This window comes from Paenibacillus mesophilus, assembly GCF_005938385.1.
In the GTDB taxonomy this organism is placed as follows: Bacteria; Bacillota; Bacilli; order Paenibacillales; family NBRC-103111; genus Paenibacillus_AB; species Paenibacillus_AB mesophilus.
In genome coordinates this window covers 1-57,671 of record NZ_VCRA01000012.1, presented here as the reverse complement: position 1 = coordinate 57,671, position 57,671 = coordinate 1, and the positions used below count along the sequence as shown (strand labels likewise).

At 50.7% G+C, this 57,671-nt stretch carries 51 protein-coding genes (1 of these 51 running past the window's edge); 11 read left to right on the top strand and 40 right to left on the bottom strand.

The genetic code is table 11. The annotated features are described in order from the left end of the window. The 6 genes from sufB to FE783_RS21180 form a co-directional block, all read right to left on the bottom strand. On the bottom strand, positions 1–162 hold the beginning of the coding sequence (gene sufB, locus FE783_RS21205) for a Fe-S cluster assembly protein SufB (protein ID WP_138881400.1). Its footprint begins 1,236 nt before the window's first position; the window shows 162 of its 1,398 coding nt (coding positions 1–162); the start codon lies at positions 160–162; its stop codon lies beyond the left edge, outside the window. Positions 163–215: 53 nt separating this feature from the next. Beyond that, positions 216–1,445: a cysteine desulfurase gene (locus FE783_RS21200; protein ID WP_138881399.1), complete on the bottom strand. Its 1,230-nt coding sequence runs from the start codon at positions 1,443–1,445 to the stop codon at positions 216–218. Next, complete coding sequence (gene sufD, locus FE783_RS21195; RefSeq protein WP_138881398.1) at positions 1,442–2,740, bottom strand: Fe-S cluster assembly protein SufD; 1,299 nt, start codon at positions 2,738–2,740, stop codon at positions 1,442–1,444. Before sufD ends, FE783_RS21200 begins: the two co-directional genes overlap by 4 nt. 29 nt (positions 2,741–2,769) lie before the next feature. Continuing rightward, a complete protein-coding gene (sufC, locus tag FE783_RS21190; RefSeq protein WP_138881397.1) occupies positions 2,770–3,555 on the bottom strand; it encodes a Fe-S cluster assembly ATPase SufC in 786 nt (261 codons plus the stop codon). A gap of 265 nt (positions 3,556–3,820) precedes the next feature. Next, on the bottom strand, positions 3,821–4,393 hold the full coding sequence (locus FE783_RS21185; protein ID WP_138881396.1) for a DUF1802 family protein: 573 nt from the start codon (positions 4,391–4,393) through the stop codon (positions 3,821–3,823). A gap of 201 nt (positions 4,394–4,594) precedes the next feature. Next, a complete protein-coding gene (locus tag FE783_RS21180; RefSeq protein ID WP_138881395.1) occupies positions 4,595–5,047 on the bottom strand; it encodes a Dps family protein in 453 nt (150 codons plus the stop codon). Between the two features lie 229 nt (positions 5,048–5,276). Here FE783_RS21180 and mtnK point away from each other — a divergent pair, with 229 nt between their 5' ends. Both mtnK and mtnA read left to right on the top strand, forming a co-directional pair. Continuing rightward, the gene (mtnK, locus tag FE783_RS21175) at positions 5,277–6,482 is read left to right on the top strand and encodes an S-methyl-5-thioribose kinase (protein WP_138881394.1); all 1,206 of its coding nucleotides are present in this window, start codon (positions 5,277–5,279) and stop codon (positions 6,480–6,482) included. Positions 6,483–6,507: 25 nt separating this feature from the next. Beyond that, entirely contained in the window at positions 6,508–7,590 is a 1,083-nt protein-coding gene (gene mtnA, locus FE783_RS21170; protein ID WP_138881393.1) for an S-methyl-5-thioribose-1-phosphate isomerase, read from the top strand. Positions 7,591–8,015: 425 nt separating this feature from the next. Here mtnA and FE783_RS21165 read toward each other — a convergent pair whose 3' ends face one another. The 24 genes from FE783_RS21165 to FE783_RS37650 all read right to left on the bottom strand — a co-directional run bounded on the left by FE783_RS21165 (position 8,016) and on the right by FE783_RS37650 (position 33,968). Next, the gene (locus FE783_RS21165) at positions 8,016–9,107 is read right to left on the bottom strand and encodes a GNAT family N-acetyltransferase (protein WP_158301952.1); all 1,092 of its coding nucleotides are present in this window, start codon (positions 9,105–9,107) and stop codon (positions 8,016–8,018) included. Continuing rightward, positions 9,079–9,906: a methionyl-tRNA formyltransferase gene (locus tag FE783_RS21160; RefSeq protein ID WP_138881391.1), complete on the bottom strand. Its 828-nt coding sequence runs from the start codon at positions 9,904–9,906 to the stop codon at positions 9,079–9,081. The genes FE783_RS21165 and FE783_RS21160 overlap by 29 nt, the downstream gene beginning before the upstream one ends. Before the next feature lie 25 nt (positions 9,907–9,931). After that, positions 9,932–11,041, bottom strand: a complete 1,110-nt coding sequence (locus FE783_RS21155) for an acyltransferase family protein (protein WP_138881390.1) — start codon at positions 11,039–11,041, stop codon at positions 9,932–9,934. 87 nt (positions 11,042–11,128) lie between these two features. Continuing rightward, positions 11,129–12,265 (bottom strand): hypothetical protein, encoded by a 1,137-nt coding sequence (locus FE783_RS21150; RefSeq protein ID WP_138881389.1) that lies wholly within the window; start codon positions 12,263–12,265, stop codon positions 11,129–11,131. Between the two features lie 13 nt (positions 12,266–12,278). Then, the gene (locus tag FE783_RS21145) at positions 12,279–13,727 is read right to left on the bottom strand and encodes an MBOAT family O-acyltransferase (RefSeq protein ID WP_138881388.1); all 1,449 of its coding nucleotides are present in this window, start codon (positions 13,725–13,727) and stop codon (positions 12,279–12,281) included. A 19-nt stretch (positions 13,728–13,746) separates the two neighbouring features. Beyond that, the gene (gene galU / locus FE783_RS21140) at positions 13,747–14,664 is read right to left on the bottom strand and encodes a UTP--glucose-1-phosphate uridylyltransferase GalU (protein ID WP_138881387.1); all 918 of its coding nucleotides are present in this window, start codon (positions 14,662–14,664) and stop codon (positions 13,747–13,749) included. A 186-nt stretch (positions 14,665–14,850) separates the two neighbouring features. Continuing rightward, positions 14,851–16,020 carry a DegT/DnrJ/EryC1/StrS family aminotransferase gene (locus tag FE783_RS21135; protein ID WP_138881386.1) on the bottom strand — a complete coding sequence of 390 codons (1,170 nt, stop codon included), beginning with the start codon at positions 16,018–16,020 and terminating at the stop codon, positions 14,851–14,853. Positions 16,021–16,048: 28 nt separating this feature from the next. Next, entirely contained in the window at positions 16,049–16,717 is a 669-nt protein-coding gene (locus tag FE783_RS21130) for a NeuD/PglB/VioB family sugar acetyltransferase (protein WP_138881385.1), read from the bottom strand. Beyond that, positions 16,714–17,331 carry a sugar transferase gene (locus tag FE783_RS21125; RefSeq protein WP_138881384.1) on the bottom strand — a complete coding sequence of 206 codons (618 nt, stop codon included), beginning with the start codon at positions 17,329–17,331 and terminating at the stop codon, positions 16,714–16,716. The genes FE783_RS21130 and FE783_RS21125 overlap by 4 nt, the downstream gene beginning before the upstream one ends. Positions 17,332–17,351: 20 nt before the next feature. Next, positions 17,352–18,641: a nucleotide sugar dehydrogenase gene (locus FE783_RS21120; protein WP_138881383.1), complete on the bottom strand. Its 1,290-nt coding sequence runs from the start codon at positions 18,639–18,641 to the stop codon at positions 17,352–17,354. A gap of 52 nt (positions 18,642–18,693) precedes the next feature. Continuing rightward, entirely contained in the window at positions 18,694–19,839 is a 1,146-nt protein-coding gene (locus FE783_RS21115; protein WP_238403185.1) for a glycosyltransferase family 4 protein, read from the bottom strand. Between the two features lie 50 nt (positions 19,840–19,889). Beyond that, positions 19,890–21,050 (bottom strand): non-hydrolyzing UDP-N-acetylglucosamine 2-epimerase, encoded by a 1,161-nt coding sequence (gene wecB / locus FE783_RS21110; RefSeq protein WP_138881381.1) that lies wholly within the window; start codon positions 21,048–21,050, stop codon positions 19,890–19,892. Position 21,051: 1 nt separating this feature from the next. Then, entirely contained in the window at positions 21,052–22,173 is a 1,122-nt protein-coding gene (locus FE783_RS21105) for a polysaccharide biosynthesis C-terminal domain-containing protein (protein ID WP_238403184.1), read from the bottom strand. Between the two features lie 15 nt (positions 22,174–22,188). Continuing rightward, complete coding sequence (locus FE783_RS21100) at positions 22,189–23,220, bottom strand: polysaccharide biosynthesis protein (RefSeq protein ID WP_138881380.1); 1,032 nt, start codon at positions 23,218–23,220, stop codon at positions 22,189–22,191. Continuing rightward, entirely contained in the window at positions 23,213–24,409 is a 1,197-nt protein-coding gene (locus FE783_RS21095) for a glycosyltransferase family 4 protein (protein ID WP_158301951.1), read from the bottom strand. Before FE783_RS21095 ends, FE783_RS21100 begins: the two co-directional genes overlap by 8 nt. 16 nt (positions 24,410–24,425) lie before the next feature. After that, positions 24,426–25,736 carry a glycosyltransferase gene (locus tag FE783_RS21090; protein WP_238403192.1) on the bottom strand — a complete coding sequence of 437 codons (1,311 nt, stop codon included), beginning with the start codon at positions 25,734–25,736 and terminating at the stop codon, positions 24,426–24,428. Between the two features lie 35 nt (positions 25,737–25,771). After that, positions 25,772–27,061: an O-antigen ligase family protein gene (locus FE783_RS21085; protein ID WP_138881377.1), complete on the bottom strand. Its 1,290-nt coding sequence runs from the start codon at positions 27,059–27,061 to the stop codon at positions 25,772–25,774. A 32-nt stretch (positions 27,062–27,093) separates the two neighbouring features. Continuing rightward, positions 27,094–28,254, bottom strand: a complete 1,161-nt coding sequence (locus FE783_RS21080; protein ID WP_138881376.1) for a glycosyltransferase — start codon at positions 28,252–28,254, stop codon at positions 27,094–27,096. Then, positions 28,244–29,707, bottom strand: coding sequence for an MOP flippase family protein (locus FE783_RS21075; protein ID WP_138881375.1), 1,464 nt, complete (start codon positions 29,705–29,707; stop codon positions 28,244–28,246). Before FE783_RS21075 ends, FE783_RS21080 begins: the two co-directional genes overlap by 11 nt. 6 nt (positions 29,708–29,713) lie before the next feature. Next, positions 29,714–31,564, bottom strand: coding sequence for a polysaccharide biosynthesis protein (locus FE783_RS21070; RefSeq protein ID WP_138881374.1), 1,851 nt, complete (start codon positions 31,562–31,564; stop codon positions 29,714–29,716). A gap of 259 nt (positions 31,565–31,823) precedes the next feature. Further along, positions 31,824–32,492 (bottom strand): CpsD/CapB family tyrosine-protein kinase, encoded by a 669-nt coding sequence (locus FE783_RS21065; protein ID WP_138881373.1) that lies wholly within the window; start codon positions 32,490–32,492, stop codon positions 31,824–31,826. Next, complete coding sequence (locus FE783_RS21060; protein WP_158301949.1) at positions 32,473–33,237, bottom strand: YveK family protein; 765 nt, start codon at positions 33,235–33,237, stop codon at positions 32,473–32,475. Before FE783_RS21060 ends, FE783_RS21065 begins: the two co-directional genes overlap by 20 nt. Positions 33,238–33,241: 4 nt before the next feature. Continuing rightward, positions 33,242–33,664, bottom strand: coding sequence for a PilZ domain-containing protein (locus FE783_RS39015; RefSeq protein WP_138881371.1), 423 nt, complete (start codon positions 33,662–33,664; stop codon positions 33,242–33,244). Positions 33,665–33,803: 139 nt separating this feature from the next. Continuing rightward, positions 33,804–33,968, bottom strand: a complete 165-nt coding sequence (locus FE783_RS37650; protein WP_158301948.1) for a hypothetical protein — start codon at positions 33,966–33,968, stop codon at positions 33,804–33,806. 298 nt (positions 33,969–34,266) lie between these two features. Here FE783_RS37650 and FE783_RS21050 point away from each other — a divergent pair, with 298 nt between their 5' ends. Continuing rightward, complete coding sequence (locus FE783_RS21050; protein WP_138881370.1) at positions 34,267–34,641, top strand: helix-turn-helix domain-containing protein; 375 nt, start codon at positions 34,267–34,269, stop codon at positions 34,639–34,641. A 216-nt stretch (positions 34,642–34,857) separates the two neighbouring features. After that, entirely contained in the window at positions 34,858–36,348 is a 1,491-nt protein-coding gene (locus FE783_RS21045; RefSeq protein WP_138881369.1) for a right-handed parallel beta-helix repeat-containing protein, read from the top strand. Between the two features lie 115 nt (positions 36,349–36,463). Here the strand turns inward: FE783_RS21045 and FE783_RS21040 are convergent, their stop codons facing one another. Then, the gene (locus FE783_RS21040; RefSeq protein WP_158301947.1) at positions 36,464–39,151 is read right to left on the bottom strand and encodes a carbohydrate binding domain-containing protein; all 2,688 of its coding nucleotides are present in this window, start codon (positions 39,149–39,151) and stop codon (positions 36,464–36,466) included. A 598-nt stretch (positions 39,152–39,749) separates the two neighbouring features. Here FE783_RS21040 and FE783_RS21035 point away from each other — a divergent pair. After that, complete coding sequence (locus FE783_RS21035) at positions 39,750–41,762, top strand: Kelch repeat-containing protein (RefSeq protein ID WP_138881367.1); 2,013 nt, start codon at positions 39,750–39,752, stop codon at positions 41,760–41,762. Between the two features lie 72 nt (positions 41,763–41,834). Further along, positions 41,835–42,401: a serine O-acetyltransferase gene (locus FE783_RS21030; RefSeq protein WP_138881366.1), complete on the top strand. Its 567-nt coding sequence runs from the start codon at positions 41,835–41,837 to the stop codon at positions 42,399–42,401. Positions 42,402–42,558: 157 nt separating this feature from the next. On the opposite strand, the gene FE783_RS21025 is transcribed toward FE783_RS21030, so the two are convergent. Next, positions 42,559–42,858 (bottom strand): YunC family protein, encoded by a 300-nt coding sequence (locus tag FE783_RS21025; protein ID WP_138881365.1) that lies wholly within the window; start codon positions 42,856–42,858, stop codon positions 42,559–42,561. A 242-nt stretch (positions 42,859–43,100) separates the two neighbouring features. On the opposite strand from FE783_RS21025, the gene FE783_RS21020 reads away from it, so the two are divergent. The 3 genes from FE783_RS21020 to FE783_RS21010 all read left to right on the top strand — a co-directional run bounded on the left by FE783_RS21020 (position 43,101) and on the right by FE783_RS21010 (position 45,455). Next, positions 43,101–43,658, top strand: coding sequence for a hypothetical protein (locus tag FE783_RS21020; RefSeq protein ID WP_138881364.1), 558 nt, complete (start codon positions 43,101–43,103; stop codon positions 43,656–43,658). 189 nt (positions 43,659–43,847) lie between these two features. After that, positions 43,848–45,077 (top strand): NAD(P)/FAD-dependent oxidoreductase, encoded by a 1,230-nt coding sequence (locus FE783_RS21015; protein WP_138881363.1) that lies wholly within the window; start codon positions 43,848–43,850, stop codon positions 45,075–45,077. Between the two features lie 96 nt (positions 45,078–45,173). Further along, on the top strand, positions 45,174–45,455 hold the full coding sequence (locus tag FE783_RS21010) for a 50S ribosomal protein L33 (protein WP_138881362.1): 282 nt from the start codon (positions 45,174–45,176) through the stop codon (positions 45,453–45,455). Positions 45,456–45,637: 182 nt separating this feature from the next. Here the strand turns inward: FE783_RS21010 and FE783_RS21005 are convergent, their stop codons facing one another. The 4 genes from FE783_RS21005 to FE783_RS20990 form a co-directional block, all read right to left on the bottom strand. Then, positions 45,638–46,027: a DUF423 domain-containing protein gene (locus FE783_RS21005; protein WP_138881361.1), complete on the bottom strand. Its 390-nt coding sequence runs from the start codon at positions 46,025–46,027 to the stop codon at positions 45,638–45,640. A gap of 242 nt (positions 46,028–46,269) precedes the next feature. Continuing rightward, positions 46,270–46,827 (bottom strand): peroxiredoxin, encoded by a 558-nt coding sequence (locus tag FE783_RS21000; protein WP_138881360.1) that lies wholly within the window; start codon positions 46,825–46,827, stop codon positions 46,270–46,272. A gap of 59 nt (positions 46,828–46,886) precedes the next feature. After that, entirely contained in the window at positions 46,887–47,129 is a 243-nt protein-coding gene (locus FE783_RS20995) for a glutaredoxin family protein (protein ID WP_138881359.1), read from the bottom strand. 61 nt (positions 47,130–47,190) lie between these two features. Continuing rightward, positions 47,191–48,114: an NAD(P)/FAD-dependent oxidoreductase gene (locus FE783_RS20990; protein ID WP_138881358.1), complete on the bottom strand. Its 924-nt coding sequence runs from the start codon at positions 48,112–48,114 to the stop codon at positions 47,191–47,193. A 442-nt stretch (positions 48,115–48,556) separates the two neighbouring features. Here FE783_RS20990 and FE783_RS20985 point away from each other — a divergent pair, with 442 nt between their 5' ends. Next, positions 48,557–48,763 (top strand): hypothetical protein, encoded by a 207-nt coding sequence (locus FE783_RS20985; RefSeq protein ID WP_138881357.1) that lies wholly within the window; start codon positions 48,557–48,559, stop codon positions 48,761–48,763. 136 nt (positions 48,764–48,899) lie between these two features. On the opposite strand, the gene FE783_RS20980 is transcribed toward FE783_RS20985, so the two are convergent. The 4 genes from FE783_RS20980 to recQ form a co-directional block, all read right to left on the bottom strand. Then, positions 48,900–49,718, bottom strand: a complete 819-nt coding sequence (locus FE783_RS20980) for a sugar phosphate isomerase/epimerase family protein (protein WP_138881356.1) — start codon at positions 49,716–49,718, stop codon at positions 48,900–48,902. A gap of 35 nt (positions 49,719–49,753) precedes the next feature. Then, positions 49,754–50,728 (bottom strand): Gfo/Idh/MocA family protein, encoded by a 975-nt coding sequence (locus tag FE783_RS20975; RefSeq protein WP_138881355.1) that lies wholly within the window; start codon positions 50,726–50,728, stop codon positions 49,754–49,756. Between the two features lie 202 nt (positions 50,729–50,930). Continuing rightward, entirely contained in the window at positions 50,931–51,821 is an 891-nt protein-coding gene (locus FE783_RS20970) for a hypothetical protein (RefSeq protein WP_138881354.1), read from the bottom strand. 317 nt (positions 51,822–52,138) lie between these two features. Further along, entirely contained in the window at positions 52,139–53,932 is a 1,794-nt protein-coding gene (gene recQ, locus FE783_RS20965) for a DNA helicase RecQ (protein ID WP_238403183.1), read from the bottom strand. Between the two features lie 275 nt (positions 53,933–54,207). Between recQ and FE783_RS20960 the strand changes: the two genes are divergently transcribed. Then, complete coding sequence (locus FE783_RS20960) at positions 54,208–56,691, top strand: hypothetical protein (RefSeq protein WP_138881352.1); 2,484 nt, start codon at positions 54,208–54,210, stop codon at positions 56,689–56,691. Positions 56,692–57,671: the final 980 nt, after the last annotated feature.

Genomic DNA, 57,671 nt, shown 5'->3' with positions numbered 1-57,671 from the left:
CGATTTCAGGCGGAAGTCGAGCATCCATTGCGGCTCGTTCTTCATGCGCGAAATTTCGGTTACGATTTCAGGCGTCAGGCCTTTTTCCGAACGGAATATATTTTGATGCTCGTCGCGAAAACCGTATTTATATTCTTCCATTTCCGGCATTTGCTTTGCCATGGTGATTCCCTCCTCGTTTCATTGGAATAAGTGCTTGGAGACAATGCCGAGGGTTATCCGATGCTGTTGAAAAAGTCCTCGGTATTTTTCAATGCGGCCGCTAGCCGTTCCACATCGTCTTCCGTGTTGTACAGATAGAAGCTCGCCCGGGCGGTCGCATTCACGTTCAGCCACCTCATGAGCGGCTGGCAGCAGTGATGGCCGGCCCTGATGGCGACGCCCTCCTGGTCGATCACGGTGGCTACGTCGTGCGCGTGAATGTCTTTCAAGTTGAACGTTACGATTCCGGTCCGGTTGTCGCGGGGTCCGTAGATCGTCAGCCCTTCGATTTGCGAAAGCCGCTCGTAGGCGAGTTTGGCCAAGTACTCGTCGTGGGCGTGAATACGGTCCATGCCGATTTCCGTCAGGAAGTCGATCGCCGCTCCGAGTCCTACCGCACCCGCGATAATCGGCGTGCCTCCCTCGAACCGTTCCGGCGGGTCCTTGAAGGTGGATTCGTACAAGTCGACGCGGTCGATCATCTCGCCGCCGAACTCGATCGGGTCCATCTTCTCGAGCAACTCCTTCTTGCCATAGAGTGCCCCGATTCCGGTCGGACCGCACATCTTATGACCGGAAAAAGCGTAGAAATCGCAGTCGAGCTGCTGCACGTCCACTTTCAGGTGCGGGGTGCTTTGCGCCCCGTCCACGAGAATGCGGGCGCCGTGCCGATGCGCGATGGCCGCGATTTCCTTGATCGGATTCATCACGCCGAGCACGTTGGATACATACGTTACGGCAACTATTTTCGTCCGGTCGGTAATCGTGTTCTCCACGTCCTGCAGCGTGATCGTACCGTCCGGCTGAAGCGGGATATATTTCAGCGCGGCGCCGGTCGCCTTCGCGACCTGCTGCCACGGAATGAGATTGCTGTGGTGTTCCATCGGGGTCAAGACGATTTCGTCGCCTTCCCGGCATACCGACCGGGCGTAGCTTGAAGCGACGAGGTTGATCGCCGTCGTCGTTCCCCGCGTGAAAATAATTTCCTCGCGGTGCTTCGCGTTTAGGAAGGCCGCGACTTTGTCGCGTGCGCCTTCGTAAGCGTCGGTAGCGCGGGAGCCGAGCGTATGGACGCCGCGGTGCACGTTGGCATGATCGTACTCGTAATACCGCTTGATCGCCTCGATGACCGCTTTCGGCTTCTGCGAGCTCGCGCCGCTATCCAGGTAGACGAGCGGATGACCGTTTACTTCCTGTTGAAGAATCGGAAACTGGTCGCGAATTTCGGCTCCGAGGCGGCTCATTGTCCGAGCTTCCTTTCGACGAGCGACTGAAGCTGCTTCTGCACGTTCTCGAGCGGAACTTCGTTGATGACCGGGGCAAGGAAGCCGTATACGACCAGCTTGTGCGCTTCCGTCCGCGAAATGCCGCGCGACATCAAGTAGTACATATGCTCGGGATTCACTTGGCCGACGCTCGCCGCGTGGCCGGCTTTGACGTCGTCTTCGTCGATGAGCAGGATCGGGTTGGCGTCGCCGCGAGCTTTCGGGCTAAGCATGAGCACACGCTCGGTTTGCTGACCGTTCGCGCCCGTCGCCCGCTTCTCGATCTTCGTAATCCCGTTGATGATCGCGGTCGCCTCGTCCTGCATAACGGCCCGGGTAATCATGTCGCTCGGCGTGTTTCTGCCGAAGTGGGTCGCGCGGGTCGTCAAGTTCAGCTTCTGGTCGCCTTTTCCGACGGAAATGATCTTGGCGTCGGAGCTTGAGCCGTTTCCTTTCAGCACCGAGTCGGTGTCGGCCATCGCATTGCCGCTGTTCAGTTCCCCTACGATCCATTCTATGCGTGCGTCGTTCTCCACGATAGCGCGGCGGTAAGTCAGCCCGGTCGAGCCTTCGCCCAAATTCTGTACGGTAGCGAACTGGACTCGCGCACCCGGCTTGGCGATCACTTCGACAACGCCGTTATGGACGAACTGCTTGCCGTCCTCCGACAAATAGTTGTCGACATAGGTGACGGAGCTGTGCGAATCGGCGACGATCAGCACGTGCGGCGCGAAGGTGGCGTCGGCATCGTCGGAGAAGAAGATCGCTTGGAGCGGCAGCTTCACCTCGACGTTTTTCGGCACATACACGAACACCCCGCCGTTCCAGAGCGCCGCATGAAGCGCGGTCAGCCGGTTCTCGTCCGGCTTGACGACGGACATGAAGTGCTTCTGAACCAGATCGCCGTGTTCCTTCGCGGCCGTCTCCAGGTCGGTGAAAATAACGCCCTGCTGCGCCAGCTCGTCGGACAGATGCTTCCATACGGAGCCGGAGTCGCGCTGTACGATCAAGTTTTCGGTCGATTCCCCGAGCAGCAGCTTCGCCGCTTCGGGCAAGTCCTCCAGCTTTTGGAGCGGGGACGGCGTTTTATAAGTACCGTAGGCATCCAGGCTCCAACGGTCGATTCTCGTTTTTTCCAATTTCGGCAGTTCCAACGAACCGGCCAATTCCAAAGCTTTCAAGCGGAGTTCGGTCAACCATGAAGGCTCGTTCCGGCTTTTGGACAAATCAGCTACGGAATTGCGGTCGATTGGAAGAACGGTTTGCGAGCTCATTTTCATTCCTCCAAGGTCATATTTTTCAATCAGTTTTGTCCGACCGTTTCGTCTACGATGCCAAGCTCTTCCTTGATCCAATCGTAGCCTTCCGCTTCGAGTTTCTCCGCAAGCTCCGGTCCGCCTGATTTCACGATGCGGCCCTGCATCATGACGTGCACGAAGTCCGGCTTGATGTAGTCGAGCAAACGCTGGTAGTGGGTGATGATCAGGAAGCCTCTGTTCTCGCTGCGCATCGCGTTGACGCCTGCGGCGACGATTTTGAGGGCGTCGATGTCGAGACCGGAGTCGATTTCGTCAAGAATGACGATTTTCGGATCGAGCAGCATCATCTGCAAAATCTCGTTCCGCTTCTTCTCCCCGCCGGAGAAGCCTTCGTTCAAGTAACGGTGGGCGAACTCCGGATTCATGTCGAGTTCTTTCATTTTGCCTTCCATTTGGCGGATAAACTTGATGAGCGAGATTTCGTTGCCTTCGCCGCGGCGGGCGTTGATCGCGCTGCGCAGGAAGTCGGCGTTCGTCACGCCCGGAATTTCGCTCGGATACTGCATCGCGAGGAACAGACCCGCGCGAGCGCGCTCGTCCACGCCCATCTCCAGCACGTCTTCTCCGTCGAGCGTAACGGCTCCGTCGGTTACTTCATATTTCGGATGACCCATGAGGGCCGATGCGAGCGTACTTTTACCGGTACCGTTAGGTCCCATGATGGCGTGCACTTCGCCGCCGTTCATTTCCAGATGAATGCCTTTCAAAATTTCTTTGTCCTCGATCGACGCTTTCAGACCGTCGATAATAAATTTTGGTGCAGTTGACATTTATGCTTCCCTCCGACTGATATTCTTGTCCCGGCCGCAAATGCACTGAGGCTAGCCGCCCGCGTACGGGTTCGTCCTTGCATGTAATTAGAATCATTTTAACATGATTTTCAATAAAACATTGAAATTCGTGCAATTTGATTCTCATTGATTCTCAACAATTAATATTATTATAAACGTTCCCCTAAAATCAATAAAGGGCAATTCGACATATTTGTTAAACATTTATATTTAATAAGTAAGAAAAGCTTCTGTGCATAACCTCTCAATCGGCCAGCAACTGCTCGATCCGCTTCACTTGCAGCTCGAACCGGTCATCGTCTAGCACCGGCTTCATGCTGCCCGGGGTGAACTCCCCTTCAAGGCTCAACCACGATTTGCAGCCGGAATACGACTCCATTATCGGCACGCGCACCGGCGCATCGAGCTTGTACACCCGCAGCAGCAGTACGTGGAGAGGCTTCTGCCGCTTCCATTTCAGCCGTTCCTCCGCGAACCGGTCGGTCCATATGTGATAGTCGCGAATCCGGTCCAGCTGCTCCTGGCTCGTCACCTCGATATCCGCCGCCACTTCGGCGAAGCACGCCACTTCCGCCCGGTCGGCAAGCGGACTCCAGCCCTCCAGCGTCTCCGCCAGGCTCGGCTGCGCCTCCTCCTTCAGAAGCTCCCGCTTCTGGTGCTCGTAAGTCGGGTACAGCCAGAACGATGGGCTTTCCAGCCGGAATTCCTTCGTCTCCTCGACGATGCCGCCTTTGCGCATCAAGACGATTTGACGCCCTTCCGCCAGCGCCCGGATCGCGACCGCCCATTCTTTCAACGCAATCGTTTCCCTGCTCATAGATCGAACCACCCCCATCATACCATTATACGATTTGTAGGGAAAACAAAGCAAACGGCCGTCCAATATTTGCCGCAGGAAAACCGATCGGCCGGCAATAGCCGAGAAAACGCAAGAAAGAGGGGAATCGCCCCCTCTTCCTTTTTTGTCCAAAAGCGATGTAATTCAGTCAGGAGCAAACCTGAATGCCGAACGAAACTTTTAACCGAGCGACGCCTCGAGCATCCAAACGTGCTTCTCAAGCGAATTCTGGATGCCGGTGAGCATGTCGGCCGACGTATGGTCGCCCGCTTGCTCCGCCTGTTCGATCGCCTTGCGCATTTCCCCGATCATCGTCTGAAAATCTTTGACGATCGTCTTGACCATCTGATCGGCGCTCTCGTCGCCCGCCGCTTCCTTGACGGACGCTTCGGCCAGCATATCCTTCATCGTGGCGATCGGCCTGCCTTTAATCGCAAGCACCCGCTCGGCCAGCTCGTCCAACCACTTGCTCGCCTCCGTGTACAGCTCCTCGAATTTTTCGTGCAGCGTAAAAAACTGCTTTCCTTTCACGAACCAATGGTAGTTGTGGATTTTGACGTACAGCACACCCCAGTTGGCAATCTGTTTATTGATCGTTTCGACCACGGATTTGGTTTCGGTAGCGGTAGCCATCGGCCTTTCCTCCTTGTGAATAGCATCATTTTCTTCGTACAGATATAGTACCCATATATGGCGGCTTTGAAACGAAGTACAAGCGAATGCGGCTATACAGCGGCTTACGATGAGGTTATCCGAAGCCAGCTTCAATTTTAACTATTCTGCTTGGTTAACTTGGTATTCCCCCGACTTCCATTATCGCTTATACTAAGGAAAGAGTTTGACCAATCGACGGAGGTGCGTTATGACGCAGTATCACCCGCTTACCGAACAGGAGGCCATCGAGTACGCCAGGACGATTCCGGGCTTGTTCAAGTCCGGCGCCGCCTTGTCGTCCCGTGAAATTGGCGACGGCAACCTGAATCTCGTATTTCATATCAGCGATTCCGAAACCGGAACGAGTATCATTTTGAAGCAGGCGCTCCCTTATGCGAAGGTCGTCGGAGAATCATGGCCGCTCTCGCTCGACCGCGCGCGCATCGAGAGCGAAGCGCTGCAAATCGAAGGAGCCCTTTGCCCGGATCTTGTCCCGCGCGTTTACAAATATGATGCCGATTTGGCACTGACCGTCATGGAAGATTTGAGCGACCATATCATCATGCGCAAAGGATTGATCGAACGCCGCGTCTATCCTGAATTCGCCGGCCATATCGGCCGCTTCCTGGCGCATACGCTGTTCTTCACTTCCGACCTGGGGATGAATCAGCAGGACAAAAAGCTACGGCTTGCACAATTTATCAACCCGGACTTGTGCAAAATAACCGAGGATTTGATCTTCAATCACCCTTATACCGATGCGGATACGAATAGCTTCGATGCCGCGATCCGCGACGAAGTCGAGGCGATCTGGAGCGACAGCGAGCTTCATCTGGAGGTTGCGAGACTCCGGCACGGCTTCCTGACGCATGCTCAGGCTTTGCTGCACGGCGATTTGCATACGGGCAGTATTTTCGTCACCGAGACGTCGACCAAGGTCATCGATCCGGAGTTCGCTTATTACGGCCCTATGGGCTTCGACATCGGCGCCGTCATCGCAAATCTGCTGCTTAATTTCGCCGGACAGGAAGGCTGGAGCCCGGATGCGGAGAGCAGGTCCAAGTATCGGGAATATTTGCTGCAAACGGCCAAAGACGTCTGGACGACGTTCGAAGCGGAATTCCGTTCGTTGTGGAACGACAGCGGCATAGACCGCATCTCCCGCACCGAAGGATTTCAATCGATTTATGTGGAGCAGCTGATGCGCGATACGATCGGTTATGCCGGATGCAAAATCGTCCGCCGCGTCATAGGCTTGGCGCACGTCTCCGACATCGATACGATTCCGGACGCCGCTTCGAAGGAACGCGCGCAAAGGCTGGCGCTTTCGATCGGTAAAGCGCTTATCAAACACCACCGCAACGCGGTTTCTTTCGACGAATTGATCGAGATCGCAACAAAATTCGCCCGCTGACGGCTATCAAAGGAGTACATGCAACATGGAACAAACGACAAATCAACAGTCTCCGGCCGCCCGGCAGCTGCAGTCGGTCATATGGGCGGGAGACCGGCTCGATCTTCTCGACCAGCGGCTGCTGCCGGAAGAGATCGTCTATTTGCCGCTTACGACCGCGGAAGACGTCTGGGAAGGCATTCGGCAGCTGAAGGTGCGGGGCGCTCCGGCGATCGGCATCGCTGCCGCTTATGGCGTATACCTCGGCATACGGAGCGTTGACGGCGACACTGCCCACGTACTGGCGGAAGTGAACCGTCAGGCCGAATATTTGGCAACGTCCAGGCCGACGGCCGTGAATTTGTTCTGGGCGCTGGATCGGATGAAGGCGAAGGCGGAAACGCTCGTTGGGAGCGGAGAAGCGGGGGACGCCGGCACGCTTAAGGCGGCTATGCTGGCGGAAGCGCAGCAAATCCAGGCCGAGGATGAGGAAACGAACCGTCTGATCGGGGAACACGCGCTGACCTTGCTGCAGGACGGCATCGGGGTACTGACCCACTGCAACGCGGGAGGCTTGGCAACGTCCAAATACGGAACCGCGCTGGCCCCGCTCTATCTGGCCAAAGAACGGGGCTGGGACGTGAAAGTATTCGCGGACGAGACGCGTCCGGTATTGCAGGGGTCCCGGCTGACCGCATTCGAGCTGCAGCAGGCGGGTATCGATGTTACGCTCATATGCGACAATATGGCCGGAATGGTCATGTCGAAAGGCTGGGTACAAGCGGTCATCGTCGGCACGGACCGTGTGGCGGCCAACGGAGACGTCGCCAACAAAATCGGCACCTATGGCGTCGCCGTATTGGCGAAAGCGCACGGCATTCCGTTCTATGTTGCGTGCCCGCTGTCCACGATCGACCTGAATACGCCGTCCGGCGCGGAGATCCCGATCGAAGAACGGCATGAGGATGAAGTAACGCAAGGCTTCGGCAAAAGAACCGCGCCGCACGGAGTCAAGGTGTACAATCCCGCGTTCGATGTAACCCCTAACGAATATGTAACGGCGATTATTACGGAGAAGGGCGTTGTTACGGCGCCTTATGGGGAAAATTTACGGAAATTGTTCGAGTGAAGGAGAAATAAAGGAAGAGGCTGTCGGAATTGCTACGTCCGGCATCCGCTTCCTTTTCTTTGCTTACTGTTCATCCCTGGCATGATTTGAAAACAGCTCGAGTTTATCAAGGAAACTTTTCTTGTGCTGATCGTTATCCCGTTCGCTTACGGTTGCCAAAAAGTGTGTCGTTCTTCCAGAGTCCATGGCGATTTGACGCAAAATCTTGCTAATATCCAATTCAACAGGCGACTCTATCATACAAAATGCACACTCCGTCTCAATCGATCTTTGGAAACGATACTAGCTCACAAGAAACAGATACATTTTGTATCTAACACAATATTATGATACAAACCGAATCTTTGCAAGAAAAATGTTCCAACCTTAGTTTATACCTCCTTTTCTGATTGCTCAAAGGAATGAGCTTGCCAAATTTGCCGCCTTTATGCCCGCTTCAGCAGCTTGGGCTGTTGGATAGAAGGATGACGGTAGATCGGAAAATATTCGTCTCCCGCAAGCTCGAACGGAACGCTTTCCTGCAGCTTGCGGTAAATGTCGGGAAGGTGAATTTTTTTACCTATGTAGTAGTCAAAGGACTGCTTCATATCGAATGTTTTCTTGAAGCGATACAAACTATCGTTCCCCGTGTACCCTCCGCCCAGATGCAAATACTCGCAGCCGTTGCGCTTAGCCCACAGCATTAATTCGTGTATCAACAAATTGATCGGCCCGAGCTTCAAGTATTCTTGATCGCAGCCGAGCAAATGGTAATGTACATATTTGCCGTAGTGCATAAACAAGCAGGACGCAATGACTTGATCTTGATGCTTGATTTCGATCAGATCGATATTGCCTTTCAGAAATTGAACGGTATTGCCGAAAAACGACTCGCTGAAATAATAATACGACTGTGCATGATTACGATCCATCGTACTGTAATAAAGCTTCAGCAAGTGTTCGATCCGATCCGGAGGAGAGTACACGGCAGACAATCCTTCTTTGATCGCCCGGCGGATCCGATTGCGGTTCTCGGGCTTATATCGGCTTACGATGATATCCTCATCCTCTTGCAATCTCAGACAGACCGTATTGCGCAGGAAGATGGAGTCTATGCTCTGATAGTGCTCCACGTTGTTCAATATCGGATGAAAGCGAACAAACTCGGATACGATACGTTGATCGATGCAGTACCGGCTGAATTGTTCGGAGAAACGTTGAAATATTCCGCTTCTCGCTTCCGCACAGTTGATGTTGGACAACGGCCCTCCATATCCGTAGGGTGTCACGATGTCATATAACGGCTCTCGGAAGCCCGCCTCCTGAACAGCCGGCAAATGATCAATGCTTCTGAGCAGGAACGGATAACATACGAACAAATCGCCTTCCTCGTAGATGAACAGCCGGGCAAGTCCCTCTCCGTTCTCCTCGTATATTTTGCAATATTCAGCCCGATAGTAGATATCAGCGTCGCATATTTCAGAAATATATCGATTCCATACCACCGCATCACCGCTGTTTAGAACCAATGTATTCATATTCCGCCTCCGTCGCAGTTTTCGCTTCCGCTTCATTTTTAGGAATAGACAAATGCACTTTACCAGATGGGGTTTCCAAATATGCGGGTTCTTGCCCGGGAAATTGAAACGCTCTGGTTATGTCCCATATACGCTCGGGACTCATCGCGGCGTCTATCCGTTTATACTTGATTGCATCTTTTCTTCCGTAGGTCCGGGATGTATAATTCAATCGCTCGCATGCGGCGGCCTGGTCTTCATAAACGACTTTATCCTCCATTACTGCGTGAAGCCATGTTTGAATGAGCCGCAAGCCAATTCGATTGCTGCGGACGAATAAATCATAGACGGTGTCCGTCTTTGTAATCGGGTATCTTTCCACTGTTATGATGTCGCCGGAATCGATTCCGCGATCCATCAAATGCAAGCTGACGCCGAAGTAATCCTTGCCGTCCAGAATGGCCATAATATTCCCCATCGAGCCGCGATATTCGGGAAGCGGCGCGCCGTGCATATTGATCACCCCTTTGCGGAATCGATCCAAATGCTCTTGGCGGAGAATTTGATGGAACCTTACGCTCAAGCCGATATCGGCATTCAGGTTCAGTACATCGTTCATATCCAGAATAGGGACGGACAACCGTTCGGCTTCCTGCTGCATATCGCGGTCCCGAACCTCCATACGCCAATTGGATTTAGGTTCGCGACTGCAAACAACACCTATGACTTCAAACTGCGGCTGTTCAAGCAGCCATTCCAAGCAATCTACCGCAACCCCGATCGATCCGAACAATACGAGTTTCCATCTTTTGCTTTCCATGGAATCCACCCCTTTCTCGGTTTCCTTATCCGATTCCCATTTTGCCGGCAGCAGGCATGGTGGACACTTGCTTCGATTTATGCAAATTGCGCACCCCGACTTTCCCGACAATATACGGTCCCCACTTAGTCCGGTTTAAGATATAAGTCAATACGATGGAGCAGCCGGCACTCCCCAAAAACAGCAAAAGAACGGTGAACCAATTGGATCGGATTGACGGAAACATTTGCAAAGGAACAAACATGAACGCCAAAAACATAGGGTGCAACAAATAAATTCCGAACGAGTAATTGCTAATTCCGACAAGAAATGAGGGGATTTTTCGTATCCGCATGACCGCATAACAGATCAGAAAAATCGCGCTAATCGTAAAGAAGATCATATCGATACGTTTCGAGGATACCCCCGGTATCCATTGCTGCTGCAGCGAAATAAAACAGAAGAGCGCTGTTGCGGGGACGGCTGCCCAGCTCCATTTGCCGTATTTGGCAAGCAGCTCCTTGAATTTCTCATACCGGCTCCCGCAATAATAGGCTGCTGCAAAATAAAATAACCAACCCGGGAACGGAATCCAGTAAAATCTCTCCCAGACGTAATGCAAGATCGGATTTCCGGGAGCAGGAACAAAATTGAAAAATCCGAGGTAACCTACATTAATCAACAAAGATACCCCCAGAACAGCAGCAGGGGAATAAGCCGTGTCCAGCTTTTGCATATATTTATGCATCACATAAAATTGAAACACGATCAAAATGAAATACCCGTGATAGTCCCCGATGAGCACATGCCGCCACAAAAACGAGATCAGTGTCTCGAAAGTGACCTCTCCGCTTGCAAGCCAGATTTGCGAAGATTTCATCAGGGCGTAAACAGCCCCGAACAGAAAGTAAGGAGCAAGGATGAATCTTAGCCTTTTGGACCAGAATGCTTTGTCGATAGAGTCTCGTGAAGTATAGGCCAAAATCATTTCAGAAATGAAAATAAAAGCCGGAGTTCCGAACGTCAGCAATAGTTCAAAAAAATTGCCGAGCAAACTCGACTCCGGGAAAGCGCGATTCATGCTGTTGCGGAATACGAGACATAAGCAAGCAACGCTTCTCAGCACGAACATTTCCGGTATTAGTTTTTTTTCCATTTGTTCTCCCTTCCTTGAATTTATGGATTCCCAACAGACGTAACGGCCCTATTTTGTTCTTTTAGGAACTTTAACGGAATAACGTATCTATTCTCTGACGACCGGGACTTGCCGTTCCGCAAAGCCCCGGTCGCCAGTCAGGGCGGTCATTCCGTTAAAGTTCTTTAGTGCCAACAATTGAGGTCTGATTTTGTTTATATGCTGATCAATGAGATCTTTGTTTACGAATTCTCCAAAATCATCCGGTCCCTTGCTATTGCCGTTCGTGATTTTCTGGGCAATATATCTCAACGTTTCTGGAGTCGTGTGCAACCCGTCGTAATAGTCTTGCAAATTCATCGTGACTGTATTGGGGTACATGAAATTATAAAAACTGCCGAAATGCTCCGTTATGTCCTTTAGCCAAAGCTCATAGTCCTTCAACCTGTTTTTTTCCACCAACAGCTGTAGAAGCGGATAGGACATCGGGGTCGTAAAAACGATAAACTCCGTGTTCGGATTATTCGCTTTCCACTTGTCGAACAGCTTCCCGTTCGTCAAATATCGAACGTCCTCCATCCCCCAATTCGTGCCGAAAATCTCTTTTTGCCTAGTAATATACATCGTTTTGAAACTATCGGAGACCATCCCCTGATTTTTAATCAGATTTCGATCATAGTAGGGCCATTGATCCATTTTGTAAAAAGTCGATACAAAGTTTTTAACGGAGTAGCTGAGCGTATTAAAGCTGAATAACGTTTTAAATCGGTAAAATAGATCCTCCGATTGGCTGATATAAGCGGATGGCGCCTCGGTTTCACTCACAAATTTGTTGTCGGTATCAAGCCTGGACATACTGAACGACAAGCCGAGCACGATCGTTTTAAATTCCTTTCCGTTCCGGGCTTTGGCATACTCGATATAGGCATCGTACTCATCCATTCCCATACCGTTGACGGCATAATTAAACGCTCTTCGACCGTTTAAATCGTTTGGGTTCATAAACGTGACGATACTGTTCCCCAGAATCAGCGTGTCGAATTGAAAAGGTCGATACTGGATCGAATTCGTCTTCTGCTGGCGTTCATTGAAACCCAACTGCGAATTATTGAACGAATTCGAATGCTGAAACACCCATAGGGGGTCGATCCAATAATTAAAGCCGCCGATTAAAAGGGATACAGCCAATACGCCGGTTCCGACAATGGATACCCACTTCTTATACAATCTCTTTTTCAGCTTCACTCCATACCACCCGTCAGAAGTTGAAATATAAAAACTCGCTCACTTTTTGCAAGCTCATCAACGAATAAGCTGTCAATAGGATAAAAACGATCGCATAAAACATACTCGGTTTAAACGTCCGCTGGATTTCCGTCGAATTTCTCGCCGCAATAACGACGAACAAAAACATAACGATCATCAGCGATATCCCCGCCAGTTCCTTGGTGCTGACTATAAAGAACTCTCCTGTATAATCGGCCAAAATTGTGATATAGCTGGCGACTACCGCAGGAACTGCAAATCCGTTCATGCCGAGCATCCCTTTGAGCACTTTTATCGCATCGCCCCAAGATTGCGCCCGGAAAAATATCCATGCCATGTTGACAAAGTTAAACGTGATGAACCAGGCCATGAATCGGTTCATCTTGATATTAAAGGTTTGCCAGAACCGGTTGATAACCATGGCGGTGCCATGCAGTGCTCCCCAAAACAAGAATGTCCACCCGGCTCCATGCCACAATCCGCTGATCAGAAACACGATCATGAGGTTTAGATAGGTTCTGGTCGCACCTTTACGGCTGCCCCCCAACGGAATATAGATATATTGGGTCAAAAACCGCCCCAGGGTTATGTGCCATCTTCTCCAGAAATCTTGAATGTTCAAGGCTTTGTATGGTGAATTGAAGTTAACCGGCAATTTGATGTTGAAAAGCAGAGCCGCCCCGATAGCCATGTCGCAATACCCGCTAAAATCGAAATACAGTTGGAACGTGTATGAGAGCGATACGCCCCATGCTTCCAAAAACGTTAACGATTTAGTATGATCAAACCCGCTCGTAGCCCAGTTGGCAAATGTATCCGCGATGGCTACTTTCTTGAATAATCCGAGTGAGAATACAAATAACCCGGTTGCGATATTTCTGAAATTGATTACTTTGTTTTTCAACTGGGAAAACTGCGGCATAATTTCTTTATGGTGTACGATCGGCCCCGCAATGAGCTGCGGAAAAAAAGTTACAAAAAAAGAGAAATCCAGAATGTTTTGTTCTTGGACCTCTCTTTTATAGGCATCGACCAAGTAGGCGATTTTCTGAAAAGTAATGAAGCTGATCCCAAGCGGCAATATCAGATGCAGTAAAGGAATATCGGTTCGAAGCAGCTCATTCGCATTCGAAATAAAGAAATCGTAATATTTATAAAATCCGAGCAGCGACACATTGAAAATAATGCCGATAGTCAATACGGCTTTACGATTCCTGCCCTCTTTCCGTTCTATCAGCAAGGAACCGATCCTGTAGTTAAAGAGAAGAGAGGTCAGAAGAAGCGGCAAGTAAACGACATTCCACCAGCCGTAGAACGTAAGCGAACTGATGACCAGCCATATTTTCGCAGCGGTTATCCATTTTAATTTGTTCATTAGAAAATAAACACCGAATACGACCGGTAAAAATACGAAAATAAATTCAAACGAATTGAACAGCATCGTTTCTCCTCCGAATTCCCTAACGGGAAACCATGGAATTTACATTAGAGGTTGCCGCACCGACTCGCTCTTGTTCCAAAATCTCGAATAAATATTGCCGGACATCGTGAACAAGATCGGCGCGTTGCAGCGCAAAATCTACGGTCGCCTTAATGAATCCCAGCTTATCGCCGACATCATAACGTTTTCCCGCGAATTGAAAAGCCAATACTTGCTGGCTCCTGTTCAAATTCATGATCGCATCCGTCAGTTGAACTTCGCCGCCTGCACCAGGCTCCAGCTGTTCCAGCAGGTCGAATATTTCAGGCCGCAATACGTATCTGCCCATAATGGCCAAATTGGATGGAGCGGATTGAACAGACGGTTTCTCTACGAAAGAGTCGACGCATATGACATTAGGGCTAATCGTTCCGCTCGGTGCAATGATTCCATACTTCGATACGTCTTCCTGCGATACGCTCTGTACACCTACAACTGACGTTTGATAGCGATGATACACATCCAACAATTGTTTCAGGCAAGGCGTTTCCGCTTGAATAATGTCATCACCCAACAAGACGGCGAACGGCTCGTTGCCGATAAACGATCTCGCGCACCATATCGCATGCCCTAAGCCAAGCGGCTCTTTCTGCCGAATATAATGAATGTTTCCCATATCCGAAATTCTTTGAATTTCCTCTAAATCTTCCAACTTCCCTTTTCTAAGCAGCATTTCTTCAACTTCCAACGATTTGTCGAAGTGGTCTTCAATCGCCCGCTTCCCGCGCCCGCTGATGATCATGATGTCTTCGATACCCGAATCGATCGCTTCTTCCACAATATATTGAATCGTCGGCTTATCGACGATCGGCAGCATTTCTTTCGGCTGGGCTTTCGTAGCCGGCAAAAATCTCGTTCCTAGCCCGGCCGCCGGGATAATTGCTTTTCTTACTTTCATCGGATAGTAGTTCCTCCCCGTATATCTGTTCCCTTTTATTGATGTACCTCATCATGATATGTTTCAATTGCTCGACGTATGGATTTACTGTTGCATGCCGTTCATGTTTCGTACGCTGGACTTGCGATATAAATCCATCGAGTTCTTGAATCAAGTCGTCGACTTCGCGGGTACGCTCGATTATTCTCATACACCGATGCCTCTCTTTAAGCCTTGTTCCAATGAACCGATAACTCGTTCAAGATCGCTCGAAGTCAGATTGGAACCGGAGGGCAGGCAAATACCGGTATGAAACAACAAGTCCGAGACACTGTGATTTTCCTCATGTGGATAGTACTCGCAACCTTGGAACAAAGGCTGCAGATGCATCGGTTTCCATACCGGACGAGACTCGATATTATGTTCCGCCAATAAATCGATACATTCGGATGCCGTAACGCCGCAAGCTGCCGGATCTATTGTCATCGCGCTCAACCATCGGTTCGATTTGCCGAAAGAGGCTTCCGGCATAAACGAAATTCCCGGGATATTGCGGAACCGTTCATAATAAGTATCGAATATTTTACGTCTAGCCGCTATGCGTTCATCCAGTACCTTCAACTGTCCTCTTCCGATAGCGGCCAGCACATTGCTGAGACGGTAGTTGTAACCGACCTCGCTATGCTGATAATGTTTCGCCGAATCTCTCGCTTGTGTAGACCAAAACCGGATTTTGTCCAAGGCATCCGTATCGTCCGATACTAGCATGCCTCCGCCTGAAGTAGTAATGATTTTGTTGCCATTGAACGAATATACGCCGAATTTACCGAACGTTCCGCTCGCACGCCCCTTATAAGTCGCCCCTAACGACTCTGCGGCATCCTCCAGTAAAGGCACGTCATATTGCTCGCAAAGTCGAAGGAGCTCATCCATGTCCGCGCTTTGCCCGTACAAATTCACCACAATGACGGCTTTGGGCAGATGACCTGTCGATTCAGCCTTCCGAAGAGCCCGTTCCAGAGCCCGCGGCGACATATTCCACGAATCAGGCTCGCTGTCGATAAAAACGGGCTTAGCCCCCAAGTACAAAATTGGATTAGCCGTAGCAACAAAAGTCAATGTAGAACAGAATACGATATCATCGGCAGCTACATTCAAATATTTCAAGGCAAGGTGGATCGCGGCCGTACCCGAGCTTAATGCCAGCGCCCCCTTAACACCGACATATTGTGCCAACTCCCGCTCGAAACCTTCCACATGCGGGCCAAGCGGCGCGATCCAATTGGTCTCGAAAGCATCTTGTACGTATAACAACTCCGACTCGCCCATATGCGGCGAGGAAAGATAAATTTTCCCCTTTGTGTTGCCGGCTGTCATGTAAGCCACTCCCTCGAATAATACGCTGCTACTTCTTCGCGTATTTGATTAACTTAGCGGGCACTCCGACCGCTGTACAATACCCTGGTAAAGAACGAACCACTACGGCTCCCGCTCCTACAACCGAGTATGGACCTACTTCGACTCCCGGCAGTACGGAGGAATTGGTACCGAGATAACTGCCGATACGAAGCCTAACACGCCCGGAAACGTTAGCCCCGGGCAATATCGTAGAAAAATCTTCAATCTCGCAATCATGGCCAATTGTACTGCCAAAATGGACCAAAACGTGCTCGCCGATTCGATTATCCGCTTCAATAACCGTGTAGGCGCTTATGGCCGTTCCTTCCCCGATACTGGTCTCGTCTCCGACGACTGCCGTTGGATGAACGAGAGTCGGGGTTCGCATGCTCGGATTAATCCCCCGCGCCTTACGGATGATATGGATTCGTCCCTCGGAGTTTCCGATCGCACTAATGGTATGTACGTCTCGATACCTCTGTTCTCCGAGCAATTCCAATTTCCCGAGGACGGGATACCCGTTTATCGCTTTGCCCGCCAACTTTACATCATCATCCATAAAGCCAAGCAGTTCCCACGTATCTGTCGAATGGTTGATATCTTTTATTAGCTGTGCTATTCCTTTACCCAGACCGCCCGCGCCAATGATCACGATTTCCTTTTTCGTTTTTTTCACTGTTCAACTGCCCGTTTTTGAGAATTCCCCTGGAATTCATGCATGGTTACGTGTCCAGAATGATTGACATCTTCGGAACGGAACACTTTTAACACGGTTTTACATAGGATAAGCAGATCCAACAGAAACGATCGATGATCCACATACCATACGTCCAACGCGAATTTTTCCTCCCAGGTGAGCCTGTTTCTTCCGTTGATTTGCGCCCAGCCGGTTATACCGGGCCGCACTTCATGTCTGCGAGCTTGCTCGGCGCTGTAGATAGGAACGTATTTCATCAATAGCGGTCTCGGTCCCACCAAGCTTAAGTCTCCCTTGATGACATTATAAAGCTGGGGGAGCTCGTCAAGGCTGAACCGTCGAAGGAAAGTACCGAATGGAACCGTTCGCTGCTCCTCCGGCAGCAGTTGACCGTCCTTATCGCGCAAGTCCGCCATTGTCCTGAACTTGTATATACGAAAAGGCTTGGCGTGCAAGCCGGGCCTCACCTGCGTAAACAAAACGGGCGAGCCCAGCTTGATGCGCACCAAAATGGCGGTGACTGCCATAATCGGCAGCAAAACAAGAAAGGCAATTAATGAAGTGACCAAATCAAAGCATCGTTTTAGTCTCATATTTCTCCTCTTACGCTCCTTTAACGAGCTGCCACCGGCTCCAACAGCCCGATTTTGTGCAAATTCCCATAGTTGTACACCGTAGCCCGCGAGCTTCCGGATACATTCAGGCAATTTTTCGTATCCAAGATGACCGGTGTATGCATGTTCCGCAGCAAATTCTCGTCCAGCAAGGCGAATTCGTTGTGATCCGCGAGAACGACGAGGCAATGCGCACCATTCAATGCTTCTTGTGCGGAATATAGCCTTATCGGGCAATGGTCCGGATGAACGTGAGGATCGTGCGCCATCACTTGGTATCCTCTCTGTCTCAGCAGATTAACGACGGCCAAAGCGGGACTTTCTCGGATGTCGTCGACATTCCCTTTATAAGTCAAACCAAAAACGGCTACCGGCAGCTCTTGGAATGGAGAGGCGATCTTCTCCACTTGCTCGACCACGAATGACGGCATCGAGTTGTTAATCTCGCGCGCCGTAGCCATCAGCGGAGTTGCCCACGGCGCTTTCTCGATTATGAAATAAGGGTCGACCGCTATGCAGTGACCGCCTACGCCGGGTCCCGGCGAATGAAGCTTGACGCGCGGATGTTTGTTGGCAAGTTGTATAACTTCCAACGCGTCTACACCTAGCTCGACCGATGCTTTGGCAAGCTCATTCGCAAGGGCGATATTGACATCGCGGTACGTATTCTCCATCAACTTCGCCATCTCGGCCGATGTGGAGTAAGTCAGCACGATTTCTCCCTTGACAAATGTCCGGTATAAATCGGCGGCTTTATCGGCGGATATGGAGTTATATCCTCCAACGATACGATTGTTCTCCACCAGCTCCCGAAAAATGCTGCCTGGAAGTACTCGTTCCGGACAGTGGGCCAAGTAGATCTCGCTTCCGACTTGCCAACCTGCCTCTGCTAGAATAGGAGCGACAACATCATCCGTAGTTCGCGGTGGGATGGTCGATTCGACGATGACGACGTTTCCCGCCTTCAAATAGGGCAATATCGATTTCGTAGCTGAAACGACATAATCCAGATTGGCCGTATGGTCTTCGTTTACGGGAGTCGGTACGGCGATGATGAATGCATCCGCGCTCTCGGGAGTCGTTTGGGCTTTAAACTTATATTCGTTTCGGACCTCCTCGAAAACTTCCTCTATACCGTTTTCAATAATATGAGTGGCTCCCGCATTCAAAGATTGGACAACCCAATCGCTGACATCGACCCCGACAACCTCGAACCCGGCTTTTGCAAATACTAGCGAGGTAGGCAATCCGATGTAACCGAGTCCCACTACGCACACTTTTTTGTTCATGGTTCTCCTCACTCTCTCGATACATTTTGTATCTAAATTGACAGATCGATACTTATATGCTTACTAAATGTCGTGTAATCGTTTTGTAGGCTTGCTCGACCGTCCAATGCTGCTCCAAATATTTTCGACCATTGGCCCCGAGTCGTTGCCGAAACGCCCTGTCTCGATATAGCTTCTCGAAGTTTTCCCGGTATTTGTCCAACTCGCCCGTTACCGAACATAGACCCGCTTGCGCCTCTTTCAAAATATCTCCGTAATCGGTATTAGGGTCCACCGCAGCCAAAATCGGAATTCCGGCTTCGAAATAAGATAATGTTTTGGACGGAATGTTCGGTATCGTAAACCGCCGGTTCAAGTTGATAAGCCCGACATCGCATGCTCTCACGAGTTCGTCGTAATCCGAAGTGGGGACTCGTTCCTTGAGATGCACGTTGCTCAGCGCCAATTCCCGAATCCGTTCTTTAAGCCATTGTTTTTCGGTACCGTCCCCGATAATAAGAAACGCAATATGATCATGATTTCGGTACAGGGCAGCCAATTCTAGCAAAAAACCGAGCTCTTGCGGCTTGCCGAGATTGCCCCCGAATATGGCTACGAACTTGTTCTCCAAGCCGTACTTTGCTTTAATTGAAGTGTCAGGGTTGATGATAGATAAACCTATTTTTTTCCAATTCGGCAGCAATTCCAGTTTACCTTGGTGCAGCCCGCGGTTATGTTTCAGCACATACTCGACGTTACCCTTCGACATGCAGCCGATATGGTCTGAAACAGCGTACAATTTTCTTTCTTTCCTTCTAAAGTAGGCGAACACGGGGCCTCCAGCCATCATTCCTAAATCCCGGGCGTTTTGCGGGAAAATATCACGAAGAATCAAGTATGATTTACAGCGGTCCCGCCTCTTGATATAGTTCGCCACGGAGGCAAACGTGATAGGCGGTGTAGGGTAAACTACCAAATCGAATTTCATGTTTTTGAAGTGGGTGTCGATCGCTCTTATGAATATTCCCGGAAGCGAAATCATCGACAGTCCCTTTTTTATAAGACCGACGTTAAACATATCGCCGCATTTGATGCGAAGCACATTCAAGCCTTGTTCATCCTGCAGACAAGTATCGCGCTCGAATTTGCTCTCCAATACCGTCGCCACGCACACGCAGTGTCCGTTTCGGTGAAATTCCTGCGCAAGATCTGTATACAAATTTGATCCTGCTGCAGTTTCCGGAAACGAGATCATCAAAAATAGCACATTCATAGGGAGACACCGCTCCGCTCCGACTCCACGCCATACTTGCCCCACGTGATCCTGTTAATGATCGGGGTGTAGCTTTGAATCAGTTTTACTACTTTGAGCGAGACGTTCAAATCGTAATAGTCGCTTGGAAGAGGGACAGCTGCCTGCTCCTCCCTCAAGGATACGGCCATGCTTACGGAGCGCAGTACTTCTTCCGAAGTGATTCCCCCGATTACAATAGCTCCTTTATCCAATACTTCCGGCCGTTCCGTACTAGTCCGGATAAGCACGGCCGGGAAACGAAGCATGGCCGATTCTTCGCTAAGCGTCCCGCTGTCCGATAGTACGCAGAAAGAATGCTTTTGCAGCTTGTTGTACGCAAAAAAACCGAAAGGCTTAAGCGATCGTACGAGCGGATGGAACCGAATGCCCCGCTCCACAATCCGCTTCTGACTTCTCGGATGTGTGGAATAAATAACCGGGAATCTGAACTTCTCCGCTACCTCATTTAAAGAATGGACCAAACGGTCGAAATTTTTCTCAAGATCGACATTTTCTTCGCGGTGTGCGCTTACTAGAATGTATTTGCCGCTCTCCAATTGTAATTCGTTCAGCACATCGCTATGCTCGATAGCTTCCCGATGATGATGTAAAACTTCGGCCATCGGTGAGCCTGTAACAAAAATGTGCTCCTTTTTGATTCCCTCACTCAGTAAATATCGACGACTATGCTCCGTATACGGCATATTGATATCGCTTATATGATCCACGATTTTACGATTGATTTCCTCCGGCACGTTTTGGTCGAAGCAACGATTGCCGGCCTCCATATGGAAAATCGGGATTTTCAGCCTCTTTGCGGCAATGGCGCTCAAGCAGCTGTTCGTATCGCCAAGAATGAGGAGCGCCTCCGGTTTCTCTTTTTGTAAAATGGCGTATGAGGAGGAAATAATATTTCCCATCGTCTCGCCTAGATGAGTGCCGGCCACTCCAAGGAAATAATCCGGCTTGCGCAAATCGAATTCTTCGAAAAAGATGTCGTTCAGCGTGTAGTCCCAATTTTGCCCGGTGTGGACGAGGATATGGTCGAAATATTGATCGCACGCCTTTATTACCCTGGAAAGCCGGATGATTTCCGGCCTGGTGCCGACAATAGTCATCACTTTCATCTTGTTCATGTTACACCTCTAAATAGTATGTATCCGGGGCTTGCGGATCGAATATTTCATTCGCCCAAAATAACACGGTTAACTCTCCATCCGATACATTTTCAATAGAATGCGTATACCCCGGCGGGATGTCGACCACCTCGATCCGTTCCCCGGATACCTGATAATTCAATACTTCTCCGTCATGGACATGGCGAAAACGGATGATCGCCTCTCCTTGGATCACGCAAAACTTTTCCACCTTCGTATGATGATAATGGTTTCCCCTTACAACACCTTTGTGTGATTTGGAGATGAATATTTGTCCGAACTGATTCGATTTGATCACCTCGGCCAAGCTTCCGCGATGATCCGTTTTCATCTCCAGCCTGTAAGCAAAATCCTGTTTATTCAAATAGGACAAATAAGTCGTATACAAGCACTTCATGAGCGGTTCCGATAAATCCGGAAGAATGTGCGACTTGCGTATGTCCCGAATCCGGTAAATTTTATCGGCCAGCTCACCGAGCTTGATCTGGAACGTCCGGTCCAATGAATAATACGGGTGCGACATTGGCTTGCCCAGCGTATCCATCCTGTCGATAAAATGATCGATCACGTCATCGATGTACACCAGCGTCAAACCTTTTTCCGGGTCCGATATCGTGATGTCCAGACCTCTTGCGATATTATGGCAATATGTCGCCACCACCGAGTTGTAATTGGGCTTGCACCATTTGCCGAAGACGTTCGGGAGTCGGTATACGCACACATTTGCTCCGCTTTCCAACGCGAAGGCAAGCATGGCCTCCTCGGCTTGCTTCTTGCTTCTTCCGTAAGCATTCTGCGATTCTGCTTGGATGGAAGAACTCATGACAACCGTCGGCGCTCTCCGGTGTTTCAACAACAAGGCAGCCATGTACTCGGTCAAGCCGGCGTTTACCTCTTCGAACTCCGCCTCGTTCTGCGGCCGGTTCACTCCGGCCAGATGAAAGATGACGTCCGCCTCTTTCACCTTTGTCTCCAACGATTCCAAATCATCTCCCCGGGTAAAAGTCGCGATTCGAACGTCTTCCCGCTTCTGCAGCCGATCCACCATATGCCTGCCTATGAAGCCGTTGGAACCGGTTATCAACACGTTGACCGGCATCATCCCCACACTCCCGATTCAAATATGCGACTCCTGTAACGTTTCTTTTAATTCGGCTTGTATATATTCCAGTTTCAGCAGCAATTGTTTGATTTCTTTTACTTGCAGCCGTTTCGTATTGTGAGAGTTGTAATCTTCCAAATAAGAGACCGCATGCTCGCCTTCAAGGAAGTATTTGTTGTAGTTCAAATCGCGATTATCGGAAGGGATGCGGTAATATTCTCCGTGGTCAACCGATTTCGCCAACTCTTCCCGGGTCAGAAGAGTCTCATACAATTTCTCTCCATGCCGCGTTCCGATAACTTTATTCGGAGTGTCGGTCCGGAACAATTGCTTCAATGCTTCGGCCAAATCGAGGATCGTCGAAGCCGGTGCTTTCTGGACGAATATATCTCCCTGCACCCCGTTTTCGAATGCGTAGAGCACCAGATCGACGGCATCGTCCAACGACATCAGAAAACGCGTCATATTCGGATCCGTGATCGTCAGAGGAACGTTTTCTTTGATTTGTTTGATGAAGAGCGGAATGACCGACCCGCGCGAGGCCATTACGTTTCCGTAACGCGTACCGCAAATGACCGTATCGCCTTCGCCCAGTGTTCTGGCTTTGGCAACCATGATCTTCTCTGCAAGCGCCTTGGATTGTCCCATCGCATTTATCGGGTACACCGCTTTGTCGGTGCTCAAAAATATCGCTTTTTTCACACCGCTTTGCACTGCGGCGTTCAATACGTTCTCAGTACCGATAATATTCGTCCGCACCGCTTCGATCGGATAGAACTCGCAGGAGGGCACTTGCTTCAATGCTGCCGCATGAAACACAAAATCGACTCCGCGCATGGCCGCAAGAACGCTCTCGTAATCCCGCACATCGCCGATATGAAATTTGACTTTCGGACTGCCTAATTGAATGCGCATATCTTCCTGCTTTTTCTCGTCTCTGCTGAACACTCTGATTTCTTTTATACCCGTGTTCAAAAACCGTTTTAAAACGGCATTTCCGAATGAGCCCGTTCCACCGGTTATCAATAACGTTCGATTTTCAAACATTGGTCATCCTCCCGTATCGGCGGTTATTCAACCGTTTGCCAGTAGTGCCCTCCAATAAAGAAACGATTTTCTCCAAATGGGCTTCGCGAGTAAAATTCGCTTTGAAATGTTTCTTGGCATTGAGACTCATTCGCTCATATCGAGCCGGCTCGCCGCATAACTCTTTAATCGCATCCGCTATGGCGCCAGGTTCGGCAAACGGCACGAGAACCCCGCTGTCCCCGTCTATTACCATTTCCGGGATACCCCGATAATCGGTGGATATAACGACACTGCCGAATGCCATCGCCTCGATAATGGATAACGGCTGCCCTTCGTTGTCATATTGTGTCGGCAGCACGAAAAAGTGGGATTGCTGCAGCACCTTCAGCTTCTCCTCGCCCTGTATCGTCCCGTTGTATTCGACAATCCCTTCCAAACCGCGTTCTTTCACGAAAGCTTCGAATAATTCCCGACCGTGCTCGGCGCTTCGGACAAGAATATCGTCCACATTGCTTAAGAAGCGGCCGAAAAATAAGCATTTGACTTTTGGTCCCCCGTCCTTGACCAGCAAATCGATCGCTTCCAGCACATGCAAATATCCTTTGGATTCAATGAGATTGGATAAATACAAAATCACAACCGGTTCATCCGGATTGCTCGGCAGCTTCTTCGCCCCTATCGTATCGGGGAGAATAAACGGGAGACCGTTGCAGACGACATCCAGTTTCGGACCAAGACGCGGCTCGAAGTCGAACATCCCGCGCAGCCGTTCCCCCAATACGTAAATATGGTCCGCCTTCAGCAAGGTTGCCCGTATGAGACGCCGAATCCAGCCGGGTTGATGATCGAAAAAGTGGCCGTAATTCCCGCCGTGCAAATGACAAACGACAGAATGGCCGAAACATTTGGCATACCAGATCATAAAAAAATCTCTCCAGAACCCTTGGAGAGATTGTGCTATCGTGATGTATACCGTTTTTTTGCCGAAGGATGTTTTGCGTACATAATCGAGCAATATCCAGAAGTACTGGAGAGCCCTCTTCCCTACAGAAACATTAAAACTGCCCTTCTTGCCCGATAAATTCACGATCTGGTGCGGCAAATTTCTTTGCTCGAACTCCTCTACAAGCATCTGGAACGCGAGCGACTGCCCCGCCACTGGCGGTGGAACAGGCCCCACCAATATATAGTGCTGTTGCGAATTCAAACTAACGCACTCTCCTTCAATAAGTAGCCGTGGGCCGGACGGCTCGATTCCGGTTTCTTTCCGCAGCGGAAGACATGAGCAGCGATTCATATTGTTCGGCTATCGTTTCCACTGAAAACTGGTTCATGAATTGTTTCAACCGATTCGGTTCGAACGAAGGACGATTATGAATCCAGTGAACAATTTTTCCCCTAATATCCGCGTTCACAGTCAGCTCATCTTCAAGAACATGAATGACATCGTGGTAAGTCCGGAAAAATTCAACGGAGCTATCGTCCGGTATACTGACCAGATTGAAGATCGGCTTGCCGGTGCTCGCATATTCAACCAGCTTGCTGGGCAGCAGATCAGGCGTTTTGTTGCCGATATTGACGAGAATATCGGCTCCGATCATCGCCGAATACGCTTGTTCACGCGGTACCAGCCCATGAACGAATAATGTTTCGTCCTTATATCGTCCATACGGCTCGAAATATTCCGCGCAGTCGCCGACATTTCCATAGAAATGAAGTTCGACGTTTCCCTGCATGTCTCGATACAGAGCTTCGAACCACTTTAACAAAGCTTGCGGATTACGAATATCCCGATAGAGCGTCCCGATAAATATGAACCGCAATCGCTCGCCCGGCTGTTGTACCGGAAGGATTAGGTCTGTATTTGGCGTAGAAACCAGGGGCGGACTTACGCGCATCTTTGACGGCTCCATTTGAAATGTAGATCTGTACATTTCTTTCGTTTGTTCCGTATTCAATACGACATAATCGGCTCGCTTCAATACCCCGCGTTCCGCCCAGTAATTGATGCCGTTGTATAACAACCGATTATTCGTCGGCATCGAGTGAAAATAGAAAGGATCACCGATATCGACGATCCAACTAAGCTCCGGCCACTTTTTTTTCAACCGAACGCCGGTCAAATGACTGGAAAACGGATGCGATACCGAAATCACGGCATCGTAACGCGCATCGCTCATTAGCCGTTTTGCTTTTCGCCATGCCGATATATGCCACAGGCATGCAAAATCCGGCCAGTACATTTTTTTCCAAGTCATATCATGGGCAAATTTAAGGACTCGTACGATCTTTTTTCTTGAGGCCGTTCTTCCCGATGAGTCCGCTCCAGGCAATTGGTTTCCCTCTTCTGCGGATGAACGTAATTTGGATCTCAATTTCTCCGAGACCGTCCCCCCCGTGCGGATTACACGAACACCATGAATCTGCTCTTCCCGGGTGAATCCGGGTTTCCATGAACATATGACATCAATTCGATGGCCATCGCGAGCCCAACGCTCCGCGATCGCATTCCAACGGAACGCTCTGGGTACCATAGCGGGAGAATAATGGTAGCTGATCAGTAAAATATTCATCCGGATTTCCTTTCCTTCGGGACGGCAATCGCCAAAAATAAAAAAGTCCACCAGATGACAGCCATGTCCCATGATTTAAACAAATAAAAATCCATCACGGTGGCTGGCAAGGTGCACAATATGCCTAGCGCCAAATATCGTCTCAACGGGTCGTTGCTCTTGCCCGCTCTAGAGTAGACACGAAGAAGGACGATAACGATCCCTATAAACGCCAGGACCGATAGTACACCCAGTTCCGTTAATAACCCGAGCAGCAAAGAATGGGGGTGATAAAGCGTGACGCCCATCTCGGTAGATTGCATCTCGGAGCGGATCCCGAACAACTTTTCCGTTTCTACCGCATACCAAGGCCACACGCTGCCGTATCCGTTGCCGAATACGAATGTTGTAAGCGAGGTTGTCGCATACTTCCATCCGGTTGCATAGGTCATCTCCCTGGATGAATCCTCCAAGTTCTCCAGCCGCTCGAATGAAATAAGGGAGCTGATCGCGATAAAGATGCCCACTCCAAGAGCAGCCGTGAGCAGATAGGAAGTAACCGACCTTTTCGTCGAGAAGAAAACAATGGCAACCATCAGAAGCATACATAGCAATCCGGCCCTCGAACCGGTTAACATGATGAGCATGACAACTATGAAAACCCCCGCCCATGAAACCGACTGAATCCATTTGCTGTTTTTGATGGATGCATTCGCCAAATGAATAGCCAGTACGGGGATCATCAGAAAATGGATGACTGCCGCCCCTCCCAGTGTCCCTTGAAGTCTATGCTCGGTAAGTCCGCCGATTCCTCCGGGCAACAAGGAATACTTGTACAGGTAGTACAGAAATACCGCTGTCAACATCCACGCCATGCGAGTTGCAACATGTTCCCAACGGCTATCCCGGAATGTAACGCCGTACGTAAATAAATAGGCTATCGTCACCGATAACCATGTCATGTAAAGCGGATATACGATTAACTCCAGATCAAATCTCACATTGGACCATGCTACCGATGACAACGCCCATACGAGGATAGAACAAAACAACAGGTATACGGTTCCGCGGTATGAAGCGCCTCTACGACTCATCATCATAAACGGCAGCAGCAATAACATCATATAGGGCATAACGAATTCAGCGATCGACTTTCCCAGCAATTTATCGTAAGCACCGGAGTCCAGCGATATGACGGCAAGAAATACGATATAGATTCCTTCGATTAACCCAGCCAATGGAAGCGATAATTTGTCTTGCTGCAGTACCGGGTAGTCATATTTTTTAAATGCCGGTATATGTTCCAAATCTACCACCTATTGAACGTTATAGTTATACTTCATCTCGAAGCAAGCAAACCGTCATAAACTCTCGTCATGGTCGATTTGTATACTTCAACCGAATAAAAGTCTACGACATGTTGACGAATTGTCTCGGGCTTGTAGGAATCGAGGCGGCCCAACATGACCTTCAGACCTTCATATAAGGATTGCCACGATTCCTTCTCAACCAGCAGCCCCGACTCTGTTCGAATCAACGTCTCGGGCCCTCCCGATTTCGTGGCTAATACCGGCAATCCGCAGCTCATCGCTTCGATTAACACTACGCCGAACGTTTCGATTCTGCTGCTGGAGACATAGAGATCGGCATCATGATAATACCCGGCTAACTGATCGTTCGGTATACTTCCCGTCAAACGGACATTGTCGCTTAAATGATAGCTGCCAATCATCTTTTCCAGCTTCCCGCGATTCGGTCCTTCCCCGACGATAAGCAGCCTAAAGTGAGGATAATCGTTTCGCAGCTCGCCAAGAGCCCGGAGAAGCAGCTCATAACCTTTTTTATCCCCATGGTCCAAAGACCCGACCGTTATTAGTTTTATAATAGGCTCACGAGGAACATGTTCCGGTTTCAAAGTAAAAATAGCAGTGTTCACAATGTTAGGTTTTACTTCTATTTCACGAGATACGCACTTTTGCATCGTCCGCCGCAACGAATCGCTTACCGCAAACAGTCTATCCGCTTCATGAAGGGCCTTGCGAATACGAGGACCGACCCAAAATCTCCTTGTGCTTTGTTCGAAGTGAGAGGCGTGCTCCGTAATGTAAAGCTGTATTTTCATCTTCTTGGAGATTTCCAGAGCAATCCAGCTGTAATACTGGGAGAAGTGCACGTGAATCAAATCGGGCTTCAATTGGAGCAGCAATTCCAACATCGCCTTCTTGATCTTCAATTGGTGATAAAAGAAACCGATGTGGCGCACATTCCAATACTTTACGTCGATCCGGTATACCGCATATCCATCTTCATCCAAACGGGTTATGCCATTCTGCACCCGATCGCTTATGTTCACTTGAATGACCGAGATATCATGCGTATCTTTCAAAGCTTCGACCCTTGTTTTCACATAAGAATAACTGGCAGGCTTATCCGAAGTTGGAAACGGTGCGATCAGAACCACTTTTTTACGAATCAGACTCACCCCATAGCTACGATTCATTGGACTGTGCCGCCTGCACTGCCGGTCTGCGCAGTAAATCAACCGATTGTTTGCGGAACATAATATTCAACGCCAAATAAATAATCGCTCCCACTGTAACTTGGACGCCCAGCATCAGAACATTCGAATGGACAGGCAAGTACGAACCCGTCAACCATGTCATACCCGCCATGACGGTACTCATCGCGAAAGCAGCGGTAAAGCACGAGACAAACGAGCGAAAACACGGCCCAAGCATACCGCGGATAACAACCAAATAATTCACAAAGAAGTACACTATTTTTAATAACAGAAACGAAACGGCGGCCCCCACGAGACCGGCCGTCCACGCACCCAGCCATATGCACGGAATTTGTATAACCGTTTTGGCCAAATTATATTTGAATGACAATTCGGCCCTTCCTTTGGCTAACACGAGAGAACCGGCAGGATTGGCTATGCATCTCAACATCCCGACTCCGCACAACACCTGCAAAATTAAAATGCTGGAAGTCCAACCCTCTCCAAAAAGAACCATCACCAAGGTTGGCGAAACGACCGCCATTCCCAAATAAATAGGGAAGTTGATCAGTCCGATAGCCCGCAGCGTCTGGAAATAACCGCGTTTTAATCTCTCCGTATCATCCTGTACTTGGGAGAATACGGGGAAAGCGACGCGATTGATGATCGGATTGATTTTGGCAAGCGGAATAATAACCAAGTTGTATGCTATCGTATAATATCCGAGCGCTTCCGCCCCCAACAATCGGCCGATTATAATGTTATCCAAGTTGTTGTTAAAGTACGTGACCGTGTATTCGCCGGTACGGTACAGTCCGAAACCGATGAATCCTTTAATATGGCGAAATGCAAAGATCGCTTTAGGCCGCCAAGTCCTCCAGCCAAGACAAGCGAACGATACCGAGGCGACTGAAGAATTGACCAATTGACCCCATACAAGAGACAATGCGCCGTATCCGGAATAGGCTGCGGCGATCGTTACAGTCGTTCCGGCGATTGCGGCAGCAATCGTGACTTTCGAGATCAAGTTGAACCGCAATTCCTTTTGAAACAGCATCTGAAATTGTTGCCCCAGCGGAGTAATCAAAAAAATAAACGAGGCCCAAATCAGCAGCTCGTTCAACTCCGGACTTCTATAGAAACTTATGATGATCGGCCTGATGGACAAGACGATCATGAAAACGGCAAATCCGCTGATCAAATTAAGCCAATACAAACTGGACAGTTGTTCTCGAGTCAAGTCTTTCCGTTGGATAATCGCACTGGAAAGTCCCATATCCGAGAACGCCTGGGCAAAGCCGATTACGACCATAACCATCCCCATCAGGCCAAATGAAGCCGGACCGAGCAGCTTGGAGACGACCGATATTTGAACGAACTGAAGTCCGATGATCAGGATCGAAGATAGGGCCGTCCATTTTACACCCTGTATCGCGGCAGCTTTCAACGACATGTATCTTTACCCCACGGATATTAATTCTTTCCGGTTGGACTCCGCACCGTTATGGTAAGAAGGCACAACCATTCGAAGCGTATCTTTCACTTCGGCGGCCTCTCGGCCAATCACCTTATACAGCCGCGCCAGTTCCGTCTCGAAGAGCGCGCGTTCAATACTGGCAGGCTTACCGATATAAATCCGATTATGTTTCGTAGAGGTCAATCCTTCTTCGCTGGTCAGCAGCTCCTCGTACAGCTTCTCGCCGGGACGAATACCGGTATATGTGATTTCGATGTCTACGTTTGGTTCAAAACCGGATAGGCGGATCAAGTCTTTGGCCAAATCGAGTATTTTGACAGGCTCGCCCATGTCCAGAATAAATACTTCGCCGCCATCGACGATAGCGCCCGCTTGAATAACAAGTTGGACTGCTTCCGGTATAGTCATGAAATACCGAATCATGTCGGGATGGGTTACCGTAACGGGTCCACCGGCCATAATTTGTTCCTTGAACTTGGGAATGACGCTTCCCCTGCTTCCAAGCACGTTTCCGAAGCGGACGGCTGCGAATTTAGTCCTGCTGGAAGTTTTTAAGCTTTGAATATACATTTCTGCGATCCGTTTCGTCGTTCCCATGACACTTGTAGGATTTACGGCCTTGTCGGTCGAGATGAGCACGAACCGTTCCGCTTCATACTTATCGGCGCTATCGGCGACGTTTTTTGTTCCGAATACGTTATTTTTAATCGCTTCGGCCGGATTTCGCTCCATGAGAGGTACGTGCTTATGGGCTGCGGCATGAAACACAACTTGCGGTTTAAATTGCGCGAAGACCGCATCGATGCGCTCCCTGTCTTGTACATTGGCGATTAAGGTGTCGATCTGTTGTTCCGGAAATGTTCGCCGAAGCTCCATTTCAATTGCATAGATGCTGTTCTCTCCTTGTCCAAGAAGCAACAGAAGCTTGGGCTTGAACCGCGCCAGCTGTCTGCAAAGCTCGGAACCTATGGAACCGCCTGCCCCCGTCACCAATACGGTCTTGTTCGTTACGTAGTTGGCTATTACTTTCAAATCAATATGAATCGCTTCTCTGCCGAGCAGATCTTCCACTTCCACATTGCGGATTTCTTTGACCGTAACGTTCCCGCTGACTAAATCCCCGATTCTCGGAATGATTTTCAACTGGGCTTTTGTCGATTTGCAAACTTCGATAATTTTGGATGTCTCTTTTTTGGAGACGGAGGGGACGGCGATAATAATGTCGTCAATTTGTAATTGTTCGACTGCTTCCGGAATTTTCTCCCTCCCCCCAAAAATCGGAATCCCCAGCACTTGCAGCCGATTTTTGTTAACATCATCATCGATGAAAGCAACCGGATCGATCCGAGTGTTATAATCGGATTTCAACTCTTTTGCGACAAGCGTTCCGCAATCCCCCGCACCGATAATGAGAGCTCTGCGCTGTGCCGATTTTTTCCTTAAGCGGGAGTCCCGATACACTCTCCAAGCAAAGCGGCTTCCTCCGACCAGAAGAAGCAAAGTTTCAAAGTGCCGCACAAGCAGCGCCGCAGGGATGATTTCCCCAATAACAGCAATGCTGATCCCGTACGAGATCATGCACGAAATCGATACGGCCTTGATTACAGTCAACAATTCCCCGACGCTTGCGTATTGCCATACCCGGTTGTACAGCTTGAAGTAGGCCAACCCCAGTGTGCACACGATAACCGATACGACGGTGTAAACGGTCCACTCGAACAGCCGTTCAGCGACGATCCAATTGTAGTGAAGCAAGTACGATGTTAGTACGCTGACTACTACAAAAGCTGTATCCGTCACGAGCAGCGCAGACAATCGTTTATTGAAGCTCATAACATTCCTCCATTTTAGGTTCGGCTGAACCTTCCATATTATCAAAAGAACCGACTGGATCTTTCCGTCAAAACGATCCAGCGGATTCTTTTAACAACATATCTTCGTATAAGGGCATTCAACCCATCCTCACACCACACCACTGACGATCTACGTCTAAGGCGATTGCCGCCCACAGCATGGTCGAGTGCCTACAGTGATAAAGGTGCAGTAGACATTACCTGTGAAGCGTCCATCCATCGCATTGAAGAAAGCTGCTTTAGATGAAGGACATTTTGCTTCTCTTTGTTCTTTTATTATTGAGAACCGTGCCGAGCAGCCTGCACTGGGCCAGCTCCAAAGCTTGCACCGTTTTCCTCGCATCTTCCCGCTTCGTTTTGCCCGATTGAAGGACGAGTACGACTCCGTCGCATTGGGAAGACAGCAGCAGCGAATCCGTAACCGGAAGAACGGGAGGCGAATCGACAATTACGATGTCGAAACTTTGCTTGATTTCGCGAAACGTTTTTTCCAACCGGAACTTGGCCAACAATTCCGCGGGATTTGTCGGAATCGGTCCCGTTGTCAATAAAGACAAACGATCGATCGACGTATCTTGAATCGCCTCTTGGACATCCGATTGGTCGCTCAATGTGTTCGTAATTCCGACACGGTTCGCTCTGGAGAAAACATGATGAAGCGAAGGATTTCTCAAATCCGCATCCACTAACAAAACTCGCTTCTTCTCTTCCGCAAACAAGATAGCAAGATTGGCTGCCGTTGTTGTTTTGCCTTCCCCGCCCTTGGCCGATGTGACCAAAACCGTTCGGACCGGCTGATCCAGTGAACAAAATTGAATATTCGCTCTTAACGACCTGTACGTCTCTGCAATCGGTGAAACGGGATTGAGATACGAAAGTAGAGGCTTCTTATTGGTTAATGCCGACATAGGATGCTTCCCCAGCCTTCCTTGATTTGGATACTGAATTGAACTGGCGGCTGTTCGTGTCCTTGCGCTTAATACGAGGCACGGCAGCCAGTAAGGGAATTTCCAGCAAGGCTGACAAATCGCTCTCGGTTCTGATGGTCTCGTCAAAATGTTCGATTACAAATGCGAGAGCTACAGACAACAACGTCGATACGATAAATGCCGCCGCAATGTTTAGTTTCGGATTTGTATTTACGGGAGTTGTATTGTTGCCGATATTACTCCTATCCAGAATGGTGACATTGTCTACACCCATAATGGATATAATTTCCTTCCCAAACGCCTCGGCAATCGAATTGACCATTCGGACCGCACGTTCGTGAGAATAATCCATGACCGTCAAAGTAAGCACCTGTGTATTGGTCACGACTTCCACCTTAACTTTCCGGCTCAATTGTTCTGCATCAAGATCAAATTCCGGGTGAGCTTCGACTGCTTTCCCCATAATCGCCGACGATTTTATAATTTCTTTGTACGTATTAACGAGCATCATACTGGAATTGACCGACCCGAAATCCAAAACTTTCCCTATACCTTGAACTTCATTAGCTTTGTTGACGATCAGTTTCACTTTGGCCGAGTAGACCGGCTTTACGAAGTAATAACTGTAGATGCCGGCGATCGTACAACTGAAACAGACGAGTAAAGCGAGCATCCAAAACCTTTTTTGTAAGACGGCCAAATATCCTTTCAATCCCGGATCCATTATGCTACCTCCCATGAGTCACATCGCTTCGTTTGCTTACCGCCAATTCGTAGAGTTCGATTGACCGGCGAACCGCAGGCCGTTCCATTAACGCCCAGTCGTACAAATGCTGTGCGAACCGCCTTCTGTTATTACCGGAATGCAACAATCTCACTCCGTATTGATTACCGTGTTCCCCTTCCACCCCCCAAACGATATGCCCCTTGAATTGGTACTCCGTCTGTGCAATAAGCAAACGAATTTCCAGTACGCATTCGACGTGAAGAGGGAACGTCAATTTTGTTCCAAACCTGATTCCATCAGGTCCTAGATCATGAACATGTCCCGTTGTTTCCCTGCTTTGAACAAATATCCCATTCATTCGTACTATTCGTATAGCGGCACTTATCGGCGTCAGGGGCTTCACACGAAAATTTTTTCTGCGCATGGACGAATCACCAACTTAAATTAAGAATCAATACCTCTGATACATTTTGTATCATCGTATTTTTACTTTATGATACATATTGTATCATGTCAAGTAGAATAAAGTTGTTATAATGTTGTATGTAACGTATATTCTTATTTTAATTTGCCTCAGGGCTGATTGTTGTTTCCATTTTTTTTGTTTCCACCGCAGGTTTTTCCGTGCTTTCTTTGTTTAGCTTGGATAAAAACTGATATACTTTTTTCGGGTTTATATCCATGTAATTCATAATCTCGAAAATATCCAATTCTTTTTTTGAGTCCATTTTCACCCTCCAACATGTATAGAACTACTATCATTTGCAATCTTGTAGACGATACCCACACAAATATTAAGAAAATGGCGAATTATTAAACGGGCACTTTGACAATATATGACTCTCGTCAAAAAAAATGATTCATTTTGTATCATTGCACTTCAGCTTTATTCTAGATACGTTTCGTATCGGAGTCAAGTGAAAAACTTATTAAGCTTTCTTCACTTTGTTGTATGCTATGTCTTGTTTTGAAACAGGTCCATTGGTTATACTGTTACTATCGGACTTTACATTAGGGGGACAAATCATGATTAGATGCGGCGACAGGATAGCACAATTGCGTGAAAAACGCAGTCTAACTCAAGAAGAACTATCCAGTAAACTGGGGATATCCCGCGCAGCCCTCTCCCATTACGAGACCAACCGGAGGGAACCGGATTACGAAACGCTTCGTAACATAGCGAACTTTTTTGATATAACTCTCGATTATTTGCTAGGCAGAACGAATGATCCTCAGACCGTTTTGGATCAAGATATTCGAGAGTTTGTCGACAGTTTGGAGCTTTCCGACGATACGATTATGGACAAATTTTCGTTAACTATAGACGGCAGAAAATTAACGGCGGAAGAAGCCAAACGTTTTATCGCATTCGTACGAGCTGAAAGATCGATGAAACAATAACTTTCCGGACATTTGCTCCCGAGTACAAACAGCTGCAGCATCTGCTCGCGTTACGGCGTTGTAAGCGTTACTGCGCTGATTTTGGCGTGCCCGGAATTTCTGGAATATTATGTTGTCTATAGGCTGATATGGTTCCAACAAACTCTACTATGAATAAAATAGATAAGAGCGAAAAAGAGTATGATTCGCTAAATCCAATTCAAAGGAGAGAGCCATATGACCATAGACGCGGTTATTGTAAACGTTGCCGATTTTGGTGCAAAAGGCGACGGCATAGCTGATGACTACACGGCGATACAAGCAGCCTTGAATTCAACAATCGGCAATAAAAAAAGCGTTGTCGTATTTCCTCCCGGAACCTATAACTGTTCCAATACATTAATCATACCGAAGAGAAACATTAAAATTACCGGCGTTTCCACTTCTTACGGCTACGGCGAAAGAACGATATCGAATGTCGAAATCAAATTTACCGGAGGAGACATCGGTATCGACTGCGTTTCCAAATATATAGATAGCGCAAACCTTTACGATCTGGCCGATTTCTTGTCGGTAGAAAACATTACGATAAACGGCAACAACAAGATCAATATCGGAATTCGAACGGCCGGAGCGGTTTTGCTGCAAGAACTTTCTGTTAAATTTTGCAACAAAGCGGGCATACACCTCTACGATATCACGAATCAAACGCAGCTAAACAAGTGCAACGTATTCTATAACGGCGATTACGGCCTCATGATAACCGGTCCCAACACGACTATTTTTTCAGTTTATCAATCCACATTCCGCGTTAACCGTGTCGGCATTTACATGGAGTGCGGGCAACTCGCCGAGTTCTCCAACTGCGTAATCGAATCGAATGCGAGTTATGGCTTCCAGCTTTACGGAAACGGGAAATATTCCGACCAAATCCGCTTCTCGCATTGCTGGTTCGAAAACAATTCCTACGATTCAAGCGACTTGTATCATATCCTGATCGATGCGGCTCCTTCGAATATCGTACAGGGCGTTATTTTCGAAAACTGTATCATCAGCACGGGATCAAAGCCGCAAAACCGCGGAGTATGGATCAAGAGCTGCAATTCGGCCGTTTTTGAAAATTGCAGATTTCTGGGCGGGGATCAAAACAATTTTATTATTATGGACAGCTCGAATGCGCGAAACGTCGTGTTTACCAATCGCAGAGGCGGTCCCGCAAGCTTAGTCGATCAAGGTGTCCGAACTATGGAAATGAACGTGAAGAAGACAGGAAGTTCCGGCTATGAGCTTCAAGGTGATCTTCACGCCAAGGGCGGCAGAACCCAAACATTGTGGTTTCAAACACAAAACGCCAATGCTCCCGGCATAAAAGACCTCGTACTGGACCCCGTCATGAGCGGAACTACAAGCGACACTTACCCCGCCCTTTCCTCCGGTTCCCTTGTGGGAATTACGATCTCCAAAAAAGCGCGAATTTCGGCCGGTTCCATCACGATCAAACCATATACGAAAATATACTGGCAGGCTGCTCAGACCCCCTACGCTTCTTCCTCCAATATCAGCTTGACAAGAAACGATCGAAGCGGATATGAGAAGCAAGCCGTATACGCGGTTGAACAATTCACATTTACCGCAGGCACTCATCTGGGAGTTACTATGGATACGTCTTCGGATTACAGATCAGGGGGTAACGGCGAGATATTGGTAGGATTGGTTATAGAGTACTAAGATAACCCCACAAAGTGAAGCCTTTCTTCGAAGCTTATTCCAATTACTTTGCGGGGGCCCCGAAATTAAAACAATCCCGCAGGAGCTACTTACGATTCTGCGGGATTGTTTTCGTTTAAGGAATCAGATTGGTAGTAATCTTATACAAATGCGAGCCGTAAGAATAATAAACATGATTATCGATCACAGTAACATTGCTGATGTTCTCCAAAACCCTCTTGTAGGCCAGTGTTTCCGGATCGATAATGGTCAGCCTATCCGACAAGGTCGTATAAAGCAATCCGTCTTGTCCCCAAATAAGACGATTCGGCATAGTTTTGTTTGCATAGGTGCTGTTGTATATCATCTTGCTCTTTACTACCTCGTACGTGTTAGGATTCATTGCGAATATCGTGCCGTCAATGATCCCCCACAACAATCCGTCCGGGCCGACGGATAATCCGCCTATCTTTTTCGGTGCCGTATCGATATAAGGAATTTGCGGAGTCAGCGTGCGAATTACTTTATCTGTCGCGGCATCCAATACGAATATTTTGGCCTCCGTTTCGGTTGGCGATATGCCCAGCCCTCCCCAAATCGAGGTTCCTCCGAAAATTTTCCCTTTGTAATAAGCGAGTCCGGTAATACTTTGATTCGGCACAATATTCTCGTACGTGGTCCACTGTTGAAGCTCCTCGTTATAGCTCGTTAGTGCTCCGCCCAATTTCCCGTATTCCGGGATCGTTCCGACATACAGAGAACGTTGTCCCGGTACAATGACAAACGGTCTTTCTTGATTATTCTGGATATCGTATACCAAGGACGGGTTTTCGGCAGCCGTAACTGCTTTTTGGTCTATTTGTGCGGAGTCGTACTGATATATTTTGGCCGATCCATACGTACCCAAAAATGCTTTGCCGCTATACATGCCGATTCCTTCAACTTGCTCCATATACGGATTTGTCATCGTTACGACTTTTTTATCCGGATTGAATACGCTGAAACCTTTACTGAATCCGCCGACATACAAGTTTTTATCGTCCCCCGCCTCCAAAGTTCGAATAATGACACCTTGAGCCGGAGCAATAGAATTGTAAACCTCGATACTGTCATCGGAAGGATTGTACATAAAATAATCCAGTGTTTGAGTGAGTCCCACCAATACCGTTCTTCCGTCCGAAAGCTCGATCCAGTTCATCCGCAATGAATCGGAAATCGATATACCGCTTTTGACCGTTCGTTCCGGATATCCGGGTTTGAAGAAGTCCACCGAATATAAAGTTCCTTTATTGAAGTAGTATAGGACACTCGGATTCATTCCCGATGATGCCGGAGGCACCGGGGACGGATCTCCCGCGAACGATATTTTCTTGATAAACTGTCCTGTTGCCGTATTGTATACGTCGGTTGGACCGTAAGAAACAAGCAGTTTCCCTTCTATTTCATTGATCGCATAGACGAACCCGTTCGTTCCCGTGTCCCTAAGCATAATCTCTTTTTTGCTGCCGTCCGCCCTGGATATCCGATACAAATGTTTTTCCGTTCCAATGCCGACATAAACATAATCGTTATGCACGTAGAGCGATCTTGCATACTCCTGTTTCGGATCGATCGAACCAAAATCTTTGAACGATTTTTTGGCAATGTCGTACTCGAATACTTTCGACCTCATATACGAAGCACCGTAGATCTTACCGTCCCCGCTCGCTTCCAGCTCGAAAATAAACTTGTCGCCAGGATGATTTCCGACGCTTTCGAACGAGCCGCTGATTGGATCGTACCGGTAGAGAGCATTTGTCGTCGTTCCCGTTAAGTATACGTTCTTATCGGAACCGATCGTAATTCCCCATACGGTGTCTTCATTGCCTGGGAGCGGTTTCGAGAAGCGGATTTCGCGGTGCTCTGCATCCATCGCATAAAATACTCCGGGTTTTCCGTTAACAACGAAATACAATTCATTTTGGCCCGCGGCATTCACGCCGATCGCAGCGCCGCTGGCCATTGCCGTTTGAACCGGCTCGCCCAAATCCTGAGCCTCGCTGATGCTTATTTTTAATGGCTGGTTTAACGAAAACGAAACATCATCAAAATAGGCCGTGCCTACCGATGCAGCACCGGATGCAATCATAACGGCTGCCGTTTTGGCATTCGACGGAGCGGTTACGTCGACGGTTGCCGTGGTCCATTCGTTTGCCGGCGAGTTGAATACTTTATAGTTCGTTGTCTGTGGAAATACTTTGCCATACTCGTCATAATAGCGAATATATACGGAATAAGTACCGCTTGTAATAAACATTTTTAGCTGTGTTCGGTAAATTTGTCCTCCCGTTATTCGAATTTTCTCGCTTTCTGCCGCAATAGCCTCGGTTGTCGATGTATCGGTTATTTGCAAACTTAGATTCCCCGTGCTGCGAATAGCCTGGCTGAGCGAAATGCCCGAGCTGCCGAGTGCTTGACGCCAGTTGGCAATCGTACCATCGGATTTGCGCGGTGCTTCGAAACCCGCATTCATGACGCTGAAATTGCGTTGAAAGTTTACGTTATCGAAATGCCCGATCGTTACGCCTTCTATCGAGGAATACAAAAGGATTGCCGCTTTGGCTGCCCCGGGCGGCGCCGTTGCGGTAACGGAAGCGGTAATCCATTGTTCCAAAGGCCCCAAGCGGGCATCGGGAGCCGGCTGTGCGGACAGCAGCCGATCATTGGCGTCGTAGTAACGGAGATATAGAGCCATGACGCCTTTTTGCAATTTCATCTTGACCGATGCGGTATAGGATTCACCGGCCAAAATAGGAATCTTCGCACTTTCGATCCCAAAAGCCATCGTCCTGGATGCATCCTCGACCCTAAGACTGGCTTTTCCCGCGTATTTCACAGAAGTGTCAATTGAAAAACCCGAACTTCCGTATTGTTGGCTCCAATATGGAATAGCACCCCCATTGGAAACGCTCTCAAACCCATTATTCGGTACATTCTGATCGTCCATGGACGATTCGGAAAAAACCGTCGGACTAGTCCAACCTACAATGCCCCCGATAATCAATAGCATGATCAGCATTTTTCTCATTATGCTTCTGCTCCCTCTCATGGAAAACGAGATTCCCGAGTTAACTGCAGTTCCTTGTGCAAAAAAGCGATCATTCGCGACACGAATCGCGGGCATTCGCCCTTTCTCCACGTGATTATCAGCCTCCTTCTCATTGATACGATACGTATTTTTCCAACTATTTTACCAGCATTCGTTAGTAGTGTCCATTATAAATGATACATTTCGTACCCAAACAAAACATCCGACTTATGGCCCAACTTCCCCACAAGAAATGATTTTTTTCAACTATTTTTGAAACAAATTGTATCTTTTTATTGATTAGTTGATATAATGTAGGTGTTTCAATACAAAATGTATCTTTTAGGAGGTTATTATGCAACAGGCAAAACGATCTTGCATTTTCTTTCTCATGTTTATTTCCATTTTTCTGACCTTACTTGCCGCCCAAGCATCAGCCGCAGAAAATGAATGGGAGCTCATTTCACCGTTGCCCACTCCACGAACAGGCGTTCAGGTTGTTGAAGTCGGCGGAAAAATCTATGCAATCGGGGGAAGCAATAATTCAGGAGCTTTATCCGTCGTGGAGCAGTTCGATCCAATGACAAATAATTGGACAGCCAAGCAAAGCATGAACAGTATTAAATCCAATACTTTCGCCGCTGCCGCCCTCAATAATAAAATATATGCCTTCTCCGGCACTGCCGTGGAGGAATATAATCCTTCGACCAATACATGGACGGTTAAAGGTCCTATTCCCAAAGCTGTAACCAACCCGAGCGCCGCCGCCCTCAATGGAAAAATTTATGTATTTAGCGGTGTTTTCGTACAGGAATACGATCCGGCCAATGACACCTGGAGTGCAAAAAACAATTCGGCTATCAACCTGTCCGGTACGGCAGCCGTCTCATTAAACGGTAAAATTTATGTTCTGGGAGGAACATATGAGGGGCAATTCGGTTATTTGTACTCCTCCAAAAGATCTCTTGTCTATGATCCGGCAGCGGATCAATGGGCTAATCTTGCCAATATGAAAATCGAGCGTACACAATTCGGAGCTGAAGCGGTAAATGGCAAAATCTATGTATTTGGCGGGGATACCTATTATAGACACTCCATACCTACCCGTGAAGTTGAATGTTACGACCCGGCAACGAACGCTTGGACTTCCATGAAGCAGATTCCTGCCGCTTTGGCAGGACATGATACGGTACTGCTTGGTAATAGAATCTATGTAGCTGGGGGCATTCAGAATGACTTAGTTTATTATGGTTATGCGCAAGCAAGCTATGTTTACTCGGCGCCATCCCCGTCCGGACAATTGGAACCGCCGACTGGCGTAACCGCGGTCGTGTATGAATCGGGAGTCACTATAAAGTGGGCACCCGTCTTGAACGCAACCGGTTATTCGATCAAACGTTCGGATCAGCTTGAAGGCCCGTACACGCAAATCGGCACCGTAGCTTCCTCCACATATGGAAACACGGTTACTTCGGCAACTTACACCTATTCGGATACGGGGCCGTTTACCCGGGCCTATTACTATTACACCGTATCGGCAGTAAATTCGGCAGGAGAAAGCGATTATTCCAATAAAGTATTAGCCATTCTGCCCCCTGCCATCGAAAATATTCAAAGCACGCCAACCGGCATAGCAATAACGTGGACCCCTTTCCCGGAGGCAATCAAATATACGATCAAACGATCAACGACTCCCGGCGGGCCGTATACTACGGTTGGAACGGTCGATTCCGGGCCTTGGATGTACAGGAGCTTATTTTTCGACGAAAGCAATCTGCAGCTTGGTGTTACTTACTATTACATCGTTTCCATGACTACCTCGGTTGGCGAAAGTACTTCCAAAGAAATTTCCGGCGCCTTGCAATCGGTCAAGCCTACCAATCTGGTTGCTGCGGTTCAATCGTCCCAAATATCATTAACCTGGGTACGCGCCTATGAAGCACAAACTTATACCGTCAAACGCGCCACAAAGTCCGGCGGACCTTATAGTACCATCGCATCCGGTATTACAGCCACTTCTTATACCGATACGAACGTTCAACCTGGAGTGACTTATTATTATGTTGTAACGGCAATCGGCATGGGGCACGAAAGCGATAGCTCCAATGAAGCTTCCGCACTCATTCCTTCTTCTTCATCGTCCGGCGGCATCCTGAAAATTACGATGGAGGAAGGAAATATTAAAATGTATCAGCTCGACAGCGCCAAATTGAATGCTTTTGTGGATTGGTTCGAAACTAGAGCCCGTGGGATAGGGCCTGACGCCTTCGGACTGGATAAAGGCCCCGATGGTTCTTACTCCAGCATGAAGCACTACATTCTGTACAACCGAATCATCACTTTCGAAGTGAATATGTTCAAACCGTAAAGCAGACTGGTTATGTTATAAGAACCCTCATCCCGAGGGTTCTTATCCATCATACAGGAGGATCTTCAGACAATGATTCAGTCCAAGCGGGATTATCAATATTACTTGGAAGCCGATCGCTTAGCAATCAAAAAATTCAACAGCAAACGTCCGCGACTCGTCGGCGATGAAGTATGGATATTTTTACGATCGCTAAGGAAGCTGGAGTACATGATCAATTGCAAACGGGGTCCATTTTGGAAGCTGATCCGAATGTATTGCAAAGTAAGACATCACAAACTGAGTTTAAAAACGGGAATCACTATACACCCCAACAGCTTCGGCCCCGGTTTGGCGATTTTCCATCACGGTACGATTATCGTGAACAGCAATGCAAGGATCGGAAAAGACTGCCAGCTGTACAACTGTACGAATATTGCCGACGGAGTTAAAGTAGGCAATAAAGTTTTTATAGGGCCAGGCGCCAAGCTGCTTAACAACGTCCAGATCGCCGACGGGGTCCGGATAGGCGCAAACTCCGTAGTAACGAAGTCCTTTACGGAGCCGAACGTCACGATTGCCGGGAATCCGGCAAAGAAGATTTCTGACGTCGGTACGGAGCATCACTATGTTGGCGGAACGGATAGAATGCTGCTATAAGGCATTAGCGTCGCCTTGAGCCGATTAGGGCTTTATTTTTACCTTTTACAAACAAAATTTATTAATTATGGAGGAAATCGAGAAAATATGAAGCAAAAAAAGGGGCCCAGCGGCCCCCCAGCGGCCCCTTCCCCTTTGTTATCCAATTTCCCCGCCCTCACATCCTAAGCAGCGCGTCCCGCCCCTTCATCCCGGGAACGATGCCGAGCTTCTCGGCCTCATGCGTAACCGATTCCAAAGGAGCCTCCAGCAAATCCGCGAGCGACCGGACGCCCGTAGCCCGGCCCGCAATAATTTGCCGTTCCTTCAACCTTTCGTTCAGCAGCGCTACGTCCAATGCGCCGCACATGATATACCCTCTATCGGTGGCAATCGCAATCAGCGTCGTCTTCGGCAGCTCCACGGTATAACCCATTACCGTGCGTCCTTCGATCACAATCGGTTTCGCCTCCATCATGTTCGAACCGTTCTCCCTTCGCCTGTAGTTCCTACCAGCATATGCAGCTGCCCCCCGGTTAGTCCGAGTCGATCGCCCACGGCCCGATTCGGATGCAACACACCCGAAACTATTTTTCGTCTGGAAGCACCATACATTACTTCGATTGCTTTTTTTTGTTATACTAAGGACTACTTAGGAACAATTACGTAATGATTAACACGTAACAATTCCTTCTTATTGAAAAATCAGGACGTGAGAAGATGGATTCAGAAAAACGCACTTTTGAGAAAAAAAAACATTTGTTCAAAGTGGAGATTATGGTGGAGGAGCCTACCCACACAATGGCATTGGCCGCCCTTCTGCAAATATTGAACCATCCCAAGGTGGACGACTTCCGGGTGCTGGAAGGAATGCAGTTCGGCAAGACGATCGAGAAAACCGTCAATGAGAGCAAAGGGCAGCCATTCGCCATACCGCCGAATCAGTCCGTATCGAATAAGAACGCGATAGCCGGACAAAACGCCTCCGCGAAGGACGGCGGTAAAGCAAAATCGGCGCCCCCGGCCAAAAGCTCCGCGGAAGCATCCTCTGCGGGCAAAGCCAAAGATTCGGGAATCAATTTGGAGCATTTGATGGAGCTGAAGGAGAGCGGGACGCTCGTCCGGATCGTCGTCGTGAAGGGCAAAGGCGTGAAGCTCAGCATCCCTTGCCGCGTCTTGAATTTTGACCCGGACGGCCAGCAGTTGACGATCTACCACGTCGACGAGAAGAAGGTGTACTCTTTCACTTTGAACGAAATCGAAGATATCGTCATGTAGGAGAACGTTAAAGGGACTATCTCGAAGCCGTGAGCTTCGGATAGTTTTTTTGTTTTTGCGAAATCACGGCGGCGAGCCGATCGATGTATGCAAGCCCGGTATCGGCGTACATACTACATAAGAATTTCCCCATGTGGGCCGGGCTTCCTCGATAAATACGCCCGAAACAATGATAAACGAGGTAACGATATGGACTTGCATACCGGCAAATCGAATTGGGTCGACAGTCTCCCGTACGCGCCTTCCTTCCCTGCGCTCGAACAAGATGCGACGTGCGACGTGCTCGTCGTGGGGGCGGGAGAATGCGGGGCATTGTGCGCCTTCGAGCTCGTCAGCCGCGGACTGGACGTGATCGTGGTCGACAAGCGGAAGGCCGTGTCCGGCATTTCCAGCGCGAATACCGGAATGCTGCAGGCGGCCAGCGACAAATCGCTCCATTCTTACATCCACTCGCTCGGACCGGAGCGGGGTGTCCGGGTATACCGGTTATGCCGGCAAGCTGTCGATCAGCTGGAGCGCATCTCCTCCATGCTCGATTTCGACTGCCAGTTCAAGCGCAGGGACAGTCTGTATTTCGCAAGCACCGAAGAGGATGTTCCCGGCCTGAAGAAAGAGTACGAGACGTTGGCTAAATACGGCTTCGACGCGGATTACTGGGACGAATCCGCAATCGGGGACCACTTCTCGTTCCGCAAGCCCGCCGCCCTGTATTCCCGCAACGATGCCGAATTCAACCCGTACCGGTTCGTGAACGCTTTACTGCTGTACGTTTCCCGGCAAGGCGCACGGGTATTCGAGCATACCGAAGTCATTCGACACACGACGGACAAGGAAGGTATCGTATTCTATACGCCGAACTATCGCATTAGGGCGCAGTACGCCGTTATCGCGGCAGGCTACGAGGCGCAGGAATGGAAACGAAATCCGAATGCCGTCATGAGCAGCACGTTCGCCATCGCCACCCGGCGTCTGAACGATTTCCCGGGATGGCCGGGCCGATGCTTGATCTGGGAGACGGCGAGGCCGTATCTATACATCCGGACAACGGCCGATAACCGGATCGTGGCGGGAGGACTCGATGAAAGGACGGGCAGCGGGACCGAACGGGAGCGAATGCTGCGGCATAAATCGGACTTGCTGGTCGAGCGGCTCCGGCAATTGTTTCCACATATCCCCGATTTACGGGCGGAGTACAGCTGGGCGGCGGCATTCGGGAGCACGCATGATAGTCTCCCGCTGATCGGTCCGCAGGAGTCGTTCCCCCGATGCTACTTCGCCTTGGGCTATGGCGGGAACGGCACCGTATACAGCATGATCGCTTCACAATTGATTGCCGGTCTGTTGACCGAAGGCCGCCATCCCGACGCGGAACTGTTCCGTTTCGACCGGCCGGTGCGGGACGTGGGCGTTTCCATCTGAGACAAGCCGAATTTCATGCCCGATGGTTGTTTGTCCAAGCAGGGGAGAGGCGGCGGCATAAAATGAGGTAGATTGGACGAAAGGGAGGATCATCCGATGCAATCTACCGTCAAGCGTCAAGAGGTACAGAAGCTGATCGGCAAGAACATTTATGCGGTGAGAAAAAACGGTACGATCGTGACCGGCACGCTGCGGGGCATGAAAGGGAACCGGCTCGTCTTGGAGCAGCCTAAAGGCAAATCGGTGAAAACGAAAGCGTTTATTCCGCTCGTTCTGTTCGATCTGCTGGCTATCGGAACGTACGGAGGATACGGCGGAGGCTACGGTTATGGTTATCCGGGGTACGGTTACGGAGGATTTGGTTACCCAGGCTTCTGATAACGGGTGTGGGACGGCGGGAGAGTGTGCTGATTGCACAAGCTCCCGGCCGTCTTTTTTGTTGATTCAGAAAGTTAAACTTCGCTAAAGCGTTAAAGCGAAGTGCGAGTTTCTGAACCAAGAAAAACTTCCAGTGTTTGGGGTCCCCGAAAAGTACCCGGCGTAATCTTCGAAGGATAGCGTCACTTTTTGGGGTGAGAGTAGCGTTTGCTTGCCGCTGCAGCCAAGCAAGCCCATCCGATCAGGAAAGCGACACCCCCGAACGGCGTAATGATGCCGAGCTTGCCGATCCCGGTGACGGCCATGACGTACAGGCTGCCGGAAAACAGCACGATTCCCGCGACCAGGAAAGCTCCCGCGCGGGACACCCATTTCGATTCGCCCAGCTTGTCCGCCGCAAGGCCGATCAGAAGAAGCCCCAGCGCATGCGCGATATGGTACTGCACTCCCGTCTCGTAGGCGGAGAGCATGCCGGCATCGATTTTATCCTTCAAGCCGTGCGCTCCGAACGCTCCCAGCGCAACCGCCAGCAGCATGAATACGGCTCCCAAACGTACATAGTTGCGAAACATCGGATTGCTTGTCTCCCTTCGCGTATGACTATACAACCAGAATACCGGAACAACGCGGCGAATGCCAGCGAACATTCGGTGAAATGCATAAAAGCCCCCGCCCGTCGCAATCAGCGGGATCGGAGGCTCCTTATTCAGCCTTAGGAACTTTAACGGAATAATTACCTGCTCCCTGATGACCGGGACTTGCCGGTCCACAAAGCCCCGGTCGTCAGTCAGGGCGGTAATTCCGTTAAAGTTCCTTACAGCGTTTTCTGTCCGGGCTTCCAGTTGGCCGGGCACAGTCCGCCGGCTTGGAGCGCCTGAAGGACGCGCAGCGTCTCGTCGACACTGCGGCCTACGTTCATATCGTTTACGACCTGGTAGCGCAGCACGCCTTCCGGATCGATAATAAACAGCCCGCGGTGCGCGACGCCTTCTTTTGCATCGAGTACGCCGTATGCCGCGGCCGTCTCCCGCGTAACGTCACCGGCAAGCGGATAGCGGATCGGACCGATCCCGTTGCTGTCCCGCGACGTATTCATCCAGGCGCGATGGGTATAGACGCTGTCCACGGAAACGCCGACGATGTCGCAGTCGAGATCGAGGAATTCGTCATAACGGTCGCTGAAAGCGATAATTTCGGTCGGACATACGAACGTGAAGTCGTACGGCCAGAAAAACACCATCAGCCACTTGCCTTTATAGTCCTCCAGCTTTACAGGCTCGGCCAAAGTTTCCACGTTTTTCGTCGAAGGGAGATTGAAGCTCGGTGCGGGAAGTCCCATTTGGGCGATTTTCGTATCCAATGCTGCTGTCATGTTCGTTTATCCTCCTGGTTTGTGTATGGTATGGGCGAATAGGTGCAAACTAGGGACTATTATTGCACGGCCGCGGCGGCCAGCGCTTTCTTGATCCGGGTCGGGTTCAAACCGAGAATATGCATCTCCCCGATTACGGTTACGGGGACGGACATCAGTCCCATTCCCTCAAGCTGCTTCGCGTATTCGGCATTCGTATCGATATTGCGTTCTTCGTAGGCGATGTTCTGATCTTTCAAATATTGCTTCAGCTGCGCGCAGTAATGGCAGTTCGTGCTCGAATACACGATAGCTTCGGTCATTCTCGATCTCTCCTCGATTGGAACTGTCACGTAACAAGGTAGGTCATTACGCGACAGTTCCTTATTTGTATTGGGGCAATACTTGCGCCCTTTTGTGGATATATTTGTCGACCGCCATAGCGGCGATAGCGCCGTCCGCGGCTGCGACGACCGCCTGCTTCACCGGAGTCCGGCGGACTTCACCGGCTCCGAAGACGCCGGGTACGGGCGACTGCATCAAGGCGTCGAGAATCATGAAGCCGTCGTCGTCGAGCGGAACCTGATCCTTGATTAGCTCCGTGCCCGGCTTGCTCCCGGACAGGAAGACGAATACGCCGTCGACGTCAAGCAGCTGCTCCTGCCCTTCCCGGGTACGTACTTTGACGCCTTCCACATGACGTTCCCCGACGATCTCCAGCGGCTTCGTACGGAACAGCCACTCCGTCTTCGGCAGCTCGGGTACATGATCAACGCCCTGCAGTTCTTCGCGCGGTACGATAAAGGTGAGGCGTTCGGCGAATTTCGCAAGCGCCGCCGCTTCCTCCAGCGCTTCCTCCGAATCGCCGATGACCGCCACCGAACGTCCTTCGAAAAAAGCCCCGTCGCAAGTGGCGCAAATGCTCACTCCTTTGCCGAGCAGCCGCTCCTCGCCGGGCAGCATCCGGTTGCGCCCTTTCGAGCCGGTCGCGAAAATGATTGATTTGGCTTCGTAGATGCCGTCCGCCGTAAATACGGTTTTGACGTCGTCTTCCACGTCGACCGCGGTTATCGTTGTCTGGATGTATTCCGCCCCGAACGACTGCGCCTGGCTGCGGAACCTCTCCAGCAGCTCTTTGCCTGTCCATTCGCCTTCTACACCGGGGTAATTGGCGATTTTATGGGTTAACGCCAAGGCGCCGGTATAAGGAGCCTTATCGATTACGAGCGTCTTCAACTGCCCTCTTGCCGTATAAATGGCAGCCGAGGAGCCTGCAGGTCCTCCGCCGATAATGATGACGTCGTACATGCGCCCTCACCTCTTTTCTTTCAAATACTAATTACTAGTTTATAATTATTATAATTTAATACGAAATAAAGTCAATACTATTTTAAAATAATTATAAATAACAAACAAACGGAACAGTGAGTTCCGTTATTTCCTCCGGACAGTCTGAAAAACAGCTCTGCGGAACGTTTGGTTCCGCTATTCCACATTCCCGCTCCACTTTGGCCGTCCTTATCATCTATAGCGGAAGAAAATGTTCTCTTATCATCCGTTTTTTCGCGTTGTTTCCAGAATAACGGAACTGAAGCTTCCGCTAAGCCAGAACGTAACGGTTGGGGCCTGCTTTTAGGATACACTTCGTTACATTAATATTGGCAAAGCCGATGCATTGTGATACAATACGTATCATAGAAGAAATGCTTCATCCCATTTTGCATAAGCACATCGACAAGGGGGAAACCTTATGCCCAGAAAACGGATCTATTCGGATGAGGAGCGGCAAAAACGGCATCGCGAAGCAAGCCGGAAATACCGCGAAGCGAATTTGGAGAAAGTAAGCGCGTACAACAAGCAGTGGAAAGTCGACAATTGGGAATATTACCGCGAATACAATCGCGAATATTTGCGTCGCTGGCGCCAGAACAAGAAGGCCGGACGCGTCACGAGCTAGTGTACGGCTGCACATTCGCGGTGGTCCGAGCTGATCATGCCGCCTTAAGCTCCTCTGCAACGAAAGCAAACAAGCCTCTGCGCCTCCCATGTCTCGGCTTGAGCATAGGGGCATAGAGGCTTGTCGTATGCATTCGCTACCGCACGTCTTTCTTGCCGTCCGCCATCCATCCGGCATTGCGCAGCTCGGCAACGGAAGCTTTCACGCATTGCTCCCCGTCCGGTCCGAAATATTCGAATGAAACGAATCCTTCATAGCCGTTGGAGTACAACGATTGGCAGACGCTGACGTTATCGACGTCGCCGTCGAATACGGAGGTCGGCTTGCGCGTTTCCGGCGCGTCGAGATTCCAGAAATAGCTTTTCATATGCACATGGTCCATATAAGCGTATAAAGCTTCGAGTGCTTCCAGCTGATCGACGCGCTCCAGGTACAGGTTGAATCCGTCGAAAATCATCCGTAGCCTGGGGTGGTCCGCTTCCCGGAATATTCGGCGAATCGGCTCGATTTGGTCGGCGAACGTGTTGTTGTGCAGCTCCAATCCGAGATTCACCCCGTACCGGTCCGCGATCGCAAGCGCCTGCTTGAGCCCTTCCATCGATTTCGCCCATAACGCGTCAGGGGTATCCCGCGAAGGCAGATGGCCGAAAAAAATCCGGACGACAGGACTCCCGAAGCGAACGGCATATTCAGCCGCCTTCTCCACGGTCGCCAAGTTTTCCGCGCGCTCCTCGTCGCTTTTCGAGAACGACACGTACGGACTGATAGCGGGCACCTGAAGCCCGGAACGGCGTATGTCCTCGACCAGTCCGTCAACCGACCCGTGACGCTCCGCATATTCCTCGATATGACCGGTCCACAGCTCGATGCCGTCCAGTCCCAGTTCCCGCACCCGGTTCAGTACGTATTCCACCGGCATGTCCCGGTTGCCCGTCGAGCAAAGACTCCATTTCATCGTTCGTTCCTCCTCTCCTTCGTCGGCTCCCGCTCCTATAAACGCTGCTCCGTCCCCGTCTCGCTTGAACGGTACATCGATTCCACTACGGCTACGACGCTGCGCGAATATTCCATCGAGGAGCTTGGCTCGACGCCTTCCTCGATATAGCGGACGAGATCGCGGAACTGCAGCACGAACGGCGGCGCCTCCTTCGTCACGGGCACTTCGACGTACTTGCCCTCCTCGCTGATCCACAAGCCTTGTCCGGTGGCCAGCTTCAGCATCCCGCCGGTAAAGATAAGCTCCGTTTCGTTGCGCGGGACGACGGTGTACCCGGATTGGGTGATCGTCGCGGGGATGCCGCTCTCCGTACGCAGCCAGGCGATGCCGCTGCCCTCAATGTCTCCTTTGGTCCCGTAATGGCTGACCGACGCTTTCACCTGCGCAATCCGGCTGCCCGTCAGCCACTGGATTTTGTCGACCGAGTGCGAGCCGAGATTCATGAAGATGCCCCCGCCCGCTTTCGCCTTCTCGAAAAACCAGGCGGGGCGGGTGTCGCGGTAATACGGTACGTGCCGCGCATCGTTGATCATGACCAGCTGACCCAAACGACCTTCCTCCATAATCGCCTTGGCCGCCCGGTTATGCGCGATATAATGCTGCGTATGGCCGACCATCATCCTGACACCGGCGCGGCGGACCGCTTCGATGATCTCGTCGCATTCGGCTGCGTTCAGCGCCATCGGCTTCTCCAGCATCACGTGGCAGCCATGGGCCGCGGCGAAAATCGCGGCTTCCTTATGCAAAAAATGCGGCAGCGTCACGACGGCGATGTCCGGCTTCTCCCGTTCGATCATTTCCCGGTAATCGGTATAGGCCGCGATGCCGTATTCGGCCGCCACCGAATCAGCCCGCTCCCTTGAAATATCGGCAAGAGCAATCGCTTTCAAGCCGTCCGTCTGACGAAGCGCTTCCAAATGGGAGACGGCGATGCCGCCGGCCCCTACAATAGCCACTTTGTATGCCACTTATTTCCCTCCGTTTGCCCGCAATGTCGCCCGTCCTTCGTTCCGGCAGAAAAAGGTCTCCCGACAGGCGAGTGGGAGACCTTGCGTACTAAACGTTTATGAAATTATTATAAATCAACCGCTTTCGCTCCATCAATAAGGCGAGATGTCTTTAACTCGTCCATAAGAGCGGTCCGGGAGTACGTCCAATATTCGCGCAAGATTACCGCCCTTGCCCCATGAACTTCTCGTAGAGGTCAAGCGTCTGTTCCAACGCCGCTTCCCCCGCGACTGTAACTTGCCGCATGCGGGCCGTGCGCCGGTCGCCTGGCGCAAGATCGCCGCCGAACAGCGTAAAATAGAGCGCGTTATGCTTCCGGATGCTGTCGTTCTCCTCCAAGCTGGAATATGTAACGCCCACCGCGCCGCATTCCGCCGGATCGGCCATCTGAACGACGTGCAGATCGCCTGTGCCCATTACCGCAACGGCTCTTCCGTAGAAAGGTCCGGTTACGAAAGGGGCGATCGGCAGCCCCGTCTTCTCGTTCAGCCATCGTCCGTCCAGCCGGGTATGACCCGCCTCGTTATCGCGCGGCAAGTAGACGTAATGTCCTTTGATCAACGGATGGTCCTCCACCTTGTGCAGCAGCATATCGGCGGAATCCGTTTTCGCGGGCCATTTCGGGATAATGGCATAGGGCTCCATGGCGAAATCGAAATAGGACGATACCGTAATTTCGTATTTGGACATCGGTTTGAACGCTTCGATCGAAACGGTCAAGTCGATCGTCGACTCGTCGACAATCTCGTAAGCCGCTTCCATCCGGCAAGGATTAACGTCCGTAGGTTCCCATTCCAGGACAAGGCCCCTCTCGGATTGGGATTTGATGACGATCGGCTCGTAGCGGGCGATACCTTGAAGACGCCGATCGAACATGATCCGGTACAAGTTCAAAGCGAAATAAGGCTCGCGGACAAGATCGAAGCCGGCCTCCGGTCTCCGGAGCGAAGCCAGGCCGTGCTTCTCTTTGTCGGCACCCAGTATGATGTCCGTGTCCCCGACACGGTAGGGGAACCGTTTTTTCTCGATTGCCGTCTGTTGGTCGTTCGCCATAGGTTAACCACCCATCCTTTGCTTCCTGATTGGATTATAGAGACTGTCGATTAACTGCTAGTGAAGTGAGAACAGGCCGTTCCAAGTGAAAAGATACCTTCTTTTGCTCAGACAGCTTGTTTAGAAGGTATCCTTTTCACTTTCCACTCCTTAACTCACCAGTTAATCGACAGTTTCTTATTGACTCTTACAAAGCCCGCGACAGCAAACGAACGAATTCGTAGTCGTTGCGATATTCGCCGCAAGTAACCGGTTGCTCTCCTCATGCATGCCGAAAGGCACGCCGCGAGAGCGCATGGCCCCCGCCCTCAGCGGCTTCATCCGGACGATACGTGCTCCCCGATGCAATCCAGAAAGGCGCGCCCGTACTTGTCGAACTTATGCTTGCCGATTCCTTTGACCGACAGCATGTCGCTCTCCGTACGCGGCATGGCTACGCACATTTCCCGCAGCGTAGCGTCATGGAATATCGTAAACGGCGGCACCCGTTCCCGTTCGGCGAACGTTTTGCGCAGCAGGCGAAGCTTCTCGAACAGCGATTCATCGCCGGCGTCGACGGTCCGGGAAGCGCTTCGGGCTGCTGGAGCGACCCGCTGGAACACTTGCTCCTTGCCTTCGAGCACGGTCTTCGCCTCCGCCGTCAGCGTCAGCACCGGGTACTGGCTGTCGGTCAGCTTCATATATCCGTCCGCTACGAGCACGTTGATCAGGTTCACGATATCTTTCTCCTTGCGCGCGCTCATCGCGCCGTACGTGGGCAGCTTATCGAATCCGAACTGGCGCACTTTGGCGTCATTCGCCCCGCGAAGCACTTTGGCCGTGATGGTAATGCCGAACCGCTGCTTCATCCGGGCCACGCACGAGAACACCTTCTGCGCGTCCAGCGTCACGTCGGCTACTTCGCGGTCGTCGGTACAGCTGCTGCATCGGCCGCAAGCCTGCCCTTCCGGGTCGCCGAAATAACGGACGATGTACCGCTGCAAACACTCGGTCGTATGGCAATATTCGACCATCCCGTGCAAATTGCCGTATTCGATCGTCTTCCGTTCCTCGTCGCCTTCGCCCTGCTCGATCAGAAACTTCTGCGTCATGACATCCTGGGGCGCATACAGCAGGATGCATTCGCCCGGCTGGCCGTCTCGCCCGGCCCGACCCGCTTCCTGATAATACGACTCGACGTTTTTCGTTACATTGTAATGGATGACGTAGCGGACGTTCGATTTGTCGATCCCCATGCCGAACGCATTCGTCGCGACCATCACCTTCAATTCGTCATAGAGGAAAAGCTCCTGATTGCGCGCCCGTTCCTCTTCGGCCAAGCCGGCGTGATAGCGTCCGGCCCGGATGCCAAGCCTAACCAAATAATTGCAGCATTCCTCCACTTCCCTGCGGGTGGAGGCGTAGACGATGCCGCATTCGCCCGGCCGGCTGCGGACGTATTCCGCCAAATAAGCTTTCTTGTCGGCTCCTTTCACGACGGAGAAGCTTAAATTGTCCCGCGCGTAGCCTGTCGTAACCCGGACGGGGTCGTCCAGACGAAGATGCCGGACGATGTCCTCCTTCACCTTGTCCGTAGCCGTGGCGGTAAAAGCGGCGATAACCGGCCGCGGGCGGATCAGATTCAGCACCCGGCTGATCGACATGTAGCTCGGCCGGAAATCGTGGCCCCATTGGGATACGCAATGCGCTTCGTCCACGGCTACGAACGGAATATGCAGCTCGCCGAGAAACCGGGTGAACCGCTCCGATTCCAGCCGCTCGGGAGCTACGTACACCAGCTTGAATTTGCCGTCCGCAATATCTCTGAAGCGCGCGTTCAATTGCTGCGCCGTCAGCGTACTGTTTATAAATGTCGTCGGAATGCCTGCCTGATTAAGCGCATCGACCTGATCTTTCATGAGCGAGATGAGCGGCGAGACGACGAGCGTAATGCCGTCCATCGCGGCCGCCGGCACTTGATAGCATATCGACTTGCCCGCCCCGGTGGGCATGACGCCGAGCGCATCCCGGCCGTCCATAATGCCGGAAATCAGCTCCTCCTGCCCTTTCCTGAAACTGTCATAGCCGAATACCGTCTTCAGAATCGATTTCGCTTTCTGCTGCGCGGGCACTTCAGTTCCCTCCACTTTCTTGTTGGATTCCCAAATTCCACTATACCACAGCAACGGTGCGCGTAAACACTGCCAAAGCCGGCGGCATGCCGGGCTTATTCGGGCATAACGAGGGACAAACGCCATTTGCGGCGGTTATTCTTTGCTTTATTCGCAATTTCGCCGCAAGCGGCGCGATTCCGTTAACGGAATAACTTTCGTCTTGCTTCCGCCCGTCCCGCAAGTCTATCCTTAAAGAAACGGAAAGCGAAATAATCGCAAAGGGAGCATGATGGATGCCAACGACCGGACTTCGGGATACTCCCGATCACCTGTTATGGAAGCGAGATACCTATTTGCGCCGATTGGAGCGCCGGATCGATTCCGTCGGCCTGATCAGCCTGGACGTATTCGATACGCTGCTGTTCCGCTGCTGCGCGCGGCCGGCCGACGTGTTCGAGATGGCGGCGGCGAAGGCGGCGGAGCGCGGGGCGCTGCGAAGGCCGACGACGCCTGCGGAGTACCGCACGATGCGAATCGCCGCGGAACGGCTGGCACGGGAGCGGGAGATACGGCAATCCGGCTGCGGGGAAGTGACGCTCGAGCAAATTTACATGCAGTTCCCGCCCGCGCTGGGAGACCGGCACGTGCTGCTGGAGCTTGAGCTTGAGGCCGAGCGGGAAGCATGCTATGTGAATCCGAACATCGCCTCGCTGATCCGGTATTGCGGCATGCGGGACATCCGGGTCGCCCTGCTGAGCGACATGTATTTGTCCCCTTCCCTGCTCGTCTCGATTTTGACGGCCAACGGGCTGGATGCCGGACTGCTCGACGCCGTTCTCGTTTCCTCCGACGCAGGCTGCGGAAAGCGCTCGGGCGAGCTGTTCGACGTGCTGCTTGCCCGCCTCCCGGATATTCCCGCCGACCGGATCGTACACATCGGGGACAATGAAACGGCGGACGTGCTCGGCGCGGCCAAAAGAGGCATCGAAGCGATCCATTACGCGGTAGTTCCGGATACGATCGACAGCCCCTTTCATTGGGAGACGGTCCGGCACGGAGCTCTGCTGCCCGAACTGACTTCGGTCCGCAAGCTGGCCGGAGCGACGCTTTTGTCCGAGGCGGGGGAACGCGAGCCTTTCTTTTATCGTTTCGGGGCGGGCATGCTCGGTCCGTTCGTGCAAGGCTTCTGCGATTGGGTGCTGGACCGGTGCGCCGCCGAGGGGCGTACCGAAATTCATCCGCTCATGCGGGAAGCCCATCTGCTCGGACCGGCACTTGCGAACGCCGCCCGTATGCGCGGAATGGCCGTGTCCGTCAAGCCGCTTTACGTATCGAGACAAGCGACGCTGCTTGCCTCGATGAGCGATTTCGGCGAGCGGGAGCTGGAGCAAGTAGCGGGCTTGGGGCCTATTACGCTCGGGGAAGTGGCGGAGATGCTCGGCGTCGGATCGGACATGATGCCGGCGGAATGGGAACGGCATATGCGTGTACCCGTATCGGAAGCGCGCACACAAGCGATGCCTCGGTCGGAGCAAAACATGCATCATGAGCCGGAAGCGCCGGCGCAGCAGCAGTTGGAGAGGCGCTCAGTAGAGCAACTGCCCTCCGGACAATCGCTGTATGAAGCGTTCAAGCAATTCATGCTGCAAGAGCCCGCTCTGCTTCGTGGCCGCGAGACGGTAACCCGGCAGAGGAAGCTGCTGCTCGAATACATCCGGCAGCAGTGCGGATGTCCCGACAAGCTGCTTACGGTCGACATCGGCTTCAACGGCACGATTCAGGCCGCGATCGATGCGGCTTATAGGGGAGAAGGCGCTTCGCACGCCTCGATCCATCTGCTCGCGGTCGGAACCGAACGCGCGGCGGAACGAGTGCTGCAAGGCACCGATTTGCGCTGCTGGATCGGAAGCGGCGGAGACAACGGCGATATCGCGAGAAGGTTCGCGCGCAGCCCGGGACTGATCGAGGAGCTGATGATGGGAGAGTTCGGCTCGACGGTCCGATACAAGAGGGAGGAGAACGGGAGGATTGCGCCGGTGTTGGCGGAACTAGCGCTTCCCGCCGAACAGTTCCGCTATAAGCAGGCGTGCCAAGAAGGCGTATTCGCCTTCCAAAGCTGTTACGCGCATTTGCAGACGACAAAGCCGCGGCTCCATGCGCGGGCCGAGGCTCGCCAGTGGTGCAGCATCATGCACCGGGTGCTCGATATGCCGACGCCGGAAGAAGCGTCGGCGCTCGGCGACCTGGTCCATCAGGACAACTTCGGCGGCGTGCAAATCATCCGGCTGTGCGAGCCGCTGCCGATCCAGTGGCAGCCGCTCGGCGGCGATTACCTGCTCGATTTGGCCGCATTCGGGCCGAAGAAGGCCGACGTGTTTTGGCCGCAGGGGCTCGTTACGCGAAGTGAACCGTACCGGTTGTATAAATCGTTTCTGCGACAGCGGGACTCGTTCGGCAGCGCCGTGTTGGCCTTCAACGTCATGCACCGTCTGACGCGGGAAGGCGTCTCGTCCGTGCTGTTGTACGGCAAAGGCGACTTTGCGGACAAGCTGCTCGGCGAGGCGCTGCTGCACGGCATCCGCATCAGCCGGATCATTGGTCCGGACCCGTCTTCGCTTCCGGCGCTGGAAAAAGCGATTGTGTCCGGCGATGCCGACGGTCACGTCTATTTGATCGGCACGCTGAACGACATGGAGGAGTATAAACAGGCGATTGCCGACGGCTACAAGCGGCTCAGGCCGGACATTGTCCCGCGGCTGTATGAGCCGTTCGCCTAGAAGTCCGGCAAGGATACGCGAGCGCCGCTCTTCCGCTGTATAAGAGTGTTTTACATACGCTATTTAAGCAAAAATCGCGATCGCCCCGCAAATAAGAGAGGATAGGAGCTCTTATTCCGTCGAATCCACGCTGAGAGCAGTCCGGTGACCCGAATAAGAGCTCCAAACCGCTTCTATTTGCGGGAAAACGAAGTAGAAAGGCGAAATAAGAGCTGCCAGCAGCTCTTATTTCGCCTTTCTTGGAATATTAGAATGTTTAAGTTCTTCACCGTACTAAAGCGAGGTATATCCTTGCGTATCACTTTCATGCGAAAGATTCGATGGATGGGGAAACGGAACTCTCATTTCCTCTATTGGTTCAGAAAGAGGGGAAAACCATCGTAAATGGAACTTTCAGTTCCTTTATTTGCCCCGTTTTAGTACAAAACGATGTTTATTTTGTCCGATAGCGGAACTCAAACTTCCGTTTAGCGCGATTTCAACCCTTCGTTTTTGAAATAACGGAACTCCAATTTCCGTGAGCTTTTTTCCGCTTTTTATCCGCAGGAATAAGCGTCTGGGGCATGGGCTTTTGAAGTAGAAGTCATTTCCCAGAAACTCCGAGAGGGAATGGGTATTGAAGCGGAACGTTTGGGTGTGAATTTGGCATGAACCTCGGCAAAATCACACTAGGTGTGAATTTGGCATGAACCTCGGCAAAATCACACTCGGGCCGCCTTTGAAGTCGTGTTGTTACCGCCAAGTCTAATCAAGACAACACGACTGTGGGCAGCGGTTGGAGCCGGGTACCCATTCCCTCCCAACGCGCAAATGTATGGGTTTGCACCCGAAGGACCGTCCGGGAACCGGACGGTTCAGGCTGTTTATAAAGCCTAGTTTTTCGAGCTAGTCTGGATCAAGAATGTATAACTCTGAGACGTCTCTAACCAGAAACAGAAAAGATCGCCCTACCTGGCTAGCTTGGCCAGATGGTTGGCGAT

Coding starts and splice junctions, on each gene's coding strand:
- FE783_RS21200 (WP_138881399.1), bottom strand. CDS start 1,445: ATGAGCCGCCTCGGAGCCGAAATTCGCGACCAGTTTCCGATTCTTCAA.
- sufD (WP_138881398.1), bottom strand. CDS start 2,740: ATGAGCTCGCAAACCGTTCTTCCAATCGACCGCAATTCCGTAGCTGAT.
- sufC (WP_138881397.1), bottom strand. CDS start 3,555: ATGTCAACTGCACCAAAATTTATTATCGACGGTCTGAAAGCGTCGATC.
- FE783_RS21185 (WP_138881396.1), bottom strand. CDS start 4,393: ATGAGCAGGGAAACGATTGCGTTGAAAGAATGGGCGGTCGCGATCCGG.
- FE783_RS21180 (WP_138881395.1), bottom strand. CDS start 5,047: ATGGCTACCGCTACCGAAACCAAATCCGTGGTCGAAACGATCAATAAA.
- mtnK (WP_138881394.1), top strand. CDS start 5,277: ATGACGCAGTATCACCCGCTTACCGAACAGGAGGCCATCGAGTACGCC.
- mtnA (WP_138881393.1), top strand. CDS start 6,508: ATGGAACAAACGACAAATCAACAGTCTCCGGCCGCCCGGCAGCTGCAG.
- FE783_RS21165 (WP_158301952.1), bottom strand. CDS start 9,107: ATGAATACATTGGTTCTAAACAGCGGTGATGCGGTGGTATGGAATCGA.
- FE783_RS21160 (WP_138881391.1), bottom strand. CDS start 9,906: ATGGAAAGCAAAAGATGGAAACTCGTATTGTTCGGATCGATCGGGGTT.
- FE783_RS21155 (WP_138881390.1), bottom strand. CDS start 11,041: ATGGAAAAAAAACTAATACCGGAAATGTTCGTGCTGAGAAGCGTTGCT.
- FE783_RS21145 (WP_138881388.1), bottom strand. CDS start 13,727: ATGCTGTTCAATTCGTTTGAATTTATTTTCGTATTTTTACCGGTCGTA.
- galU (WP_138881387.1), bottom strand. CDS start 14,664: ATGAAAGTAAGAAAAGCAATTATCCCGGCGGCCGGGCTAGGAACGAGA.
- FE783_RS21135 (WP_138881386.1), bottom strand. CDS start 16,020: ATGACAGCCGGCAACACAAAGGGGAAAATTTATCTTTCCTCGCCGCAT.
- FE783_RS21125 (WP_138881384.1), bottom strand. CDS start 17,331: ATGAGACTAAAACGATGCTTTGATTTGGTCACTTCATTAATTGCCTTT.
- FE783_RS21120 (WP_138881383.1), bottom strand. CDS start 18,641: ATGAACAAAAAAGTGTGCGTAGTGGGACTCGGTTACATCGGATTGCCT.
- wecB (WP_138881381.1), bottom strand. CDS start 21,050: ATGAACAAGATGAAAGTGATGACTATTGTCGGCACCAGGCCGGAAATC.
- FE783_RS21105 (WP_238403184.1), bottom strand. CDS start 22,173: ATGATGCCGGTCAACGTGTTGATAACCGGTTCCAACGGCTTCATAGGC.
- FE783_RS21100 (WP_138881380.1), bottom strand. CDS start 23,220: ATGTTTGAAAATCGAACGTTATTGATAACCGGTGGAACGGGCTCATTC.
- FE783_RS21090 (WP_238403192.1), bottom strand. CDS start 25,736: ATGGTACCCAGAGCGTTCCGTTGGAATGCGATCGCGGAGCGTTGGGCT.
- FE783_RS21080 (WP_138881376.1), bottom strand. CDS start 28,254: ATGAATCGTAGCTATGGGGTGAGTCTGATTCGTAAAAAAGTGGTTCTG.
- FE783_RS21075 (WP_138881375.1), bottom strand. CDS start 29,707: ATGTCGTTGAAAGCTGCCGCGATACAGGGTGTAAAATGGACGGCCCTA.
- FE783_RS21070 (WP_138881374.1), bottom strand. CDS start 31,564: ATGAGCTTCAATAAACGATTGTCTGCGCTGCTCGTGACGGATACAGCT.
- FE783_RS21065 (WP_138881373.1), bottom strand. CDS start 32,492: ATGTCGGCATTAACCAATAAGAAGCCTCTACTTTCGTATCTCAATCCC.
- FE783_RS21060 (WP_158301949.1), bottom strand. CDS start 33,237: ATGGATCCGGGATTGAAAGGATATTTGGCCGTCTTACAAAAAAGGTTT.
- FE783_RS39015 (WP_138881371.1), bottom strand. CDS start 33,664: ATGCGCAGAAAAAATTTTCGTGTGAAGCCCCTGACGCCGATAAGTGCC.
- FE783_RS37650 (WP_158301948.1), bottom strand. CDS start 33,968: ATGGACTCAAAAAAAGAATTGGATATTTTCGAGATTATGAATTACATG.
- FE783_RS21050 (WP_138881370.1), top strand. CDS start 34,267: ATGATTAGATGCGGCGACAGGATAGCACAATTGCGTGAAAAACGCAGT.
- FE783_RS21045 (WP_138881369.1), top strand. CDS start 34,858: ATGACCATAGACGCGGTTATTGTAAACGTTGCCGATTTTGGTGCAAAA.
- FE783_RS21040 (WP_158301947.1), bottom strand. CDS start 39,151: ATGGCTTTTGGGATCGAAAGTGCGAAGATTCCTATTTTGGCCGGTGAA.
- FE783_RS21035 (WP_138881367.1), top strand. CDS start 39,750: ATGCAACAGGCAAAACGATCTTGCATTTTCTTTCTCATGTTTATTTCC.
- FE783_RS21030 (WP_138881366.1), top strand. CDS start 41,835: ATGATTCAGTCCAAGCGGGATTATCAATATTACTTGGAAGCCGATCGC.
- FE783_RS21025 (WP_138881365.1), bottom strand. CDS start 42,858: ATGATGGAGGCGAAACCGATTGTGATCGAAGGACGCACGGTAATGGGT.
- FE783_RS21020 (WP_138881364.1), top strand. CDS start 43,101: ATGGATTCAGAAAAACGCACTTTTGAGAAAAAAAAACATTTGTTCAAA.
- FE783_RS21015 (WP_138881363.1), top strand. CDS start 43,848: ATGGACTTGCATACCGGCAAATCGAATTGGGTCGACAGTCTCCCGTAC.
- FE783_RS21010 (WP_138881362.1), top strand. CDS start 45,174: ATGCAATCTACCGTCAAGCGTCAAGAGGTACAGAAGCTGATCGGCAAG.
- FE783_RS21005 (WP_138881361.1), bottom strand. CDS start 46,027: ATGTTTCGCAACTATGTACGTTTGGGAGCCGTATTCATGCTGCTGGCG.
- FE783_RS21000 (WP_138881360.1), bottom strand. CDS start 46,827: ATGACAGCAGCATTGGATACGAAAATCGCCCAAATGGGACTTCCCGCA.
- FE783_RS20995 (WP_138881359.1), bottom strand. CDS start 47,129: ATGACCGAAGCTATCGTGTATTCGAGCACGAACTGCCATTACTGCGCG.
- FE783_RS20990 (WP_138881358.1), bottom strand. CDS start 48,114: ATGTACGACGTCATCATTATCGGCGGAGGACCTGCAGGCTCCTCGGCT.
- FE783_RS20985 (WP_138881357.1), top strand. CDS start 48,557: ATGCCCAGAAAACGGATCTATTCGGATGAGGAGCGGCAAAAACGGCAT.
- FE783_RS20980 (WP_138881356.1), bottom strand. CDS start 49,718: ATGAAATGGAGTCTTTGCTCGACGGGCAACCGGGACATGCCGGTGGAA.
- FE783_RS20970 (WP_138881354.1), bottom strand. CDS start 51,821: ATGGCGAACGACCAACAGACGGCAATCGAGAAAAAACGGTTCCCCTAC.
- FE783_RS20960 (WP_138881352.1), top strand. CDS start 54,208: ATGCCAACGACCGGACTTCGGGATACTCCCGATCACCTGTTATGGAAG.